We start from the raw sequence: 57671 nt of genomic DNA, 5'->3' as shown, positions 1-57671 counted from the left end.
AGCGAGGTCATCAGGCCCGTGCTGGGCGTCGATCCGCTGGACTCCGCGCGCGCTTCCGCCGCGGCGCTCGGCGTCGAGACCGCATCGCGGTTTGAGGACGCGCTGGCCAATCCCAAGGTTCAGGCCGTCATTCTATCGACCCCGCAAGAACGTCATGCCGAACAGATCATCGCGGCCGCGCAAGCGGGGCGTCATGTGTTCTGCGAGAAACCATTGTGCACGACCGCAGCCGATGCGGAGGCTGCGTTGGCGGCCGTGAGCAAGGCCGGCGTCCAATTGGGTATCGGCCACGAACGCCGGTTCGAACCTGCCGTCATCGAGATGCGCAAACGCTTTGCGGCCGGCGAATTCGGCAACCCCTTGCTGCTGGAAGGCAATTTCAGCCAGGATTTGTTCCTGAAACTACCTCTCGACAATTGGCGGTTGTCGAAGACCATCAATCCGGCCGGGCCACTGTCGGCCACCGGCATTCACATGGTCGATCTGTCGATCGCGCTATTGGGACGGCCGACCAGCGTCTGGGCGCGGCTGGCGCAACTGGGCAGTCATTTCGAGAATGGCGATACGCTATCGATCACTATGGGATTCGAGAACGGCACCACCGCGTTGCTTGGGGCCGTACTGGCGACGCCGTTCATGGGGCGGCTGGCACTGCTCGGCTCGAAGGGCTGGATGGAAATCCGCGACCGTAGCCATCCGGAAAATTCGACCGGATGGGATGTCACCACCCTGCATCGCGACGAAATGCCCGTCACCGCTTTCTATGCGCCGCACCCGGCGGTGCGCGACAACCTTGAGACTTTTGGCCGAGCAGCATTGGGCCACGCAACCTATCCGGTCGAGCTGGATGAAATGCGGGCGAACGTCCGAAGCTTTGAAGCAATCCACCGATCGGTCAAAAGTGGAAAAATCGAGACCGTTGAAAGCTGATGAGCAAAGGAACAAGCACGATTTTACACGAGCGAGTTGTAACCAAAATCGCCGCGGCGCTCGGCAGCGCACTATTCCTGCTGCTTAGCGCGGCAGCCTGCGCCGAGGACGCCGGCGACTATCCCAATAAGCCAATCATCATGATCGTGCCATTTGCGCCCGGAGGCGCTTCCGATTTCGTCGCCCGCATCCTGCAGGCCGGTGTGAGCCGGATCCTCGGTCAGCAGATCGTGATCGACAATCGGACGGGCGCGGGGGGCGTCGTTGGCACCGAGCTCGCGGCGCGATCGGCGCCGGACGGTTACACCGCTTTTCTCGGCAATGTCGGCACCATCTCGATCAACCCGGCGGTCTATCACGACATGCACGTCAAGCCCGACCAGGAGCTGGCGCCGGTTTCGATCTGCGCCGACACGCCGAGCATCCTGATCACGCGGCCGGACTTGCCGGCCAGCACCGTCGCGGAACTGGTCAACTATGTGAAGGCGAACCAGGGCAAGATTACCTTCGCTTCTCCGGGCAGCAGCACGCTCAACCGGCTGGAGATGGAGGTTTTCAAAAAGGACGCCGGGCTCGACATGATCCACGTGCCTTACAAGGGCGGTGCCGCGCCCGCGGTAACGGACGTTCTCGGCGGCCATGTCGACCTCATGTTCACCACGATGTCCTCGGCGATGGAGCTCGTCAGGGACAAGAAGGTCAAGGCGCTCGCCGTCACCACGCGGGAGCGCGTGGCCAATCTGCCCGGCGTACCTACCATGTACGAGCTCGGCTGGAAGAACCTCGTGACCTCGTCCTGGCAGGGCGTGCTGGTGCCGACAGGCACGCCGCGGCCGATCGTCGAGAAGCTGCGCATGGCAATTGCCAAGGTGCTCGCCGATCCGGAGATTCAAGCACGCATGCTTAGCAGCGGCGCGATCGCCGTCAGCAGCAAGTCGCCTGAGGACTTTAAGGCCTATATGGACGGCGAAACCGCAAAGTGGACCAAGGTGACCGAAGAAAGCGGCGTGCGCGCGGATTGACGCAGCGCGCTGGTTTCTTCTCTGCACCACCACAACTGACTATGAGCTTTGCCTAAGGCGCATCTGCGCCGCAATTCGCTACAAAAAAAGGAGCCGAAAACGTGCAACAGGTCGAAGTGGCTGTCATTGGAACGGGGTGGTGCGGAGGCATACGGGCGGAAACGCTGTCGCGCTCGTCGCTCGTCGACAAGCTTCACATCTGTGAAATCAGGCCCGACCGCCTGGCCGAGGTCAAGGCGCTGACCAACGCGGCAACCGCGACGATCGACTACCGTGACATCATCAAGAACGAACGGATCAAGGTGGTCTACATCTCGACCACGCCGGAATCCAACCATTATCCGATCGCGCGCGAATGCCTTCGGGCCGACAAGCATGTGCTGCTGGAAAAGCCGATCGCGATCGAACTGTTCGAAGCTGATGAGCTGATCGAGATCGCTAAACGCGCCAATCTCAAATTTACCATCGGCTACTCGCAGCGCTTCAACCCGAAGCTCGCCTACGCCAAGAAAAAGATCACCGACGGCACGCTGGGCAAGCCGGTGTCGGTGATGGTGAGCCGGCATCTGTCACGCAGTCTCGGAAAGAAGATATCAAGCCGCGGCCGGCTGTCGCCTGCGACGATGGAATCGACCCACGACCTCGATTTCGTGTTCTGGCTACTTGAGCCTGCGAAACCCGTCCGCGTCTATTCGCAGGGCGCCTACGGTTACATGCAGGCGGTCAACGGCTCCTATGACGTCATGTGGAGCACCGTGACCATGGATAATGGCGTGCTGGTTTCGATCGGCGGCGGCTGGAACCTGCCGCCGAGCTATCCGAACTACTGCGCTACCACGGTCGAGATTACGGGAACGGAAGGTTCCCTATTCCTCGACGATACGCAGCGTGCCAACTGGCTCAATACGATGAAGGACGGTACGCAATACCCAATGTCGACGATGCCCGGCGAATGGGTCGATCACGTCTATGCCGGGCAGATGGGACCCGAGACGATTCACTTCCTCGAATGCGTGTTGCGCGATCAGCCGCCGATGGTGTCGCCGGAAAGTGCGCGTCGCGTGATGGAAACCTATCTCGGCGCGGACCTTTCGGCAGAATCCGGCGAGCCGATCAACCTGCCGCTCGACAACCGGGCTTTGTCGGCGGTCCAGGATCTCTACAAGAAGTTTCGTACGCCAGTGTAGAACTCGATCCGGAAAAGTCGGAAACGATTTTCCTAAAGCACCCTGCTATGCAAAGGGCGAGGCATGAAGCTACCACGAAAAAAATCGGCCTAGCCGTCATCGGTTGCGGGACGATCAGCCATCCGGGCTGAGTTCGCCCGGGACTATCCCGGCATCGGCTGGCTCGCCTGTGCGACACCAACGCCGAGGTCGGCCAGAAACTCGCCGAGGACGCCAAGGCTGATTTCTTCATCCCCGACTACAACGAGCTGTTGAAGCGCTCCGAGGTCACGGCCGCGATCATCGCGACGGACGAGCAAAAGGCTTCCCGACTCAACAAACGCTGGCCAACCTACGCCGGGCGGCCTTCTGGGCCGCCGCGGAGACGTCGCGGGGAGGCGCTGTGCCGGCGACGTGCTCCGCGCCAGCGACACCGAGGTCCATCCAGCCCGCATATTCGATGCTAGGGAGGGCACCCAAATGCTGTGTTTTAGGGGGCAGATTTAGGTCAAACGTCTTGTCAGATTGCTTTGGTACCAACAAAAATACCAGCAAGCGAAAGCTGCGGCGCATCCGGACTGATGTCTGTTTCCGGGAGCGAGAGCAGATACCCGCGCAAGCTCTATAGCCTGCGCGTCTTTTTTCGCCTCGACGAGTTCAGGTGGCGATGAGATCGCCATGTCTAAAATCTTATCTGCGTTTCAGCCTTATCGGCGTTAGCGGTCTCCATGGCGGCCGCCAACGCCGCCGACGTCTGGCGAGCGAAGCCGGCAAATTCTGGCGAGGTGCGAAAAGCTTCATCGCGGGGATAGCTGGTGTCGATTGCTATCTCAGAGGACACCTTGCCTGGACGACTCGTCATGACGACGATCCGGCTCGATAGATAGACCGACTCAAATACGGAATGAGTGACGAACACAATTGTCTTCTGCAGTCTGCGATAAAGTTCCAGGAGATCGTTATTGAGTTTGAAGCGTGTGATTTCGTCGAGTGCGGCAAATGGTTCATCCATTAGAACGAGCTTCGGCTTTGTGACCAGCGCTCGTGCGATTGAGACCCGCATCCTCATGCCGCCAGAAAGTTCGCGTGGATAGGCGCGTGTAAACTCGAGCAGTCCGACACCTTGAAGCGCCTCGTAGACGCGCGGCGCGGCAACCGATCGGCTGATCCGCTGCAGGCGAAGCGGCAAATAGACATTCTCGAAGACATTTGCCCACGGCATCAAAGTGGGCTCCTGGAAAACAAAGCTGACTACGTTGCGGCGGTCTCCCGGCAGGCCCACGGCATCCGACCAGTCAATTGAGCCTTCGCTCGGCTCACTGAGGCCTGAGAGTAATTGCAATGCAGTTGATTTGCCGCAGCCGGATGGGCCGAGCAGTGACACGAACTCGCCGTCCTGCAACGTAAGGTCGAAGCCGGCCAGGGCCGTGACGCCGTTTGCGAAGCTCCTGCCGGCATTCCGCATGGCGACGAGGGGCGCCGATAGTTCAGACATCTTGTTTCATTTGATCAGAACCCCGCCTAATCGCCGGCTATCGAACTTTCGTGCCAGCGCCGCAACACAAAATGTGAGACCCATGAAAGCACGGCAAAGATTGCAATTCCGGTCACCGAAATCATCACCAGCGCCGCGAACAACCTGGGAATACGAAGGCGATAAGAGGCCTCTAGGATGCGGTAGGCGAGTCCAGAGCCGGTCCCGCCCGTGCCGGCGACAAACTCGGCGACCACAGCACCAATCAGAGCGAGGCCGCCTGCAATGCGCAGCCCGGCCAAGTAATAAGGGAGTGCCGCCGGCAGCTTCAGCAGAAAAACGGTCTGCCAGCGGTTGGCACCATAGAGCTTGAACAGGCTGACCAGACCAAGATCTGTGCTTCTCAGGCCGACGGCTGCGTTCGCCACCACCGGGAAGAACGCGACAAGGGTGGCGCAGATCAGCAATGCGGCGTGCGTGTCTTTCACCCAGATGATGATCAACGGTGCAATCGCTACGATCGGCGTGACTTGCAAGATGATGGCATAGGGAAAAAGTGTACGTTCGATCCAGCGCGAACTGCTGAACAAAAGCGCCAGCAAAAGCCCGGCCACGGCCGATACGGCGAAAGCTTCGAGTGTGATATCAACGGTAACCCAAAGGCTCGGCGCCAGCGAGCCAAAATCATTAAAGAGAGTGGAAAGGATTAAGAGCGGACTTGGTAAAATGTAGGGAGGCACGTCCTCGACCCGCACCGCTATTTCCCAAGCCGATAGAACCACCAGGCCGAACAAATAAGGGGAGGCGATTTCGATCGCTTTGACCGTGTACGCCTTCAGCCGGCGCGCACCCCCGGCAAGCGGGATCAACGCGTTGCGTGATTGCGTCCTTCCGGTCATGTATGTTTCCAGACGGTTGGCAGGATCTCCAAGCCGGTGCTATTTGCGCATCTCCATGGCATGCTTTTTATTAACAAAGCGCAAGGTGTAGGCCTTGGTATAGTCAAGACTGGCCGGATAAATTCCAAGCTTTGACGCGGCTGCAAAGAACGAACTCCACCGAGCGTCGGTCATGGCACCAATACCAAGTGTCATCGTATCGCCGGAATCGACCAATCCTCGCTCCTTCATCGCAGCCAGGGAATTGTTGATGTCGGCATCTGTGATGTCGGCATTTTCTTTTTTGATCAGGGCGTTGCCGGGGGTCGGATCCCCATAGATATAACTATACCACCCCTCAATCGTAGCATCGACGAAGCGCTGAACCAGATCAGGTTTATCGGAGATAATTGCCGTCGTAGTTTCCAGCGTCTGCGCGTAAGAATTATAATCGGCAACGTCTGCGACCATAAAAACGTTGGGCTTAAAATGCGCCTGAGCCTCGATCAGATAAGGCTCCGCCGTCACGTAGCCCTGCTGTACCATCTCAGGATCGGCCAGAAAGGGCGCAAGGCTGAAAGTGTAGGGCCGGATTTGGGAATCCGAAAAACCGTATTTGGCGACTAGAAAACGCCACCAAGTGTCGATCGATTGCTGGCCGAGCTCGACCGGCTTGCCCTTGATCGCCGAAACGGTGTCAACCCCGGGATGCGATAGTAGGATCGACGGCTCCTTCTGAAATGAAGCCGCGATCACCTGGATTGGAAGGCCCTGTTCGACATAGTTGAAGCCGCTCGCCGAACTTGAGGCCACGCGAAACTGTACTTGTCCGTTGACCAGCATGAGCTGTGAGTTGACCTGTGGGCCGCCTGGCAGGATCGACACATCCAAACCGTGTCTGGCGTAGATGCCGGTCGCAGCAGCCTGGTAATAGCCTCCGTGCTGCGGATCGGGCAGCCAGCTCATCACCACTTTCACTGCGTCGTTGGCACTCGCGCTGACGACGCTACCGAGCCAAAGGCCTAGCGCAATCGTTCCGGCATTCGAGAGGGCGCGCGCTGAGAAATTCATATTTCGGGCCTTTCATGTGTACCGCTTCTGCTATCCCGGCACGCCAGCGGCGAAGTAACACTCACTTGGGGCAAAGAATGCTGCCGGGGAGGGGTGTCGTAAAGCATCATTTTGCGTCACTGGCGTTGCCTTCTGAGCAAGGTTAGGATTATCGGTCCCAACGGGGACGTCTACAATGGAGTTTCATTCCCGGCTGCGTGCCCCTGCGTGAGCGGGCACTCAAGCCCGACGTTCTCAGGCTAGTTCGGCACCGCGTCCCTCTCGACCATTTGTCGAGCATGATGCTTGAAATGCTCAACGCCCTGTGGACGCTTGGCGGCGGTTGCCGATCGCCTAGGCGCAACACGGTGCGCGAATTTTGATGCTTTCTGTCTTCCAGCTCGAAGTGTTAGATTCGTGATTATTTGAGAGGGGAACTATCAACATGAGCTTCGATCTGAGCACTCTCACCATCCCGGAGTCAGGACCATACTGGCTGAAGCGGGCACGCGTGCCGACCTGCTTCATGGCCACAACGGTTGCCGAGGCGGTTGCAGACGGTGATGGCACCGTTTTGCTCGATCTATTGATTGAAGAGGGGGCTATTGGCCGCATCGTCGCATCCGGCACGATTGCCGCATCTCAACCGCCGTCTGTCGACATGGCTGGTCGGCACGTCTGGCCCACGCTCGTCGATATGCACGCTCATCTAGACAAGTGCCACGTCATTCCTCGCAGCAATCCGGACGGCACATTCACGGGCGGCCGCGTCGGCACCGTGCGTGATCGCAAGTTCTGGAGCTATGACGACCTTTATCGTCGCATGTCGTTCGGATTGCGCTGCGCTTATGCTCATGGGGTATCCGCCATCCGTACACATCTAGATTCGCATGAAGGACTAGCGGAACGTGGTTGGGCGGTGTTTCGCGACTTGCGCGATGAGTGGGCCGGCCGGATCGAGCTTCAGGCGGTGGCGCTCGTGCCAATCGATGCTTTCCGCGGAGATTACGGCGTCTGGCTTGCCGATCTTGTTGAGCAGTCCGGTGGAGTGCTCGGTGGCGTCACCCGCGCCGCCGGCAAGGATCACGTGGGAACGCTCGCTGACACCGATGTTCTACTCGACACCGTGCTAAGGCTCGCCGCTGATCGCGGACTCGATGTCGATCTGCATGTTGATGAGTCTGATGACCTAGAAGCCTTTTCGCTACCGCGGGTTGCCGCTGCGGTGATGCGTAACCAATTTGCAAACCGCGTCGTCTGCGATCATTGCGTCAATCTCGCTTTGCAGCCTGAAGATGTCGCGGGGCGTACCATCGAGCTCTGTGCCGAAGCCGCCCTATCTGTCGTAACGCTGCCCACGCCCATGGTCTATCTTCAGGATCGCGCTTCCGGCCGTACGCCGCGATGGCGCGGCGTGACGTTGTTGCACGAACTGCGAAGCGCCGGCATTCCAGTTGCGGTCGCCGGCGACAATTGCCGCGACACTTGGTACGCCTACGGGGATCACGATATGGTCGATACGTTCCAGCAGGCGGTACGCATCTTTCATCTAGATCATCCGCTGATCGACGTGCCCGCGGTGGTCGGGCCGGTACCCAGCGAGATGATCCGCGCTCCTTCCCATGGTCGCGTCGCAGTAGGTGGCCCGGCAAGACTAATGCTATTCGCCGCTCGTACGATAAACGAATTACTGTCCCGGCCTCAGGCGGATCGTATCGTTCTTCATCGCGGTAGGCGCCTGCGTGACCGTTTGCCTGACTACGAAGAGCTTGACGATTTGATGTCGGCGCCGATCTCCGCAGTTGAAGTCGAGGAGGCTGCCGGATGATCCCTAGTGGCTGCTAACTCGGTTTGCTTCCGCGGATGTGAGCGTTGGTCTGCCGTTCGTATTGCATCGCCGTCTCTTGTACACACCGGTCCTTTGTTCTTCCAAACTCGCATAGAGCCTATGATTCAATCACCTTTGTTTATTCATGGCGTTGCGCAACGCCCTCGGGGGGGTGCCGTGCCACCTTTTGAATGCCCTAGAAAAGTGACTAGCGCTTGCGAACCCGCTCGCAAGGGCGATATCGACGAGCGGGATGCTCGATTCTTTCAATAGGATGGCCGCCCTGGTTAGCCGGATACGCATGTAGGTCGTTCCGATGGTCTGCCGCAGGTTGGACCGAAACAGTCTTTCGAGCTGTCTTACCGAAACCTGATTACGTCGCGCCAGCGCCGCTCGGCTGAGTGGCTCTTCCAGATTGGCCTCCATTGCGGCCAGCGTCGCCAGGATCTTCTCGTTGGTTGACTTGTACCGTTCGCGAAGCGATACCCGTTGGGTTGCGTGCGCCTCGCGAAGCTGGGTTTGGAGGAACCAGTCATTCACCATGGTTGCGAGTTGACGACCGTGGTTTTCCGCAATCAACGCCGTGGCCAGATCGAGGCCTGCAATGCCGCCAGCGCAGGTGAGTCGATCCCGATCGATGACGTACAGTCCCTGCTGGACGTCGAGCTGCGGAAAGGCCTCAATAAAAGCCGGCCGGTGTTCCCAATGGATTGTGCAACGATAGCCGTCGAGCAGGCCGGCGCGCGCGAGAATATAGGGACCACCGGAGACGCCGCCGATCCGCATCTTCCGCGAAGCCTGATAGCGCAACCGGGCGAAAGTACGCTTGTCACGAAACAGAGCCGGATTTCCAGCCGCGCACACGAGCAAGAGATCAAGTGCGAGTGTGTCGTCGATTTGCGCATCCGCCCGGAATCTCGCACCATTCGACGCGTTTACGAACGCTTCTCTGACCGAGATATGCTTCCATTCGTAGAGGGTGCGTCCCGACAGAACATTGGCGGCGCGAAAAGCTTCGACGAGGGACGCGTAAGACATCAGCGCGAATCCGTCGATCAACAGAAAGCCGATGCGGATCGCGCGATTTTGGTGCAGATTTCGTTTGTCGCTAATCGGCAAAATGATGTCGCTTTTCGTCATGCCTCATCTCGACTAACAGCCATTATGGGCTAAAACCAACTGCTTGGACCGGAGCGGATGCGATATTCTCTTTTTGCCTTGGCGCGAGGCGCTCTGACGAAGCACCGCCATTGGCAGCCGGCATGGCGTGATGCTGCGCCAAACGGGCCTTATGACGTGATCGTCATCGGCGGGGGAGGCCACGGGCTGGCGACCGCCTACTACCTCGTCAGGAACCACGGCATCAAAAAAGTAGCTGTGCTTGAACGTGGCTGGATTGGCGGTGGGAATGCCGGACGCAATACGACGATCATCAGGTCCAATTACGGACTGGATGGAAATATCCCGTTCTACGAATGGTCGATGAAGCTTTGGGAAGGACTGGAACAAGATCTCAACTACAATGCGATGGTAAGCCAGCGCGGCGTGCTGAATTTGTACCACAGCGACACGCAGCGGGACGGCTATGCGCGACGCGGCAATGCGATGCGGCTGCACGGTGTCGATGCCGAACTGCTCGACCATGAGGCCGTCAGGCAGATGGCGCCGTTCCTGAATTTCGAACATGCCCGATTTCCGATCCAGGGCGGTCTGTTGCAGCGTCGAGGTGGAACGGCGCGACATGATGCGGTCGTCTGGGGCTACGCACGGGCGGCTTCCGAACTCGGCGTCGACATCATTCAGAACTGCGAGGTGACGGGCTTCATTCGCAGTCCGCAAGGCCGAATGACCGGAGTTGAAACGACGCGCGGTCGCATCATGGGCGGCAAAATCGGCATGGCGGTGGCCGGACACAGCTCTCAAGTCGCCGAAATGGCAGGCCTGCGGCTTCCGATCGAAAGCCATGTTTTGCAGGCGTTCGTGACGGAAGCACTCAAGCCGTTGATACCCGGTGTCATCACCTTCGGGGCCGGCCATTTCTACGTCAGCCAGTCCGACAAAGGCGGCCTTGTGTTCGGCGGCGATATCGACGGCTACAACAGCTATGCCCAGCGTGGAAACTTGCCGGTGGTAGAAGATGTCTGCGAGGGCGGCATGGCTCTAATGCCCATGATCGGCCGCCTGCGCATGCTCAGATCCTGGGGGGGCATCATGGACATGTCCATGGACGGCTCACCGATCATCGATCGTTCTCCGATCGATGGCTTATATCTGAACGCCGGATGGTGTTACGGCGGATTCAAGGCGACGCCGGCGAGCGGCTGGTGTTTCGCTCATCTGCTTGCGCGAGATGAGCCACACCACACGGCTGTTTCGCTTCGGCTCGACAGGTTCGCGACCGGCCGCGTCATCGACGAGAAGGGCCAGGGCGCCCAACCCAACCTGCACTAGAGGTTTTATGAAAATACCATGTCCCTATTGCGGCGAGCGAGATAGCGCGGAGTTCGCCTATCGCGGCGATGCGTCTGTCGTGCGTCCGGCCGCGGATGCGGGCGAAGAGGCATTTGTCGAATATGTCTACATGCGCAGCAACCTGGCCGGCGAAATCTCGGAACAATGGTATCACGGACAAGGCTGCCGGAACTGGCTCGTCGTGAAGCGAAATACGCGGACGCACGTCATATCTGCGTCCACGCTGGCGAAGGAGAGTAGGCCATGAGCCGCTTGCCGTCGGGCGGACTCATCAATCGCGACAAACCGTTGAATTTTGTGTTCGACGGCAAAAAGCTCAGGGGTTACGAGGGCGACACGCTGGCCTCCGCGCTGCTCGCGAATGGAATCCGGGTAGTCGGCCGGTCGTTTAAATACCATCGCCCCCGCGGCATCCTCAGCGCCGGCAACGAGGAGCCGAATGCCCTCGTGACGCTAAGGAAAGGTGCGCGGGCAGAGCCGAACACGCGGGCAACGTCCGTGCAGTTGTTCGAGGGACTCGTCGCCGAAAGTCAGAATCGCTGGCCATCCCTCGGCTTTGATTTGATGGCGCTGAATAACCTGGTCTCGCCGTTGCTGACGGCGGGATTCTACTACAAGACGTTCATGTGGCCAGCGTCGTTCTGGGAAAAGGTCTACGAACCGCTGATCCGTCGCGCCGCCGGTCTCGGCAGGGCGAGCACGCAGTCTGACCTTGACACCTACGACAAGGCTCACGCCTTCTGCGATATCTTGGTCATAGGCTCCGGGCCTGCTGGCCTGGGTGCGGCGCTTGCGGCTTCGCAAGCGAACGCGCGCGTGATCCTGGTCGAGGACGACTGGCTACTGGGGGGGCGCCTGCAATGTGAGAAGCACGAAATCGATGGGGCGCCTGCAGGCGATTGGGTGCGAAGGATCGAGGGCATCCTGACGGCGATGCCCAACGTCTCGATATTTACGCGAACGACCGTTTTTGGTGCGTACGACGGTGGTACTTTCGGCGCGGTCGAGCGGGTTTCGGATCATCTCGCTGAACCGAAGTCGGGCGCGCCGCGCCAAAGACTTTGGAAGATTCGCGCGAAGCGCGTCATCCTCGCAACGGGAGCAATCGAGCGGCCGTTGCTTTTCGGAGGCAATGATCTGCCCGGGGTCATGATGGCATCGGCGGTTCGTGCCTACGCGACCCGTTTTGCCGCCTCGCCGGGCGAGGAGATCGTCATTTACACGACGACGGAAAGTGGATGGGCCGCGGCGAAGGATCTGACGGAGTGCGGGGCCAACGTCACAGCCGTCATCGACGCGCGTGCTTCTGCGTTGACAGAGGGTGCGCGTCGCTTTGCGGCTGCCGGCATCCGTGTCCTCGAAAACACCGTCGTGGTCGATGCTTTGGGAGGCCGCAGTCTGCGAAGCCTTACGGTTCGAGGCTCGGATGGTAAAACTCAGAACGTCGCCGCGGACGTGCTTGCGATATCAGGCGGGTGGAATCCGGCCATGGGCATTGGCTGCAATCTGGGAAGCCGGCCGGTCTGGTCCGACGAGATCCACGCCTTCGTGCTGGCGAGTCCGCCTGCCGGCATGACGCTGGCGGGCTCGGCTGCGGGAAATTTCTCGCTCGCGGAGGCATTGAAGGATGGCCAGTGCGCAGGTATGGCGGCGGCGGGAGATTTAGGTTTTTCCCCGTCGGCCGCGATTACTCCACGGTGCGGCGAAGATGCAACAGCAAGCATGCCGCTTTGGCATGTCGCAGGCGCCAAAAAAAAGGTCTTCGTCGATTTCCAGCACGATGTCACCGACACCGATATTGGATTGGCCGCGCAGGAAGGGTTCAGCTCGGTCGAGCACCTGAAAAGGTATACGACGCTCGGGATGGCTACCGATCAGGGCAGACTGGGCCAGGTCAATGGTCAGGCCCTGCTGGCGCGTCATCTCGGCAAAACTCTGGCGGAGACCGGAACGATTCTGTCCAGACCGCCATATCTTCCGGTCGCGATTGGCGCGCTGGCCGGACATCATCGCGAAGAAAATTTTCGCCCCGAGCGGCGCGCTGCCAGCCACGATTGGGCTGTCGAAAACGGCGCCGTTTTTGTCGATACCGGACTGTGGAAGCGCGCCCAATGGTTTCCGAAGCCTACCGAAAAAGATTGGCTGGATAGCGTCACGCGCGAAGCCGCCGCCGTGCGTACGTCAGTGGGTGTTTGCGATGTATCGACGCTGGGCAAGATCGATCTTCACGGCGCCGACGCCGGCATTTTTCTGGATCGCCTTTACATCAACATGTTCTCAACCCTTCCAGTCGGAAAGGCGCGCTATGGCGTCATGTTGCGGGAGGACGGCTTCGTTCTCGATGACGGCACGACGACCCGACTGGCGGACGACCACTACTACATGACCACCACGACCGCCAATGCAGTCAAAATCATGCAGCACGTTGACTATTGCAGGCAGGTGCTTTGGCCTGAACTCAATGTGCAAGCCGTTTCCGTCACCGAACAATGGGCACAGTTCGCTGTCGCGGGGCCGAATTCGCGGCGGTTGTTGCAAAAGGTTTTTTCGAACATCGATCTTTCGAACGAGGCGTTTCCATACATGTCGGCGACCTCGCTCGTCTGGATGGGCGTGCCGGCAAGAATATTCCGGCTTTCGTTCTCCGGCGAACTTGCCTACGAAATCGCCGTTCCGGCGCGGTACGGCGACGCGTTGATCCGCATCCTGATGCGGGAGGGATGCAAACTCGGCGTGGTTGCCTATGGCAGCGAAGCGCTTGGCGTGCTTCGGATCGAAAAGGGGCACCCGGCGGGCAGCGAGCTTAGCGGCCAGACCACGGCAACCGATCTCGGCTTCGGGCGGATGATGTCACAGAAGAAAGATTATGTCGGACGCGTCCTCGCCGGCCGTCCGGCGCTCACCGATCCTGCGCGGCCTTCGCTGGTAGGCTTGCGCCCGGTCGATCGTTCCAAGCGTCTTCGTGCGGGCGCGCACGTTCTCCTGTTATCGAGTGAAAACCGCGCCGACAACGATCTTGGCTACGTCACCTCGGTCGCGTTCTCGCCGGCGATGAACGGCTGGATCGGCCTTGGTCTGGTCAGCGGCGGTCCGCGACGGATTGGCGAACGTCTCAGGAGCCACGATCCCGTTCGCAACGGCGATGTCGAAATCGAGATTTTCAGTCCGATCTTTGTAGATCCCGAAGGAGCCCGCGTTCGTGGCTGAGACAATTATTCCGCGCGGAGCCTTTGAACAGCACCTCCGCACCCTAGCGCCCCATGGGGATACCAACGATATTCGAATCGAAGAGCGGCTGGATTTGGCCATAGCCACGGTGATGTCACGGGGCGATGACCGGGCGTTGGCAGCGAAGATTCATTGCGAATTCGGGCTACCACTTCCTTCAACGCCTCGGCGTGTTTCGAACGGTGTCAGGGCGCTGGTGGGAGTTGGGCCGGGTGTTTGGCTCGCGATATTCCGGGGCGCCGATCCCTTGATGGCTTCTGAACTGGCGTCGTCGCTGGTTGGACTGGCGTCCGTGGCGGATCAGACGAGCGCATATGCTGTGTTGCGGATCTCCGGCATTTTCGCCCGCCAAATTCTCTCTCGCGGAGCATTCATTGATTTCGATCCGTCGGTTTTCGGTCCTGGTTCTGCCGCTGTAACCACGGTCTCTCATATCGGCGTTACGATCTGGCAGATTGACGAAACCCCCACCTTCGAAATAGCGCTGTTTCGAAGTTTCGCCGACAGCTTCTGGCACTGGATGACGGCTACATCTACAGCGCTTGGCGTTGGTCTTGTCCGGGAAGATCGATCCCCTCCAGTTTGAGCCGATTGATCGCGCCCTTGTCGTGCTTTCGCGCAAAGTCCTGCTTGCTCGTGATCTTTCTTGATTTCGTGAAAGGAAACAATATTTCCTCTGATTGACAATGACGGGGTCGCCTGTCTACAAATCCTTGGGGCCAGAACAGGAGCTTCATGTGTGCGGGATCGTTGGGCTTTTTTTGAAGGAACAGGATCTCCGGCCACGGCTCGGCAGCATGCTCGGCCAGATGCTTCAGGTGATGACGGATCGCGGCCCCGACAGCGCAGGCTTTGCTGTCTATGGTGAGGGCGCTTCCGATCATTTCAAGCTCACCGTGCGCGGCTCGAACCTGGCCAGCCTCTCCAAGGATCTTTCTGAAGCGTTGGGCACCGCTGTCGGTCTCACATTGCGTGATACTCACGCGGTGCTTTCGTTTTCCGACGAAGTGACTGGCAAGGTCCGCGAATGGCTTTCTGTGTACCGGCCTGACCTTGCGGTTATCGGCGCGGGCCACCGGATCGAACTTTACAAGGAAGTCGGTTTGCCCGCCGATGTCATTAAGAGATTCAACCTGCCGGAAATGGCGGGAACACATGGCGTCGGACATACGCGTATGGCGACCGAATCTGCCGTGACGACCGCGGGCGCTCATCCGTTTTCGACCGGTGCCGATCAGTGCCTTGTCCATAACGGGTCGCTTTCAAACCACCGCAGCGTCAGGCGAAACCTTGAACGCGAAGGACTGACATTCGCGACCGACAACGACACCGAAGTCGCCGCGGGGTTCGTGACATGGCGGATGAGGGAAGGCGACAGCCTCAAAAGAGCGCTTGAGGCGAGCCTCGGCACGCTTGACGGTTTCTACACCTTCGTCGTCGGTACCGAGAATGGTTTCGCCGTGTTGCGCGATCCGATCTCCTGCAAGCCGGCGGTGATGGCCGAGACCGACCGTTACGTGGCGTTCGGTACCGAATACCGGGCGCTCGCCGTCCTGCCGGGAATCGAAAAGGCGCGCATTTTCGAGCCGGAACCTGCCAAGGTCTATGCTTGGGAGCATCGTTGATGCCGGTTGTCGATCTCGCCGTTGCGCGGGTCCGTGAACTCAACAAGGCGCTTCATCAACTGCCGCGCAACACCAACGAAACCCATTGGATGGTGCAAAATCCGGCGGGTCAGCATTCGATTGCCGTCGGCATTGATGCACCAATAGAGGTCATGATCGAAGGACATGTCGGTTATTATTGCGCCGGCATGAACAAGGACGCCCAAATCACGATCAACGGAAACGCAGGGGTGGGCCTTGCCGAAAACATGATGTCGGGCGTGGTCCGGCTTGCTGGCGACGCCAGCCAGGCAGCAGGCGCCACCGGCCGCGGCGGACTCCTCATCATCGAAGGCAATGCATCGGCCCGTTGCGGCATCTCGATGAAGGGTATTGATATCGTCGTGAAAGGTTCGATTGGCCCAATGAGTGCTTTCATGGCCCAGACCGGCAATCTGGTCGTTCTGGGCGACGCCGGCGAAGCGCTGGGTGACTCGATCTATGAAGCGAGGCTATTTGTGCGGGGTGAGGTCAAGAGCCTTGGTGCAGATTGTGAGGAGAAGCCGCTTCGCAGCGAAGAGCGAGCCATCCTCTCGGATCTGCTGGACCGTGCAGGCGTGGATGTTTCCGTCGACTCGTTTCGGTTATTCGGGTCGGCGCGACGGCTCTACCATTTTCATGTCGACAACGCGTATTGATCGGAGAAGGAATGAGCGAAAATTCTCCGCCAACGCCTCCGCGATTTTCCGCAACATTCGACCGTTACGCGATTGCACAAATACAACGTGCGGCGGCGACGGGCATTTACGATATCCGCGGTGGCGGTGCCAAGCGCCATCTGCCGCATTTCGACGATCTGTTGTTCCTCGGCGCGTCGATGTCACGTTATCCCCTTGAGGGATACCGCGAGAAGTGCGGGACGGATGTCGTCCTGGGAAGCCGATTTGCCAGCAAGCCAATCACGATCAAGACTCCGGTGACGATAGCCGGAATGAGTTTCGGAGCACTGTCCGCGCCGGCCAAGGAAGCGCTGGGCCGCGGAGCGAGCGCAGTCGGTACGTCGACGACGACGGGTGATGGCGGCATGACAGTGGAAGAGCGCAGCCACTCAAAGATACTTGTCTATCAATATCTCCCGTCACGATACGGCATGAATCCGGATGATCTGCGCAAGGCGGACGCCATCGAAGTGGTGGTGGGACAGGGCGCGAAGCCCGGTGGCGGAGGGATGTTGCTAGGTCAGAAGATCAGTGCGCGAGTTGCCGAAATGCGCGATTTGCCGGAGGGTATCGACCAGCGCTCCGCCTGCCGGCACCCCGATTGGACCGGGCCCGACGATCTCGAAATCAAAATCGGCGAGTTGCGCGAAATAACGGACTGGGAGAAGCCGATCTACGTGAAGATCGGCGCTTCGCGGCCGTACTACGACACGGCGCTTGCAGCGAAAGCCGGCGCCGACGTCGTCGTGGTTGATGGCATGCAGGGAGGCACGGCCGCCACACAGGAGGTCTTCATCGAGAACGTCGGTATCCCGACGCTTGCTTGCATTTGGCAGTCCGTACAGGCGCTTCGGGATCTCGGTCTGCATCGTAAGGTTCAGTTGATTGTTTCGGGAGGTATCCGAACGGGCGCCGATGTCGCGAAGGCGCTGGCACTTGGTGCTGACGCGGTGTCCATAGGCACTGCGGCCCTTGTCGCGCTCGGCGACAACGATCCTGCGTTCGAGGACGAATATCGGAAGCTCGGTACGACCGCGGGCGCCTATGACGATTGGCAGGACGGACGTGATCCGGCGGGCATCACTACGCAGGATCCGGAACTGGCTTCCCGGCTTGATCCGGTCAGGGCTGGTCACCGTCTCGCCAACTACCTGTCGGTGCTGACATTGGAAGCCCAAACGATCGCGCGCGCCTGCGGCAAGAGCCACGTCCACAATCTGGAGCCGGAGGATCTGGTCGCGTTGACGATCGAGGCGGCCGCAATGGCCCGCGTGCCGCTGGCCGGCACGGACTGGATTCCGGGAAGCACAGGGGCGTCGTTTTAAATCGAGAGACGACTCCATAACTTGCATCATTTGGGCAGGACGCACATGGCAAACGATCTGGTTGAAACAGCTAAAGAACGCGCCATCAAATATTTCCTGATCTCCTACACCGATCTGTTCGGCAATCAGCGTGCGAAGCTGGTGCCCGCATCCGCGATCGGCGAAATGTCGAAGAACGGCGCTGGTTTCGCTGGCTTTGCAACATGGCTGGACATGACGCCGGCGGATCCCGATCTGTTTGCGGTGCCTGATCCGGAAAGCCTCGTTCAGTTACCCTGGAAGCGTGAAGTGGGCTGGTTGGCGGCAGACCTCTTCATGAACGGCAGACCTGTCGAACATGCGCCCCGCAATGTGCTGCAGGCTCAGCTGAAGAGGGCCCAGGCGGACGGCATGGAAATGAAGAACGGCGTGGAGTGCGAATTCTTCCTGATAGCACCGGACGGTACTTCGATCGCCGATCACGCCGACACCCAGGTCAAGCCGTGCTATGACCAGCAGGCGCTGATGCGCCGCTACGATGTCATCACGGAAATCTGTGATGCGATGGCTGAATTGGGTTGGCGTCCTTACCAGAACGATCACGAAGATGCCAATGGCCAGTTCGAAATGAACTGGCACTACGACAATGCGCTGGTCACCGCAGATCGCCACTCCTTTTTCAAGTATATGACGAAGGCTATTGCCGAGAAGCATGGCCTGCGCGCGACGTTCATGCCCAAGCCTTTCGCCAACCTGACCGGTAACGGTTGCCACATGCATGTCTCGATGTGGAAAGGTGACAGGAACGTATTTGCCGATGGTGCAAGCGAGCAGGGCCTTTCTCCGACCGGCTTGGCCTTTATCGGAGGGCTGATGCATTCGGCCGATGCGCTCGCCGCGATACTCAATCCGACCGTCAACAGCTACAAGCGGATCAACGCACCGCGTACCTTGTCGGGTGCAACGTGGTCGCCAAACTCTGTCACCTGGACCGGCAACAACCGCACGCACATGATCCGCGTGCCCGAAGGAGATCGTTTCGAGCTGCGTTTGGCGGACGGCGCCGCAAATCCTTATCTGATGCCTGCCGCGGTGCTTGCTGCCGGACTGGATGGCGTTGCGAACAAGCGCGATCCGGGCAAGCGGCTCGACATCAACATGTATACCGACGGCCATACCGTTGACGTCAAGAAGAGGCTTCCGTTGAATTTGCTGGATGCGCTCCGCGCGCTGGAGGCATCCGACGTGTTGAAGGGCGCGCTGGGCGAACTGGTGCCTTCCTATCTAAAGCTGAAACACGAGGAATGGAACAGTTTCGCGAGCCACCTCACCGATTGGGAACGCCAGACGACATTGGACTGCTGATCGCCGGATGTCCCGCCGCAGACGCCGGGCCCCCTGAAATTCTGACAACAAGGATCGTTTGCACTGGTCGTTCCGCCTCGGCCAAAAGCACTGTAAGGATGTGAGCTGGCATTGGCACCCACGAAGGGGCAGGGATGGTTGGCCGAATGGCAAAGAAAAGCAGCCGGGAGTCGAAACCGGCAAAGCAGAGGCGTACCGCGAAGGGAGGGACAGAGGACTTGCTCACCGGCTCGCTGGCGCCGGCGGATTTGCGAGCACGAAGTGTCGAGGAAGAAATCGGCACCGAAGTGCGCCGCCTGCGCAAGGGGCTCGATTTGACCGTCGCAGAGCTCGGAGCTGCGGCAGGCATTTCGGCAGGCATGCTGTCAAAAATCGAGAACGGGTCGATTTCACCTTCGCTATCGACGATCGGTGCGCTTGCGAAAGCGCTCAATGTTTCGATCAGCAGCCTGTTCGCCGAATCGGACGAACGGCGTGATTGCTCATTCGTTAAAGCCGGGCAAGGCGTACGCATCGAGCGGCGGGGCACCAAAGCCGGGCATCTCTACGATCTGCTCGGCCACTCCCTTGCCGGCGACATCGGCGTCGAGCCCTTTCTCATCACGCTCAAGCAGGATGCGCTTCCCTACACCAACTTCCGGCATGTCGGCGTGGAGTTCATCTACATGTTGTCGGGCAAGGTGCGATATCGTCATGCCGACCGGACCTATCTGCTTGAGGCGGGCGATGCCTTGTTTTTCGACGCGGCTGCACGCCACGGCCCGGAAGAGCTGATCAAGGCGCCGATGGAATATCTATCGATTATTATCTACCCGCGGCGCTAGCACTTCCGTCCTGAAGACACGGCGTGAAGTTGCGAGGGGAGCGAGGAGGCAAGATTATTTCCTCCTAGGATATTGAATTGACAAACAAGAAAAACTTTCTGATCATCGTCAGGCTTCGATGAGCGGGAGTAGCTCGCCTTGAATCGCCCCGTGCTGAAGCGATCAACCGGGTAAGGGGCCCATGGATCTCATTCTCAAAAATGCGCGCCTCGTCGGCGCCGAGGATAGCGTCACCGACATCGGCATCGACAAAGGCAAGGTTGTTGCGTTGTCGCCCGAACTTTCGGCCGACGGCGAGACCATCGATCTCGGAGGGCGGCTGGTTTCTTCAGGATTCGTCGAAACCCATATCCATCTAGACAAGTCCTGCATCCTCGATCGCTGCAAGTCGGATCGCGGCGATCTGGAGGAGGCGATCGCGGAGGCCGCCAAGGCCAAGCTGGCGTTCACGCCGGAAGATGTGCACGCGCGTGCAAAGCGAACGCTGGAAAAGGCGATCCTTCAAGGCACCACGCATATGCGCACGCATCTCGAAGTAGATCCCGGCGTCGGGCTGCGCAGCCTCGAAGGTGTGATGCCCTTGATCAAGGAATATGCGTGGGCGATCGACCTTGATATCTGCGTCTTTCCGCAGGAGGGCCTGCTCAACAATCCCGGCACGGACGAATTGATGATGGAGGCGCTCAAGCGCGGCTGCCGCGTGGTAGGCGGCGCGCCGTATACCGATAGCAATCCGCCCGGGCAGATTGATCGCGTGTTCGAGATGGCCCGCGAGTTCGACATCGACATCGACATGCATCTGGATTTCGGTCCTACCGCTGACAATATGGACCTTGAACATGTCTGCCGTCGTACCGACGAGCACAAATATGGCGGCCGCGTCGCGATCGGCCACGTAACCCGGGCTACCAGCCTTTCGATGCCGGCCTTCGAGGCAACGGCCAAACGGCTGGCGGATTCCGGGGTGACGCTGACGGTGCTGCCATCGACGGATCTGTTTTTGATGGGCCGCAATCACACCCATGATCACAACGTGCCCCGAGGCGTCGTGCCGGCGCACAAGCTGCTGCATCATGGGGTCAATTGTACGCTATCGAGCAACAATATCCTTAATCCGTTTACGCCGTTCGGCGACTGCTCGCCGCTCCGCATGGCCAATCTGTACGCCAACATCTGCCAGGTCGGTAAGCAGTCTGACATGAAGGCCTGCTTCGACATGGTCACGCGGCGTCCGGCGCACCTGATGCGTCTGAAGGATTACGGCGCGGCCGTCGGAAAATCCGCCGATCTGATCGTGCTGGATGCGGCCGAGCCGGCGATGGCGGTGGCGGAGTTGACGCCGGTGCTCTATGCCTTCAAGCGCGGTCGCCAGACGGTCTCGCGTCAGCCTGCCACATTGCACAGACCCCAATGATTCCAAACGACCCGCTTAACGCTTTCACGCGCCATACCCACGTCGCGCTTGACGGCAGCGGTACGGGCCCGCTCGCCGGTCTTACGATGGCCGTGAAGGATGTCTACGACATCGCGGGATATCGCGCCGGCAATGGTAACCCGGTCTGGCTAGAGACGCATGAGGCTGCCGATCGCACCGCATCGAGCGTACAACGCCTTCTCGATGCCGGCGCGCGCATGGTCGGCAAGACGCACACCGATGAACTCGCCTACAGTCTCAACGGCGAAAACATACATTACGGCACGCCGACAAATCCGAAGGCGCCGGGCCGCATTCCCGGCGGTTCGTCCAGCGGCTCGGCGGCGGCGACCTCCGGCGGCCTGGTGGATTTTGCGCTCGGAACGGACTGCGGCGGTTCGGTACGTCTGCCTGCCAGTTATGGCGGCATCTTCGGCATTCGGACCAGCCATGGCTTGATTCCGGCGGATGGGATCGTGCCGCTGGCGGCGAGTTTCGACACGGTAGGCTGGTTTGCGCGCACTGCAGAAATGATGCGGCAGGTCGGCGATGTCCTGTTGCCGCTGTCGGCGCCGTGGGCGCCAAAAACGCTGCTGATCGCCGCGGACGCTTTTGCGTCCGTCGATCCGGCGATCGTTCGCGCCTTGCAACAGCGAATCGACAAGACAAAATCTGTGTTTAAGAACGTGCGCGAGGTCAAAATCTACATCAGCGATCCCGCAGAATGGTCCGCACTGTTTCGCATTCTCCAGGGTGACGAAATCCGGGAATTTCATTCGGATTGGATCGATCGCCATCAGCCAGCGTTTGGGCCCGGCATTCGTGAGCGGTTTCAGTGGACGCGGACCATTGATCCGAACGAGGTCGCAAAAGCGAAGCCGAAGCGCGAGACGGTCGCGCAACATATGGCGCAGTTGCTCGGTGACGATTGCCTGCTTTGCTTGCCGACCGCGCCCGGCATAGCGCCGAAGCTGAATACGGCTCCGGAGGAGCTCGAGGCTTTTCGCGCGCGAGCCTTTGCGCTGTTGGCGGTCGCAGGACTCGCAAGGCTGCCACAAATCAGCTTGCCGGTTGGAACTCTCGACGGTTGCCCGATCGGATTATCGTTGATCGGTCCACGCGGCAGCGATCGCGGTCTGCTCGAATGGACCGCGGCCCATTTTCAATAACGCGGTGATCCCATCCTGTGGCGGACCATTTCACCATCATCCGGAACGGCCGCCTCGTCGATCTGCGCCGGCGTGAGGCGGCTCCGGCCGATATTTTAATCGAGGGCGACAGGATTTTGTCGATTGGTCAGGCGGGGATGGATGCTCCGGCGGCTGCGCACGTCATTGACGCCTCGGATCGTGCGATGATGCCGGGTCTCGTCAATGGGCACGTGCACGGCCACGGAACTCTCGCGAAGGGAATGGTCGGCGATCGCTGGCCACTCGAACTGTTCCTCAACGCGATGCCGGGAATGACCGGTCATCGAACCCTTGAAGACAAATATCTCAACGGTCTGGTCGCGGCGGTCGAAATGATCCGCAAAGGCTGCACGACCTGTTACGACCTGTTTTTCGAATTTCCGATGCCAAGCCGTGATGGTTTGGCCGCCTTGGGAAAAGCCTATCAGGATGCCGGCATGCGCGCCGTAATCGCGCCCATGCTTGCCGACAAGACGCTGTATCAGGCTTATCCGGATCTGATTGACAACGTTCCCGAGCCGTTGCGGGCGCAGGTGATTGCATTCCAGCTTGCGCCATACCAGGCGAGCGCCGATGCACTCGAAACGATATATGAGGACTGGTCGTTCGACCGGGAAATGATCCGTCCTGCGATCGCGCCGACCATCCCTCTGCATTGCAGTGACGAATTTCTGGTTCGCTGCCGCGACTTGGCGCGTGACTACGATCTGCCTTTGCAAACCCATCTAGCCGAGACAAAGACGCAAGCGATCCTCGGTTTGCGCAAATATGGCCGCACGCTAACGGCGCATCTGGATGCGCTCGGAATGCTTGGTCCCCATTTTTCCGCGGCGCATGCCATCTGGCTCGACCGCGACGACCTCGCCCGCCTGTCGGACAACGGTGCCTCGATGGTGCATGCGCCGGTGAGCAATATGCGTTTCGGCTCTGGCCTGGCACATCTGCGCCCGGCACTGGATCGTGGCATCAATGTTGGCATCGCGACCGACGCTGCCAACAGTTCCGACCAGCTCAACATGTTCGAATCTACGCGTCTCGCTGCGTTGATCTCGCGGGTCCAGACCCATGATTTCCAGCAGTGGCTGGGCGCAGACGAAGTCTTGCACATGGCGACCGTCGGCAGCTCCCGTGCCATGGGCCTCGGCGGCAAGGTCGGGGAGATCGCACCCGGTTTCAAGGCCGACATCGTGTTTCTCGATCTTGGTCACATCAATTACGTGCCTTGCCATGACTTGGTGACGCAGATCGTATTTACCGAAAATGGCGGGGCGGTTGACAGCGTCATGATCGGTGGCCGCATGGTGCTTGATCGCGGCCGGCTGACAACCATCGATGAAAAAAAGCTCAGGCGCGATGCCTCTGCTGCGGCCGAGCGGCTATTCGCCGTCAACGTGCCGGCGCGGTCATTCGCAAGAGATTTGCAATCGATTGTCGGTCATTTTTGCCGCAATCTGGCTTGTGAACATTATCACGTTCAACGGCTGGGAATGCCGCACGAATCCTGAGCAGGCCGCGGTTGAACCGTTGCCGACCTTTTGTCCTTGACAGCCAAATGACCCCAAGCCAGTATTCCTGCGAGGAAATCTTTTTTATTCGCAGTTGAGTGCCGGAAAGCTGCGTACAACCAGGGGAATGGTACTCATGAGTGTTACTGCACCGCGCGGCTCTTCAATTTCGTGGCGTCACGGACGTCGTTACCAACACGGCTTAGCAGCGATGCTTGGCTTGGGTCTGGTGGCGATATCCCCCGGGCTTGCGAGGTCCGCGGATGCCTATCTGCCGATCGTCATGCCGATCACTGGCTTTCTTTCGGTAGAAGGGGGCAGTCAGCGAAATGGTGCCGTGATGGCACTGGAGCACGCTCCTGGCGGCAAGACCATCGACTATCCGATCTTCGATACCGGCACCTCCGCTACTGGCGCGGCCACCGCTCTCGACAAGGCGCTGAGCAATGGCAAGCCGATCGCTGCTGCCGTGTCGGTGTTCGGCACGGAAATGATAGCGATGATGCCGGTCGCAGCCGAGTACAAGGTCCCGCTGCTGACCATTTCGGGCCTCGCCAAGATCACCGAGAGCGACAACCCCTATATCTTCCGTTTCCTACCTAATGACCGCGAGATCAAGGTCGCGCACGCGCGCTACGTGGTCGAAACGCTGAAGAAGACCAAAATCGCACTGATCAGCGACACGACGGCCTACGGGCAGGGCGGCTTTGCCTTGCTCAAGGAGGATTTCACGAAGCTCGGCGTCAAACCAGTCTATGAGGACTCCACAATCGCGCCTGACACCAAGGATATGTCGCCGCTGCTCTCGAAGGTGAAGGCATCGGGCGCCGACGCTATCGTCGTTCATTCGGTCGCCGCGCCGATGGCGCTGATCGTAAAGCAGGCAAAGGCTGCCGGCATCACGGTGCCAATCATCAACAGTTCGTCGATCGTCGAACCTACTGCGACGGCGCTATTCGAACCGGCTGAGCTCAAGGACGTCTGCGCCGAAACGCCGTCGGCACCGGAGACGCGTGCCACGCCAAAGATCAAGGAATGGGCGGACGCCTATAAAGCGAAGTTCGGAATTGAACCCGACGGTCTTGCGCTCGGCCAGTACGATGGGGTGATGATGGCGCTGACGCTGATCGCCAAGGGCGCGAAAACCCCTGAAGACCTGCGCGCGGCCTTGCAAAAAGAGACCTATGAAGGCGTCGCCATGACCTACAAGTCCAATGGCAAAGGCGATCTCTCACACGATGCCGAAATCGTCTGCTGGGATGGTACGAGCCGCATTCCGAAGGTCGTCGCGCACTATGCTGGCGCGGATATGGTGCTGAAATGAGCCCATTACCGGCCCGGCCGTGATTACGCTCCTTCAACTCGTAATCAACGGCTTGGCCCTTGGTGCAGCTTATGCGCTGGTCGCACTTGGCTTTGTCTTCATCGTCAATGCGACCGGCGCGGTTAATTTCGCCCATGGTGATCTGGTAATGGCTGGCGGCTACGTGGCTGTCGGCCTCGGTTCGCTCGCGCAAATCCCCGCCGTCTACTTCCTGCCACTCGTTGCTCTCATCATGTTCGTACTGGGCGTTGCGCTAGCGCTGCTTGCATATTTTCCTCTGATCAACCGGCCACCATCGACCGTGTTCATCAGTACGTTGCTGTGCGGTATCATCCTGCAAAACGCGTTTGTAGTTCTGTTCGGTCCGCAGGCACAAGCGGCTCCGCCGCTCTTGAAAAGCGGCGTCGCCCATGTCGGCGAGATCGAGATCAGCATCCAGGCAATGGGCACGATGGTGGTGGCCGCGATCCTCATCGCGTCGCAATATCTGCTCTTCACGCGCACGCAACTCGGACGCCGGCTGCGCGCGACCGCTGAAGACCGCCAGATGGCCCAGGCCGTCGGCATCCCCGCATTCGCGCTGATCGCTTCCACCTTCGGGCTGGGCACGGCGCTGGCTGGTATCGCCGGCGCGCTGCTTGCCAATCAGTTCTTTGTCTATCCGACCGGCGGCATCCCGCTCAGCGTCTATGCCTACATTGCTGTCGTCATCGGCGGATGGGGCAGTATCCCAGGCGCAGTGATCGGTGCCATGATCATCTCGCTGTTTCAGGTCGTGGTATCTGCCTATGTGTCGTATGCGGCAGCGACAGGTCTGCTTTACATTTCGCTTCTCTTGATCTTCGTGGTTCGCCCGCAGGGCATCTTCGGCGAGCGCGTTCAGCGCCGCGCCTGATCAGACGGGGGATGTCGGCTTTGTTCTCCTGGCTTCTCTCCGGCATTCGGCTCCCACTGGTTCTTGCGTCCGTCGCGCTCGTAATCTATGCGGTGTTTTTCGCTAACCCTTATGATATGCGGATTCTGACGCTGTGCGGCATCTATGTGCTGCTTGTGCTCGGCTTCCAGTTCGTCTTCGGTCATGCTGGCGCGGTGTCGCTTGCGCAGGCGACTTTCTTTGGCATCGGCGGATACATTACGGGAATCGTCGCCACGTATTTTGGGGCCGGCTTCCTGGTGACCTTCCCGTTGTCGATCGCAGCGCCGGTGCTGCTTGCTGTCGTCGTGGCGGTGCCGGTGCTCAAGCTCGAGGAGCACTATTTCTCGCTGGCGACGCTGGGCATAGGTCTTGTCGTACTGCTGCTGGCCATCCAGTGGAGTGACATCACGGGCGGCACCAACGGGTTGCCCGGCATTCCTTCGATCGATCTCGCCGGCCTCGTTCTGTCGGACCGCCGCTCGGTGCTGTATTTCGTTTGGAGCCTCGTTCTGGTCGGCTGCCTAATTTCCTATCAGGTGACTCGGGGCCTTTACGGTCGGGCCTTCCATCTCATGCGTGAAGATCGCGTCGCGGCGTCGGCGCTCGGCGTCAACATCGCTCATCTTCGGTTTGCCGCCTTTGTTCTTAGTGCCGCCTATGGCGGTGCTGCAGGCGCGCTGATGGCGCATGTCATCCACGTCGTATCGCCTGAGAACCTCGATCTCGCCTTGATGGTGACCTGTCTAACCATGACCGTGATTGGCGGCCGCACGCGAATTGCCGGTGCTATCTTGGGAGCCATCCTGATCGTCTTCCTGCGCGAGTGGTTTCGCGTTTTGGAAAACTATTACATGATTGCGTACGGGGTTGCGGCGCTGTCGGTCCTCATTCTCGCCCCCTATGGTCTTGTCGGAGCGCTCGAGCGGTTGCGTGTATTGTTGTTCGGGCATTCGCAGCGCCCGAAGCCCCCGTCGGTCTCGGAGCAGGCGCCGCAGGCTGCTCTTGCCGAGAAATATGATCATATTCTCGCCGCGCGCGATGTGACGTTGGGATTTGGCGGCGTGCGCGCCCTTGACGGTGTCAGCTTCGACTTGCGGGACGGCGAGATCGTTGGCCTCATTGGTCCCAATGGTTCGGGAAAGACAACGCTGCTCAACGTCATCTCCGGCCTTTATGTTTGCGAACACGGACAGGTAACCTTTCGTGGTCAAGACATCACCCGGTCTCCGGCCCATATTATTTCACGGCGCGGCATCGCGCGTACCTTCCAGCATATTCATCTAGTCGATGACCTGAGCGCCCTAGACAACATCGCGCTGGCACGTGCCGGGATCGACGGCACCGGGCTGTTCAAGTCCATCACGACGATCGGCGGCGACCGTCGGCTTGAACGGGCTCGCCGTATCGCGCTGGCCGCGGCCGAACGGTTGGGCATCGCCAACGTCGTGATGGAGCCCTGCGGAGGTCTGCCGTACGGTACGCGTCGCCGCGTGGAGGTCGCCCGCGCGATTGCGACCGGCCCGGCGTTGGTGCTGCTTGACGAGCCGGCCGCCGGCCTCAACGAACAGGAGCAACTCGATCTTGCCGAGCGGATCAAGACGTTTGCAGCTGACGGAATCACTGTGGTCGTGGTCGAACACAACCTCGTATTCCTCGCCGCGCTGGCCGAGCGCCTGATCTGTCTCGATCGCGGCAAAGTCATTGCCGCCGGATCGCCCGATGCCGTGAGGCGAGACCCCGGGGTCATCGAGGCTTACCTCGGATTGGGAGCGTCCGAGCCGCTTCCGGTCGCGGCAGGCGTGTCATGAGCGCCCTACTTGAAATAGACAAGCTCTGCGTCTGGTATGGACCTGTCTTTGCGCTCAAGGATGCCACGCTTTCAGTCGGTAACGGCGAGGCGGTAGCGCTGATCGGCGCGAACGGGGCCGGAAAATCGACCTTGTTTAAATCCATCGTCGGTTTTCAGCGCCCGAAGAGCGGGGCTTTGCGCTTTCTCGACCGCGACGTCATGGGACTTCGAACTGAACAGCGAATTCGCCTCGGTCTGGGCTATTCGCCGGAAGGTCGGCGTGTCTTTCCGGGCCTTTCGGTTCGCGAAAATCTGGAAGTCGCGATCTATGCAGGCAAGGCCGAGCGCGCGCGTCGACTTGATCGCGCCTTCACTTTGTTCCCGCAATTGGCCGCCCGACAGGAAGCGCTCGGTTGGCAGCTATCCGGCGGTCAGCAGCAGATGCTCGCAATCGGCCGTGCGTTGATGGGCCAGCCGCGGCTGTTGCTGCTCGACGAGCCGTCGCTAGGATTGTCTCCCAAGTTGGCGGACGAAGTGCTGGCGGGGATTAGGGGGGTCGTCAGGGATGGCACTTCGGTACTGCTGGCCGAACAAAATGTGGGCAAAGCCTTGGCCTGCTGTGACCGCGCTTATGTACTCGAAGTGGGCAAGATCGTACTGGCCGGCACCGCGGAAACCCTGCGGGACACCGAGGAAGTCAAGCGCGCGTTTCTGGGTGGTTGAAATGGCGGCACGGATGGACATTCAAGGGAGATAACGGATGTATGAAACCAAGTATATGCGGCGGGTTCTCGAACTCGCGCAACAGGGCATGAACACCGGTCACGGCGGGCCGTTTGGATCGGTTATCGTGAAGGATGGCGAGATTGTCGGCGAGGCCCACAACGAAGTTCTTTCCAGCAATGATCCGACGGCTCACGCCGAATTGCTCGCCGTCCGTCGCGCCAGTGCCAGCCTCAACACTTTCAATCTTTCGGGCTGCGAGCTCTATACCAACGGTGCGCCGTGTTGCATGTGTATGTCCAGCATGCTGTGGGCGCGGCTCGATCGCGCGTATTATGCCTTATCGATGGATGACTCGCGCGACATTGGCCTCGGCGATGAGCCGTTCTACGAAGAGCTAGCCCGTCCGCTCGATAGCCGAAAGATCATCCCGATGGTACAAAACAGGGAACTGGCCGGTGAGGCGCTGGCGGTATACGAAGCGTGGGTGGCTAAACCGGATAAAGTGACGTTCTGATATCCGCACATTGATCCGCTTTTCAAGCAATCAAAATCATTCTGGATCGGAGCTCTCAAATGACATTACGTTTTTCGCGGCGACAAGCTATCGTTCTTCCTGCCGGCATTGCGGTGGGAAGCCTCGTTGGTCGTTCCGTGCTGGCGGCGGAGCCGGTCAAGGTTGGCCTCGTAGCGGCGCTTTCTGGGCAATCCGCCAAGTCTGGCGAGGGGATCACGCGCGGTCTCACCATCGCCATCGACGAAATTAACGCCAAGGGAGGCGTGCTTGGCGGTCGGATGCTGGAGCTTATCCGCCGCGACGACGAATCGAACCCCGCCAAGGGTCAAACCGCCGCGCGGGAATTGATAGACAAGGAGGGGGTCTCCGTCCTGTTTGGGGGTATCGATAGTCCGGTGTCACTGGCTATTGTCCCGATCGTTAATCAGTCGCATGTGCCGTTTATGGGTGTTTGGGCGGCAGCAACGAATGTCACCCGCAATGGTGCTGACCCAAACTATTGCTTCCGAGTCTCGGCCGTCGACGTTCTGGTCGACCGCGCCTTGATCAAATACGCGATGACGAAATTCGGCGCTAGGAAGCCGGGCCTTATGCTCGTTAACAATGGATGGGGCGAGTCTAATTTTTCGGGTCTAACCGCGGCCGCAGAAGCCGCAGGCATCAAGCTTGCCGGCACTGAAAAATTTGACGACAAGGACGCCGATATGACGCCGCAGTTGCAGCGGCTGCGTGAAGCAGGTGCGGACACGATCATCTTGGTCGGAAATGCGGCCCCGGGAGCGCAGGTCATGAAGGCTTTGCAGAAGTCCGCGTGGACCGTGCCTGTGGTTTCGCACTGGGGAATCTCGGGCGGCCGCTTCCCAGAGCTTGCGGGCTCCTGGGCTGGGCGGGTGCATTTCGTTCAAACTTACAGCTTCTTTGGTCCACAAAACGATGTGGGCAAGCGCGTGCTCGCGGCGCTAATGGCAAAGTATCCCGACGTCAAGGGCCCTGGCGATGTCACGCCTCCAGTCGGTGTTGCTAATGCCTACGATGCCATGCAGTTGACGGCTCTCGCAATCACAAAAGCTGGTTCAACCGAAGGTCCCAAAATGCGCGAAGGATTCCTGGCCATCGATGACTATCAAGGGTTGATCAAGACTTACACGAAGCCGTTCACGAATGAGAATCACGACGCGCTCAACGAAAATGACTACGTTATGGTCCGTTACAATGGCGAGCAAATCGAACCCGTATCGGGATGATCGATGCCGTTGGCTGCGGCGGGGTTGACCTAAACCAACCGAATCAAACCAAGTGCTGCGCACCGCCGTCGCGGCTTTAGTTGTTAGTTGCCGAGGGACGGCACCGAAATGCTCGCGGTGATGGCTCAAAATCAGGCCGATCGATGGTTGATTACCTTCGGGTACCAACAAAAATACCAAGAGCCACCATGTCTGTTATCGAGGGCGCTTTTCCGACGTGATCGGTCTAGCTGACAATGTCGCTTCGTGGGGGTAAAGCGGACCTACCGCCGACATCGGGGCGGTGGCACAATGGATATGCCCCCCGAAAAAAGCCATACGTATCGAACCGGAAGCGATCGACTTGCTCCCGTCGTGCTAATGCTAACTAATGATTGGTCGCGTCAAAAATCTAATGTTCATCTGCCCGGTAACGCACGAAAACGTCCAGCACCGGATGGAGTGCGAGTACGGCGAGGGCTACGAAGCTGTTCCATGCATAGCCTGCTGCCGCGTCCATTTCATGGACAGGCAAACCGGCAAGCTGCGTTCAAGCGCCCGATGGTGGACGTATTCCGCTCGATCAGAGAGCAACACGAGAGCGAGTAAGACCGTAAAATTACGTAGTCAAAGCCTGACGCCTCTTAAACATGTCAGCTGATACCCATTTGTACATGGGCCTCTATGGCGAAGCGAAAGCCTCTCGACGGGACGCGAAGCTGTATCTCGAAATGATGACATACGTTCGCGCCGAATAGCAATTGAAGGTTCTATCCGATCTCTCTTAAGCCTGTGAAACAAGAGCCAAACGTTTTGAAGAGCGCGCAAAGTTCAACTGGGTCGCCTCAGTTGGCGTTCCCCTTCATTCGATCGAATGCCTGCATGTGGCACCAAACGAACCAACTGGGCTGACCTAACAATGTCCGTGGATGGATAGGCCAGAAGTCTCCCCCGAACTGTCAGGTAGACGCGGTTGACCCATTGCGGAAACCGGCGCCGGTCGCGGTGCCCCAAGGTCGTGAGCGCGCGGTAAACTGAAGCCTGCATACCCGTAGAAATACCCATTTGCAGAAATCCGATACGCATCTTCAGCTTTAAAAAAGTTACGCGCCGTAGTGTGGGGAACCGAGATCAGCGCTGAGCTCAATTTCAGCTCTTCGCTCCGACGGTGGCGAGGCGACAGCGCGTCGTCGGCGGCAACGATCAGCTTAGGAAGCCTCACCCAAACCAGCCTACGATGACCAACCTTCGCATCGCCGCAGGGCTTTACGAAGTGCTGCCAGATCGACAGTACAGAAAGAAATGTGAGTGATACAGGCATGAGTTCGGCAACACCCGTGCGCCAAGGAGGATCGCTTTGTTATGCAGGCGCGATCATCATTATGGTTCTGCTAAGTTGCACCCAAGCAGCTTTCGGCGCGGCGATAATCGGACAAACAAAAGTGGTCAGCGATATTCCGTATCATGCCGTTGCTGTCGACCAATTGAAGGCAGATTATCGACGGCCACTTGATATTCCCTTTCCCAAGCAAAACACATACACACTGAAGAAAGCTCTGCTTGGCCAGCAGCTTTTCTTCGACAGGCGATTGTCGAAAAGCTCAGCTCAGTCCTGTGCAAGCTGCCACGATCCGGGCTTTGCCTGGGGTGATGGTCTGCCGGTCGGCGTAGGCTACGGAATGCAGAAGCTTACCCGGCGTTCGCCGAGCATTATCAACTCAGCTTGGCGTGCCGCCTATCTGTGGGACGGTGGCGCCGCCAGTCTTGAGGAACAGACAAAGGGGCCGATTCAGTCGCCCACCGAAATGAATATGCCAATCGGCGAGCTCTTGGAGCGACTTGGATCTGTTTCTGAATACGGCCTGTTGTTTGACGCGGCGTTTCCGAACAAAGGGTTGAGCTCCGATACACTAGCAGAGGCACTCGCGACCTATGAGCGCACGATTGTCTCGCAGGAGGCGCCGTTCGATGTCTGGATCGACGGCGATGAAAATGCCATTTCGGAATCGGCAAAGCGCGGATTCGCTCTTTTTAACACCAAAGGCCACTGCTCCTCCTGTCACGAAGGCTGGAATTTCACCAACGATGGCTTCCATGACATCGGCCTGCCTGGCGCAGATCCCGGACGCGGGCGGTTTCTGCCCCGGGTTACAAAGATGAACCACGCCTTTAAAACTCCCGGGCTGCGCGAGATCGCGCGCCGCGGCCCGTACATGCATGACGGTTCGCTCGCAACACTCGAAGAAGTTATCGAGCATTATGATCGCGGTGGCATTGAGAGAGCAAGCCTTTCGGACCTAATCGTTCCTCTCAGGCTTTCAGAAGATGAAAAGCTAGATCTGATCGCATTCCTCAAGTGCCTTTCAAGCGAGCTAATGCTCACAACCGTGCCCACTTTCCCTCGTTGAGTTATCCAGATCGGCGGCGCTCCTAATGCGTGTAATTCCAATAGTCGTGGTGTTGGGGCTCTTTGGACCGTCGGCTTTCGCATTGGCCGCGAACCAAACAATCCATCAGGCGGGTCGTGTATTCTCGTCTGAGCTTACGAGTGTCCGAAAGGGCGAGCCGATCGCATTCCTGAATGACGACACCGTGCCCCATAATGTGGTGTCGGTGAGCTCCGGCAATGAATTCGATCTAGGATCGCAACGCCCTGGAACTTCCACCGAGGTGACCTTTACCAAGACGGGCGAAGTTCTAATTTTTTGCGCAATCCATCCACGGATGAAGATGACGATTGTTGTAACCGAATAGCGGAGGCGGCGCACCGGTCGGAAGTCTGTAATGTCCATCCGCATCAAATTCTTTTGCGCATTTAGCCTAATCGTTGCATTGGCCTGTGCGCTCGCCGTCCTCGGCTTCCGGGGCGTTTCAGATTCTGGCGAGCTTGTTGTGCGGCTTTACGACGGACCGCTGTTGGCAATCAACCATGCCAGGTCGGCCCATGCCACGTTCAACAATATGCATGGCCTTGTTCAGCTAAGCCCAAACGGAAATACTCAGTCGGCAATGATCAAGAAGTACCGAAAGGGACTCTCCCTAATTGCGGAAGATCTCGATATCGTCCAGGGGCGCGTCGCAAACGAAGAAGTAACGTCGGCACTTGAGCGAGCCCGAGCGCGCATTCGCGATTGGTCGGAAGCCGCACTCCAGGTGCTCGATCCGCCGCTGGTCGGACTGACCTCAATTCCCTCGCGATTTGTGATTGAGAAGAAGGGAGGAGAAACCGCGGCCGCACTCGATGATCTTGTAGAGAATGTCGCAGCCTATGGCTTTGACTACCGTCGCACGGCCGAAGATACGGTCAGCACTTCGCGCAAAACACTGCTCGTGCTTTCGATCTGTACGGTCTTGGCCGGACTATTGCTTGCGGTTGCATTCTCGCACTCCATGAGCAAGCCGATCCTACTCTCCATGCAGTTTGCAGAAAGCATCGCTGCGGGCTTTCTAACAAATAAATTCGCGGTCAAACGAAGCGATGAGCTAGGACGCCTCCAGCGCTCTCTCGTTTCGATGCAACGTAGCATTAAAGCTCGCGCCGACCAGGATCAGGAAATCATCGACCGGATATCGTTTCTAGCTCACCATGACCAGCTTACCGGACTTTGCAATCGCGCCAAGTTCAACATGGCCTTGGGTAAGGCGCTCTCGGAGCTCGGATGGCCAGATGAATGCTTCTCAGTGCTCATGCTAGATCTCAACAAATTTAAGATCGTCAACGACACCTTCGGCCATGCCGTCGGCGATGAGCTTCTCAAGCAAGTCGCGGATCGGCTAAAAGCCGCGGTGCGCGATAGCGATGTGGTTGCAAGGCTCGGCGGCGACGAATTCGCTATCCTTCAACGCGCGAAACACGAGCAGCGCGAAGCGGCCATCGCATTGTCGCTGCGGATCGAGAAGCGGCTTTCCGCGCCGTTCGATCTGAACGGTCATACCGTGCATATCGGAACGAGCATCGGCATTGCGCTCGCCCCCGAACACGGGAGTGTATCCAGTGACCTCTTGCGGAAGGCGGACCTGGCTCTGTACAAGGCCAAGGCCGACAAGGGCTGCGTTTTTGCTTTCTTCAGCCCCGAGATGCTGCGCGCCGTCGATGCGCGCCGCTTGCTGGAACTCGAACTGCATGCTGCAATCGAGGGCGAGGAGCTAGAGCTTCACTATCAGCCCGTCGTCGACGCCAAAACCAATCGCGTATGTGCGATGGAAGCACTGATACGGTGGCGCCATCCGGTCAAGGGCCTCATCCCGCCTGATCGGTTCATTCCGCTTGCCGAGGAAACTGGCCTTATTATCCCGATGGGGCAATGGATCCTGGAAAGAGCTTGCGCGGACGCCGTGACGTGGCCGGACGACGTCACTGTCGCCGTCAATCTTTCGGCGGTCCAGTTCAAGCGCGGGGACCTGTTTGACGTTATCCTGTGTTCGCTTGTCGAGTCCGGCTTGACGCCTGGCAGGCTCGAGCTGGAGATTACCGAAAGTGTGCTGCTGGAAAACGAGCAAGAGTTCCTGACCACGATCAGGCAGCTAAAAAATGTTGGCGTTACAATAGCGCTCGACGATTTCGGCACGGGATATTCTTCGCTGAGTTATCTCACAAAATTTCCATTCGATAGGATCAAAATCGATCGCTCGTTTACGCAAGGAATGGGAAAGCGGTCGGACTGCGACGCCGTCATATCTTCGGTAACGACGCTCGCGCGCGGTCTTAAGATCAGCATTACCGCGGAGGGCGTAGAGACGGACGAGCAAGCGGAGCTGCTGCGGGAGGCCGGTGTCGACCTCCTCCAGGGGTATTTGTTCGGCCGCCCGGTGCGTCTAAGCGAGCTTCACTTTGAATCGCGGGTTCCATCAGCGTCGGCCGAGCGAATTCCGATGCCGAATGGCGAGAGATGCCAGCTTTTAACTTACGCGGATAATTCGCGATGACCCTGGATTCCAATCTAATCGACGAACTTGAGCAAGCAATGTCAAATGGTGACATTGGTCGCCGGGCTAAGGCGCTACGTCTCGTGTCAGATCTTTTTGCGCTCGGGTCCGGACGCTTTTCGGAAGGTCACATTAAATTGTTCGACCAGATTATGTTGAGCATTGTCGGCAGAGTCGAGATCTCCGCCAGGGCAACGTTCAGTCAACGTTTGTCTTCGTTCCCGGATGCGCCATGCGGGACGATTCGGCTACTTGCGTTTGATGAAGCGATTGAGGTTGCGAGACCGGTTTTGTCCTTATCGGGGCGCCTCGTACAGGAAGACATCGTATCTAACGCGCGGAAAATGAGCCAAGTGCACCTGCTTGCGATCGCAGAACGAGCCGAGTTGCCTCGGGAGGTTACGGATGTGCTGCTGGAGCGGGGCGATCGTGCCGTCGCCGAATGCGCCGCGCGCAACGCAAAGGCAAGTTTTTCCGACTTCGGCTACGCCAGTTTGGCCGAGCGATCACGCGACGACGTCGATCTGGCTTTGTCTGTATGGGCTCGGCCAGAGCTTCCGCGCCTGATACTGGTCAAACTGTTTGTGGATGCATCCAAGGCGGTCCAGAAGCAGCTGGAGGCAAATGATGCGCACAAGACGTCGATCGTTCGCGAACTCGTGGCGCGGGCGTCTACTCAACTTCTGAAACAGACGAGAACGGAATCACCGGTATATCTTGATGCGTCAATGGACGTGATGGCGCTTCATAAAGCGGGCGAGCTCACGCAAGCGCGATTGGCGGATTTTGCGGAACGGGGTGATTTCTACAGGACCACAACTGCAATCTCGTTGTTGTGCGATCTGCCGATTGAGCTCGTGGAGCAGATATTGGTCAGGAGCAATACGGAGCAACTCATCATTTTGGCCAAGGCGACCGACCTGACCTGGCCGACGACGAAGGCCATCCTGGTGCTGGGCGCGCAATCGGATCGGACCGAAGCCGGAGCTATCGAACGAGCTTTTGTCACCTTCACGCGCCTGCAGTTGAAGACGGCGATGGCCGCGCTGCAATTTTATCGCATGCGCGAACGCGCAAAGCCCCTGTCAGGCGCCGCCTGACCTTCGTTTCGCCGCCAAATATCTTGGACGAGACTATTTATGTTGCGGCCGCGGACGTGATCGTGAGCCGAGGCAATCTTGCGGACTATATTGGATGATCAAGATTGCGAGCGGCTGGTGTGAAACGTAAGCCGAGCCTCCGTATAAATACCGGCCTGCCGAAATCCGATACCGATCTTTAGCGTTTAACAATCTCGACGCTGTAGCGTTGAACGCTGAGAGGGCGTTATTTATGGGCGCAAGACCGGTTTCAGCAGCTCCGCGCGCACGCTTGCTAAAAACCCTCCGGCTGACGCCGAGGATAATGCTTCTGTCTGCCTCCGGCATTCTCATGCTCGGCGTGTGCCTGACGGTTGTGGCTTGGTACGTGCTCCAAGCCGGTGCAACCAAGGCCGCTATGGAGCGCGTCGACACCAACATGCGGGTTGCATGGGATGTGGTTCGCGCCAATGGCGACAATTTTACAAGCGCCGATGGCAAGCTTCTGGCGGGTCCACATATCCTAAACGGCGACGAGACGACGGTGGACAAGGTCAAGAGCCTGGTCGGTGGCACTTGCACTATTTTCCTTGATGACCTGAGAATCGCCACCAATGTCCAGAAGCCTGACGGCACAAGGGCGGTGGGGACAAGGCTTGCGCGCAGTCCAGCTTACGAAGCGATCTTCGATCGAAAGACCCCATTTCGCGGAGAGGTCGAAATCCTCGGCACGCCTTATATGACTGCCTATGATCCGATCGTGGATTCGAGCGGCAAGGTGCTGGGCATTCTGTATGTTGGAATCAAGAAATCGGATTTTCTGGAGTCGGCTTACAATACGCTCTCGATAATCGTCTATTCGACAGTTGGTGCGTTTTTCCTTGCGATGGCTGCCAGCTATGTCGCTACGCGCTCGCTCACTCGGCCTCTTAAATTACTGATTAGCGCCATGCACGAACTCGCCGAGGGAAACGTCCAGGTCATATTGCCCGGCCTTAACCGTAGTGACGAGGTCGGCGAGGTAGCGCGGGCGGTAGAGGCCTTTAAGGCCAAGGCCACTGAGAAGGCTTACAATGACGCCATCATGGAAGGAGAGCGGCGGGTAATTGCTGAACATACAAAGGGGAAAGCCCTAAAGGAAATGGCGGAATCCGTCGAGCGCGAAACTAACGTCGCTGTGGGTCAAGTTGCGGCCGAGACCGATCGCATGGCTGGCAATGCGGTGTTAATGAACGACAGTGCGCTTTTGTTGGGAAAAAATAGCAGTAGCGTTGCGGCGGCAGCGGAGGAAGCCCTTACCAACGCCCAGACCGTCGCTAAGACCTCGTCGCAACTGACTACCTCGATTTCCGAAATTGCGACTCAAGTAAACTCGTCACGGACGCTTACACTCGAAGCGGTCACGGCTTCGACCCAGGCGCAGGCCACGATTGCCAAACTGTCCGAGGCCGCTGGCAAGGTTGGCGCGGTAACCAACCTGATCAGTGAAATCGCGGGCCAGACCAATCTTTTGGCCCTCAACGCGACGATCGAAGCCGCCCGAGCCGGGGAGGCAGGACGAGGGTTTGCGGTAGTCGCTGCGGAGGTCAAGTCTTTGGCCGAGCAGACCGCTAAAGCAACCAGCGACATCGCTCAGCAGATCAATGAAATCCGGGACGCAACGCAGGCGTCTGTTGCCTCGATTGCCAGTATTGGTGAAGTTATTCGCAAGGTTGAGTTGATGTCTTCGTCCGTGGCCGCTGCGATCGAAGAGCAGAGCGCATTTACCGCGGAGATATCGCGCGGTGTTGAAGAAACCTCACATGCCGCTCTAGAGGTCGCAGCGCAGATCGCCTCAGTTTCCAACGAAGCCATCGAAACTGGTCGGCGAGCGTCAGAAATCCGAGATGGCTCGGCTGAGATCGCCAGTAAAGTCGCCGATCTTCGCGCCACCCTGGTGCGGGTGATCCGCACCTCAACAACCGACGTCAATCGCCGGACCTCGTCCCGCGTTGATATCCGTTGCCCGGGGTCGCTGAAGATGCAGGGCAGGTCTGTCAAGGTAACCGTTCGCGATATCTCGATCGGAGGCGCTATGATTGATGAAGCCGTTCCGAACGCACCCGTCGATACACCGGTTACGTTAGTGATTGATGGTATTTCGGCGGAGCTGAATGGCGTTGTTGCGCGTAAGAGTGAAACTGCAACGCTGGTCAGATTCGAATTATCGGATGAAGCCAGCAGAGCCCTCGGAGAACTAGTGTCAAACCGTCAAGCCGCTTGATAAGCGCATACGGTCGATCAAGTCTGCCTTTGGCATGAACAGGACGAATCGTTCGGTATGAACTCAACAGGCAGAAACCCAAGGCTGACCCACCACCGAAATCTACCGATCCTCGTGCGATTTCGCGACCCCAACAATCCGGCGAGCGTCGAGCGAGTAGGCCGCCCTACTTGGAGGCCTCTTTCGTTTCGCCTCTACGGTGCTGAAATCCGATAGCCAATTTAGGTTATCTTGAACTGTTGGCACGCATTTGTTTGTGGTCAAATTGTCTCCACCTTGGATACCACGCATGATCGATATTGAATTCTATCCGCCTGAAAAGAAGCGAGTGCTCGAACATATTTTGCGGGCGCTCAGCGGGCCCAATAATTTGCCAGAACGCACTATGGAAGAGATACTGCGCTCAATTCGGAAGCAGTATGCGGACGAGGAAAAGCCGCAGGCATAAGGCCGCCTCAGTTGGTGGCCTCTTCCATTATCGACGTCTGATGTTGGCAGATTTTGTTGTAAAAGTCGGCCGTGACTGATGATGTTGTTCGGCCATTTCACTTGGAGCGACGGGGGTTTGATCCCCCGACCCCGACGCTCTCTACGCAACTTTTACGCTACGCAATACAGAGAGCCTGAGCGGGTGGCGGTCGCGCAGCCAGCGATGCGAGCCGCCTTAGGTTCTAAGCGATAGCGGCCAGAACAAACTCGTCCTGGGCGCCTCGTGGACCACGCAGTCGAAGCCGACCGAGCCTCAGGATGCGCTTCAGGTGCGCGAACCGCATCTCGATCTTCTTGCGTTCTCGTCGCGACCGGTCGAACCCATCGGTGCCAGCCAGGGACCTGGCAACATCGCGCGCGGCTTCGTGCCGGTCGCGTGGAATCTTGCGAAACGGGACCTTTGGACAGCACTGCGCTCTGAGTTTGCAGCCGTCGCAGTCATGCTTCCTCGCTAGATAGATAAGTGTGGTTCCACCATTCACGAGTGTCCCCGTCGTCGTCAGGGTCTTACCCGCTGGGCAGTGGTAGACGTCGCTTGTCGGGTCATATCGAAAGTCGCTGCGCGAGAAGGTGCCATCATCCCGCTTCGATTATCGAACACAGGGATGTGCGGCGCGATGCCTTTCTCCTCGACCAGCCAGTTCAGCATCGGAGCCGCCCCGTAAGCGGTATCACCGACAAGCCGCTCTGGCTTGAGACCAAAGCGCTCTTCGGTCCGTTCGATCATGGTCTTTGCTGCGCCGACCTCGGCCTGGCGAATGGCGCGGGAGGCTTCGACATCAAGGATGACGCCGAACTTCACGTCGATGAGATAATTGTCGGAGTAAGCGAAGAACGCCGGTCCCTTGTGAGCTCCGGTCCACTGGGCCGCGGGATCGGACGACGAAACGAACTTCGGAACAACGTCGCTGGCGGCGCCCCACGCTGTGTCGTCAAGGGTCGCCAGATACTTCTTCACGGCACGGCTGGACCTCGCCGGATCGCGATCCCTGCGCCAATCCTGACCAGCGATCGAGCGTTGCTTGTTGGCGTCGGCCTGGATCAGGCTCGCATCGACTGCAAAGCCTTCGCCACCAACCAGACCGGCCACGATGCACGCCTCAACGACCCGTTCGAATACGTGACGAAAAACATCCCCTTCGCGGAATCGCTCGTTGCGGGCCCGCGAGAACGCCGAATGATCCGGGACAGCGTCCTCGATCCCGAGCCTGCAGAACCACCTATAGGCAAGGTTCACCTGCACCTCGCGGCAGATCAGCCGTTCCGAGCGGAGCGCAAAGACATATCCCACGAAAAGCATCCGGATCATCAGTTCCGGATCAATCGACGGGCGGCCTATCGACGAATAGTGAGGCGCAAGCTCGCCCCGCAGCCAGGATAGATCGAGTGTGGCGTCAATCTTCCGTACCAGATGATCTTCAGGAACCGCATCACCAAGGTGAAACTCGTAGAACAGTTGACCTTGGTCACTCTTCAGACGGCCCATCATGGATCGACCTCGCCGAGATTCGCGTCAGCAGAATGGAATCACGGTTCGTTGCCTGTCTCAACCGACTTCTGCAACAAAATCGGCCCAAAGCAGACAACGCGTCGCGAGATCGAAGAACGCTCGGTTTGATCTCATCGGACGAGGCGATCAGGCGGCGACGGCGCCACCATTTGAGCGCTCCGTGATTTGCCGTTGCACGGAGAACAAATGCGCCCGCATGGCGGCTTCGGCTGCCTCGGGGTCGCGCTGCAGGATCGCTTCGGCAATCAAACGATGTTCGCCGTCTCGCTGGGCGATTCGTTTGGAACAGGTAGGCGCGGCGGTGCGGGCTACCTTCATTCGAGCATCGACCCCGACCTGACGCAGGATCTTGTAGAACTCGACTGCAAGCTGGTTACGCGCAGCCCCTGCAATGGCCAGATGAAAAGCGAAATCGATCTCGCCTGACGAGGCACTTTCAGGCGTGGTTGCCGCTTCGATAATCCGGGTCGTCTCGAACGACGAAGCACGCAACGAGGCGAGCCGGGCAAGGCCCGGCTCGATGAGAAGGCGTAATTCCACCACCTCAAGCGGGTTCGTTACGCGAACCAGTTCTTCGTTATGTCTGGGCGAGGTCGTTGGCCGCCGCGCACGCGCGGGCCCAAGATCACCCGAATGACGCAACACGCCGAGCGCCTTGCGAAGCTGATGGCGCTTCACGTGCAAGAGGTCGGCAAGGTCACGCTCGGAAGGAAGCTTGCCACCGTCCTGTTGCATCTGGCGGATCGCCGTAATGATGTCTTCGAGGTCGGATTGCATGATCTGCGGTTTGAACGCGGTCAAAACAAAATCTCCTGCCCGGCCGGTGCCAAGGTGATGCAAATGGGGAGTGCTCCCCAACCAATTCAACCAATCTATACTTTTCTGGCTATGGTTGACAACACCAGTTGGGCGATGGTTGAGTGACGTTGTTCTATGGCTCGCAACGGAGCGAGCTGATTTTCCCTTTGGGGACCGCATGCCGACCGGTGAAACCTTTGACTATGTCATCGTTGGAGCCGGATCAGCCGGCTGTGTGTTGGCAAACCGACTGAGCGAAGACCCCGCGGTTTCTGTGCTGGTCCTGGAGGCGGGCGGTTGGGACCGGGATCCGATGATCCATATCCCGCTCGGCTGGGGCAAAATCCTCACCGAACGCCGTCACGACTGGATGTATTTTTGCGAGCCCGAGGCCAATGTCGGCGGCCGCAAGGTTGAATGCGCCCGGGGCAAAGTCATCGGCGGCAGTTCTTCCACCAATGCCATGGCGTATGTGCGGGGCAATCGCGGCGATTACGATCGTTGGGCGGCCAGCGGATTATCCGATTGGTCGTTCGAAAAGGTGCTGCCTTATTTTAAGAAGCAGGAGCACTGGGAAGGTGGGGAAAGTGCTTATCGCGGCGGCAAAGGGCCGCTGAACACGCAGTTCTGCCGCTACAAGGACGAACTGATCGACGCCTTCGCGACGGCCAGCCGGGAAGCCGGATACCCCCAGACCGACGACTATAACGGCGCGGTGCAGGAGGGTTTTGGGCGTCTTCAGATGACGATCGCAAATGGCCGGCGCTGTTCGGCCGCAACAGCGTATCTGCGTCCTGCGATGCGCCGTAGAAACGTCAAGGTACTGACCGGCGCGTTGGCGACGAAAATTCTTCAAAAAGACAGGTGTGCGACCGGCATCGCTTACACACAAGGCGGCGAGACCCACGAAGTCTCGGCGCGCCGCGAGGTTGTGCTTGCCGGAGGTGTCATCAATACGCCGCAACTGCTGATGCTATCGGGGATCGGCGATGGCAGCGATCTCGTATCGCTAGGCATCGAGACGAAGATCGATCTCCGGGATGTAGGCAAGAACCTACAGGACCATGTCTCAGTCATCCTGATGTACCGGCGCAAACAGCCCGGCCCGTTCCTCAAGATGATGCGGGCAGATCGTATCGGGCTGGATTTCGCCAAGACCTACCTCACCGGTAAGGGCTTTTCCGGTGATGTCCCGGGTGGAGTCGTGGCCTTCCTCAAGAGCGACTTGGGGCGGCCGCTGCCCGACGTGCAGCTGCTCTTCACCGCGGCGCCCCTTGCCGCATGGCCCCACATGGCTCCGTTCAAGGCGCCTTTCACCGATGGCTTCGCGACACGCATTGTCGCCATCCAGCCGGAGAGCCGGGGAAGCGTCAGACTGGCCTCAAACGACCCTGCGGCCGCCCCGCTGATCCACCAGAATTTCCTGTCTTCGCCGCGCGACTGGCAGTCGCTTCGCGCCGGCTTCCGTGTCGCGCGCAACCTTGCTGCACAGCCCTCCATGGCGCCGTTCGTAGGAGCGGAATTCTTTCCGGGGCCGATTTGCGAGAGTGACGACGAAATCGACGAGCACATCCGCAAGACGTCGATCACCGTGCATCATCCTGCCGGCACCTGCCGGATGGGCGTCGACGCCGGTTCCGTGGTCGATCCGCAATTGCGCGTTCGCGGCCTCAACGGGCTTCGCGTGGTGGATGCCTCCGTGATGCCAGACCTCGTCTGCGGCAATATCAATGCGGCCGTCATCATGATCGCCGAGAAAGCCTCGGACTTGATCCGTGGGTCGTCTTCGTCACGCTTGGCGGCGGCTTGAGGAAGCGTCCGATCTCAACCAATCTCTATTTGGTTGCTTTTTTTTCGAGTTGGTTGTCTCGGCCGACGATCCCGTGCCGGCCTTCTCCGCGGTTCACTCAGATCATTTTTCGAGCTTATTTCAGCTGTTTTCTGCCTATTTTGCGGCTCGCTGCCTGCGCAAAGTGCACTTCAACCAAATTTGTCCGATTTCCTAAAATTAGGATTGCCGACCAAAACCAGCAAGCATACGGTTGAATTGGTTATCGGCTTCACCGCGATGAGAAGGGGATTGATATGTCCATGGCGCAACCGGCGAATGTAACCCCCATCAACAAGAAGGCGGCCCTTCAGGAGCTCTACGACACGCTCCACAAGAAGAACATGTTTCCGTTCTGGGCCACGACCGAGGGCGTCGAGCACGACGAAATCAAGCAACTGATGGCGACGTCCAGGGCGGTCCCCTTCGTCTGGTCGTATGCCGACATCGAGCCGCTGCTGCAGCGCGCTGCCGAACTGGTGACCATGAGCGACAGCGAACGGCGTTCGCTGATTCTGCTCAATCCCGGTCTCGCGCCAAAGCGCGCCTCGGTCAGCACCATGTACACCGCCTATCGGCTGAACGATCCGGACGAAATCATGCCGCCGCACAAGCACTCGCCGAGTGCCGTTCGCTTCGGCCTGACCGGCAAGGGCAACTTCACCGGCGTCGAGGGCGAGGACGTGGTGTTCGGGCCGGGCGACATGGTTCTGACCCCCAACGATGCCTGGCACAATCACGGCACGGTCGGCGGTGAACCGGCGATCAATCTGTCGGTCCTGGATCTGCCCCTCGTCGAGACGCTGAACGCCGTCCACTTCGATCATAATTACAAGGAGATGATCGACGGCAAGGAAGTCGAGAAGAAAGTGCAGGCGGCGCGCTTTCCAAGCGATTACTCGCAGCGAATTTACGGTGAGGGCGGTCTGATGCCGCGCTTCGTCGATCACAAGCGCGGCGGCGGCCTTTCATCGCCGATGTATGTCTATCGCTGGGAGAAGATGGAAGCGGCGCTTGACGCCCTCAAGGATTGGGACGGCGATCCCCACGAGGGGATCGTGGTCGATTATGTCGATCCGGTCACCGGGGGGCCGGTCTTCCGCACGATCAATTTCTACGCGCAGATGTTGCGGCCCGGCGAGCGAACCCTTCCGCAGCGCGAAACGGCCAGCCTGCTGTTGGCGCCTTTCCGCGGCAAAGGTCATTCAATCATCGACGGCAAGCGCTACGACTGGAATCAGTTCGACACGATCGCCGTGCCCGGCGGATCTTGGGTCGAGCATGTCAACGGCTCGTCGACCGAACCGGTTATCTTCTTCGGGGCGACCGACGCTCCGACCCTGAAGGCGCTGCTGCTCTACAAGCGTTCGGGTCGCAACCAGGCCGGCGACCTGCTTCGTCTCGCTTAGGACAGACCTTCGGCATGGGATGTCCAGCCGCCTCCGGCGGCTCGGACCTCGGACTGATGTTTCAGCGGTAAGGATGCAGGCATTTGGTTTCGGCGTTAAACACCAAGCAGATCGCACATGTGGATTGCCCGGGCGGCGGTCAGGTCTGGATCGACGGCAATATCCTCTACATCGGTCACATGAGACCACCGAGCGGCACGACGCTGGTCGACATTTCCGACCCGCGCAATCCGCGCAAGATAACGACCATCGACGTCCCGCAAGGCTGGCACTCTCACAAGGTCCGCGCCAAGGATGGCCTGATGATCATCAATCACGAGCGCTTCGGCAGCGAAGGCTCGGCCGAGTTCGGCGGCGGACTGGCGATCTACGACACCACGCGACCGGCGGAGCCCAAGCTGATCTCGAAATGGATCACCGGCGGCAAGGGCGTCCATCGTTACGACTTCGACGGCCGCTACGCCTATATCTCACCGACGGCGGACGGGTACGTCGGCAACATCGTGATGATCCTCGACCTGATCGATCCGGCTCATCCGGTCGAGGCCGGACGCTGGTGGATACCCGGGCAGTGGACCGGAGGCGGTGAGGAATATCCCTGGCATGACTACGTCACGCCGCGCTGCCATCATCCGCTGCGGATGGGCGACAGGCTCTATGTCAGCTACTGGCATCACGGGCTGTTCATTCTCGACATTTCGGACCTCTCGAAGCCGAAGCTTATCTCGCACGTCAATTCGAGTCCGAGCTTTCCGCATCCTACGCACACATGCCTGCCGATCCCGCAGCCACTCAAGGGCCGCAACATCATGGTGGTGGCGGACGAGGACGTCGCCAAGCTTCGTCCCTCGGCTCCGGCCTTCGCATGGATCTACGATATCACCGACGAGAAGAACCCGTTGCCGATCTCTACCTTCCAGGTGCCGGGACTCGACGTTGACGGTGCGCCGCAGCCGCAGATGACCGGCTGCCACCAGCCATCCGAGCGTTTCAAAGGCACGGTGATCCCATTTGCGTGGTTCGCCCAGGGGCTTCGGCTGGTCGACATCGCCGACCCGTTTGCGCCCCGGGAAGTCGGACACTTCATGCCCGACCCGCCGGCGGGAGCCGAGCGCTCTTCGTCCAACGATGTGACCATCGACGACCGCGGCATCGTTTATTTGATCGACCGCATCCGCGGCGTCGACATCATCGAAACCAGCGTTCTGTAGGGAGGCCATTTTGAATGACACAACGCGAAAATCCTCCAGACACTACGCGATCGGCAAAAAGAACCCGAACCTGCCGTTTCATCCAGCGGTGCGAGCCGGTGACTTCATCTTCGTCTCGGGCCAGGTGCCGAAGGACGAGAACAACAACATGGTCAGCGGCACCATCGAGGAAGAGACGCTGGCGACGCTCAAGACCATCGCGCGCGTCATCGCGGACGAAGGTGCGACGCTGTCTGATGTCGTCCGGATCACGACTTACCTCGAGGATACGCGCGATTTCGGCCGCTACAACAAGGCATTCCTCGAGGGAATAGGTGATGCGGTGCTTGCGCGCACCACCGTCGAGGCAAAAGCGGTCATCAACACCAAGATCGAGATGGATGCCATCGTTTACAAACCTTTGCCGAGCGTCAAGTAAGCCCGAGACATTCCGGAGGAAAACACCATGTACAGACTTTTAGGCCGCCAGACGTCAGGCAACGTCCAGAAGGTGATCTTCATGTTCGAAGAACTCGGCACGCCTTACACACGCGAGGATTACGGCCGACAGTTCGAGAATACGCAGACCGCCGAGTACAAGGCCCTCAATCCGACATCGAAGGTCCCGACCCTGGTCGACGGCAAGACCGTGATCTGGGAGTCCAACACCATCCTGCGCTATCTGGCGGCATCCATCGGCCAGCATCTTCACGGCACCACGCCGGCGGAAAAGACCGACATCGAACGCTGGATGGATTTTCTGTTGGCGGCCGTCAATCCCGGTTATCTCGCGGCGTTCAAGAACGCCAAGCTGAAGCCCGAAGAGCAAACCGCTGAAAGCAAGGAACTGGTCAAAGATCTGGTCGTCCAGCTCAAGATCGTTGACGGTCATCTGGCGGGCAAGGATTTCCTCGCGCTCGGCAAGTTCACGATTGCGGAGATCGCCTGCGCTCCCATCCTGAAGCGCTGTATCGACTTCAAGATCGACCGGCCGGCATTGCCTGATCTGGAGCGCTGGTCGGCTGCGATCGCCGCACGGCCGGCCTTTAAAGTGGCAACCAGCGCGGCTCCTGCGAAAGCTGCATGATGATCAAGCGCGTCGCCCTCATCGGACTGGGGACGATGGGCCCGGGCATCGCGGCGCGGCTTTCTCGCGGCGGTCTCGAGGTCAAGGCGTATGATGTTTCGCAAGGCGCGGTCGATCGCGCCCGCGGCACACTCGACGCCGCGGAAGGCGTTCTTGATCGTCTCGACATCAGGGCGCCACCGTCCGGCGCGGGTGGGGTGCACTTCGTATCGACTATCGCCGAGGCTGTAGATGGTGTCGAGCTGGTGATCGAAAATGTGCCGGAGAATATCGACATCAAGGCCGAAGCCTACCGTGAAATCGACCCACTGATCGCTCCTTCGGTTATAGTCGCTACCGACACGTCCGGCATTCCGATCACCAAGCTACAGGCTCATATCTCCCATCCCGAGCGGATGGTCGGTATGCACTGGTCAAATCCACCGCACATCATTCCGATGATCGAAGTCATCGGCGGCGAGAAAACGTCCGCCGCAACCGTTGTGGCCATCCGCGATCTGATCCGTTCCATCGGCCTGTTGCCGGTGGTCGTGAAGAAAGACGTTCCCGGCTTTGTCGAAAATCGCGTGCTCTACGCGTTGCTGCGTGAAGCCGTCGACCTTGTCGAGCGAGGCGTCATCGAACCGGAAGATCTCGACACCTGCGTGTCGTGGGGCATTGGTTACAAGATCGCTGTGATCGGACCGATGGCGCTGCTCGATATGGCGGGCCTCGATATCTACAAATCGGTTTCATCGTTCCTGAACGCAGATCTCTCCAAACGAGACGATGTGGCGCCGGTGGTGCTGGAAAAGAATGCTGCGTCCAAATTCGGCATTAAGTCGGGCGAGGGCATGTTTTCCTATACGCCCGAGCGGATAAAGGCCTTGCAGGGCGAACGGGCGCACAAGCTTGTCGCGGTGCGCCGCATCCTTGAAGGCCGGGAGTAGGCAATGGAGCGATCCGCGCAGGAACGCCAGACTAGAAAATTCAGTCGGCTTGCCGTTGCGCAGGGCGCCGAGATTTCTGCATCGCTCGCCGTGCCCCGGGCGCCGATCACCAACGCGCGCAGGATCGCCAGCCATGCGGGTTGAAACCATACGACCGGCCGAAAGCAGAAGGGCCCATATCGTGCGGGACGAGATCATTTCCGCCAAAGGCGTTTCGGTGATCATGGGGACGGATCAGAAGCGCCAACTGATCCTGCAGAACATCGACCTCTCGGTTGGGAAAGGCGCCTTCATTTCCCTGATTGGACCCTCCGGGTGCGGCAAGAGTACCTTCCTCAAGGTGCTTGCGGGGCTGGTGCGTCCGACCAGCGGCAGTGTCTCGATTGCGGGGCTTTCGCCAGGCGAGGCCGCGCGCAAGCGAATGATTGGTCTCGTCTTTCAGGACGCCAATCTGTTGCCCTGGAAGAACGCAGTCGACAATGCCTCGATGCTTCTGAGTGTCGTGGACAAGTCGATGTCACGTGCGGCGTTACGGGCCCGCGGCCAGGAGATGCTGGAACTGGTGGGGCTGGGCGATGCCGCCCACAAGCGCCCGAACGAACTATCTGGGGGAATGCGCCAGCGCGTCGCTATCGCCCGGGCTCTGGCGCTCGATCCTGCGGTCTTGCTGATGGACGAACCGTTCGGGGCGCTGGACGCGATCACGCGCGATTCCATGGGCCAATCGTTGCTCGGTATCTGGCAGCGGACCGGCAAGACGATCGTGCTTGTGACCCATTCGATCGACGAGGCCATTCACTTGTCGAGACAGGTTCATGTGCTCGGCATCAAGCCTGGACGCATCACCCAGAGTATCGACATCTCGTTGCCTTACCCGCGCGATCTGTCTATCACCGAAAATGCGGAATTTGTCCGGCTGACGGTCCAGCTCCGATCCATGCTACGCTCCAGCCATCAGCCGAGGGATGCATCGTGAGCGAGCAGCCCGTCGTCGACATTCCTGCTGATATCGCGCCGCCGTCGAAGCCTGCTTTGACCTTTAGCGCGGCGACGAGGCACTGGCTTCCGGCGCTCATCCTCTTTCTGGCGATAGTGGTCTTGTGGGAAGCGGCGGTACGGACGTTTTCCATTTCCTCCTTTATCATTCCCGCTCCCACTAAAATCGTGCAGGCGCTGGTTGCCCAGTGGGGCGCGCTGATGCAGGCCACGGCCGTTACGGCAGGCGAAATCCTGTTCGGCTTCCTTGTCTCGGTCGCCGTCGGGGTCGCGTTGGCACTTGTGATCGTCCGTTTCGATTGGCTGGGCCGAGCGCTGTATCCGCTCGTGGTGTTGTTTCAGAATGTGCCCAAGGTCGCGCTGGCCCCGATTTTTATTCTCTGGTTCGGCTATGGGCTCGTTCCCAAGATCGGATTGATCCTGGTCATCGCGTTCTTTCCGGTGACGCTGTCGATGCTCGCGGGAATGCAGTCGGTGGACAATTCGCTTCTGGCGCTGATGAATTCGGTCGGCGCCGGGCCGACCGAGATTTTGCTGAGAATTCGTGTCCCGCATTCTCTGCCAAGCTTGATGGCCGGAACGAAGATCGCGGCCACGTTGAGCGTGATTGGCGCGATCGTCGGTGAGTTTGCCGGAGCCTCGGACGGTCTCGGCTACACCATTCAGTTTGCTTCGACCCAACTCGACACAGCCCAGGTGTTCGCGGCCTTGCTGCTCGTTTCGATTCTCGGCATCGCGTTCTATTACGCTGCCGAAGTTCTTGAGCGAGCCGTCGTGCCCTGGGCACCAAGATTCAATCAGGATTGATTTTTTTCCAGCAGCCAAGTCACAAAAGGAGTTTGGAATGCCGAGACACCTCAGTAAAGCCGTTACTCTCGCAGCTTTTGTTGGAGCGCTAGGTTTCTCGAGCGCCGCTCTGGCCGCAGACAAGGTGAATGTCCAGCTCGACTGGGTGGTGCGTGGCAATCACGCGATGTTTTTTGTCGGCAAGGAAAAAGGGTTCTTCGCCAAAAACAACATTGAGGTCGCGGAGATCCGCAAGGGGACTGGCTCGCCTGACGCCATGCGACTGGTCGGCAACGGCAATGCCGATTTTGGTTTCGGCGATTTCCCGACGCTGGCCGTCGCGCGATCGCAGGACGTTCCGGTCGTGGCGCTGGTCGCAGTCAATCAACAGTCTCCGCTGGCTATGATTTCATTGGCAAAGACCGTTAAACTCAGCAAGCCTGCCGACCTCAAGGGCCTGACAGTCGGCATTCATCCTGCCGGTTCGACCTATATTTTCTTCAAGGCCCTGCTCGCGGCCAACGGCATGACCGAGAAGGACATGACGCTCAACAGCGTCTCGCCGCCCTATGAGAGCTATCTGCTTCTCGGTCGCGTTCAGACGGTTGTCGGCTACGTCGATGCCGAGGTGCCGGAACTCGAGGCCAAGGCCGGTGGGCCAGGTTCGCTGAGTATCTTTCTCGGGGCGGATTACGGCTGGAAAGCGTACGGCTCCGGAATGTTCACCTCGCAGAAGCTGATCAGCGAAAATCCCGACCTCGTGGGCCGCTTTGTCAAAGGCTACAAGGAAGCCTTTGAGTATGTTGCGGCTCATCCCGAAGAGGCCGCCGAAATCACAGCCAAGGCGGCTCCCGGTTACGCAGAAAAGGCCGACGTTTTGCTGGCGCAGATCAAGGCGGACATCGCTACGACGTTCACAAGTCCGGCCACGAAGGAACATGGTCTGGGTTGGATGACCAAGGCCCAATGGGACGAAACGTTGAAGACGCTGACGGAGCAGGGGGTGCTTAAGGCCTCGGTACCTACGGATGAAGTCTTTACCGACAAGTTTTTGGCTGGAGGTTGAGGCAAGAATGGAAGTTTCAAGTTTCGTCGGCGAGCCACGCCAACGTCGCCTTTTGGCGTATGGCGATGGTCGTTCCGTGGGTTAATGTCGGCTTTTCAGGGCTAAGCGGGAAAAGCATTCACGGCAGACCGATGTCCAGAAATGCAGGCGTTATCGCGCCGCCGCGCGCTGTTCGGAAAAAGGAAGACTGATCCACCGCTATTTGGTGTTGGTCTTCGGTACCAGTCGTCAAGCGCATGGCCGCTCCCAAAATGGGCGATCCGCTCAACCAGGACGCTGAAATACCGCCAGGGACAGCGCCAGTCCGCACACGCGCTCGATCTCGATGAGAAATTCAGGATGCGACAAGCGCCTAATTGGATCGGGGAAGCCGCGATCTGTTCGCAGTGCTGGTGGTTGAGGTTACGTCGCACCCCCGCGAAGAGCTCGGTTTTATCCGCGGGTAGCAGGCTTTTGGTATATCTCAAGGTCTTTCGCCGAAGACGGCCGGCCTCCTGCGGAATAAATCACGAGAAAAGTTTCGCGAAATTATAGCCAGAATTCCGGCCGCCATGACTAGCAGCCGCCCGTTGCGCCCTGATCAACGGGGCGTTCTAAACTCAGCGATTGCGGGCTAGTCGAGGTTTGGCTTATGTGGGCGGGACCGAGCGCTTTTCCGCACCGGTACGAAAGGATTGTCTATGTTTGACCGCACTTCGCGCTCGTCGTGCGAGGAACAGCAATCTCTCAGGAACTATGTGGGTTCGCTGCCCACCGAGGATATTATTCGGATTTCTGACCCGATCGACATCGACCATGTTCCCACCGCCCTCGTCCTCGAACTCGAAAGCCGCCGCCGGACGCCGGTCGTCCTGATCGACCGGCCGATCGGGTTCGAGACGCCGATCGTGACGAACCTGTTCGCCAGCCGCGACCGAATCGCTCGCATGGTCGGTGCCGAGCCGGGCGGATTCAATGAAGTTTGGGCAAAGGCCCTCGCCAATTTACTGCCCGCCAGGATCGTTGATCACGGGGCGGTCCAGGAGGTCGTGCGGATCGGGGCCGAGGTTGACGCCGCCACGCTGCCGATCAGCCGTCACTTCGAGAAGGATGCCGGTCGTTACATCGGATCCGGCATTCTCGTATGCAAAGACCCAGACACCGGGACGCGTAATCTCAGTTATCAGCGGCTTCAACTCAAGGGCCCGAACAAGTTCGGGGCAAGCCTGCATTCGAGGGGGCATATCTGGGAACATCTGCAACGCTGCGAAGCGCGCGGCCGTAATCTGGAGGTCGCGATCGTCATCGGCGTTCACCCGGCGATCAACATCGCGGCGGCCGCCAAGGTGGCGATGGAGATCGACGAATTCGAGATCGCAGGCGCTCTCCTCGGCCAGCCCATCGAACTGGTCAAGTGCAAGACCATTGATGTCGAGGTCCCGGCGCAGGCGGAGATTGTGATCGAGGGCGAGATCCTGGCTGGCGAGCACGAGGACGAAGGTCCCTATGGCGAGTATACGGGGTACTCGACCTTTCGCTCGACCAAGAACGTCTTTGTCGTTAAGGCAATCACCCACCGGGCGACTCCAATCTTCCACGACATCATACCGGGCTACTCAATGGAGCATCTGCTTCTGGGCCGCGCGGCCAAGGAAGCGCATACGTTCATGCGATTGAAGGAGATGGTGCCCGGGCTGAAAGCGCTGAACTTCCCGAAATCCGGCACCCACTTTCATGCCTACATGTCGTTCAAGAAGACGGCGGAGGGCCAGGTCCGCCACGCGCTGATGCTGCTGCTCGGTCTCGACTCCTACCTGAAACTGGTCGTTGCCGTTGACGAGGACGTGAACGTCTTCAACGAGGAAGAAGTGCTCTGGGCCCTGGCGACCCGTTTCCAGGCGGACACCGATATGTTCATGGTCCCCGACGTCTTCTGCAATCGCCTCGATCCCTCTTCCCGCGACGGCATGTCTGCCAAGCTCGCACTTGACGCAACAGCTCCGCTGAACTCGGATGCGGAACGCGCGACCGTCCCACCGGAGGCGGCCGCCTGGGCCAGATCGTTTTTGGACAGGCACTAGCTGCTTTTTTAGATACGGAGATATGTGATGTACTCGTGGTCATGCCGGTTTGGATTGATGATGGCGGCGATCTTCGCCGTCAGTTCCGGTCAGGCTCTCGCTCAAACGTCCGCGCCTCCTGTCAAGGCGAGCCTGCGGCTCGACTGGAAAGGCGGCGGACAGCATGCGCCGTTCTATCTGGCCAGGGACCGCGGCTACTATAAAGACGAGGGCATTGATCTCGATATCATTTCCGGATCGGGCTCTTCCGATGTCGTCAAGCAGGTCGGGTCGAAAGCAGTCGAGTTCGGGATCGCCGATGCATTGGTTCTGGTTCAGGCGGCAGAGCAGCGCGTTCCGCTGACAGCCATCGCGGCCTATTACCAGCGCACGCCCATCGTCGTGCTCAGCCCGCAATCGAAACCGGTCACCGATCCCGCGCAGCTGACCCAAGGTGTCAAGCTGGGATCGAAAAAGGGCAGCGCCACCTTTCAGGGCCTGACGGCATTGCTCGCCGCGAACGATATTCCGATGCAGAAGGTCACGCTGGTCGATATCGGATTCGGGGTGCAGCCACTTCTAGTCAAACAGGTAGATGCCATGATGGGGTTCTCCATGAACGAACCGATCGAGGCCGAAAGCGCCGGCCTGCCGGTCACAGTCATGGCCATAGCGGATCACGGCGTCGACGCCTACGGTCTTATGATCGTTTCGAATCCGGACCTGATCGCCAAAAATCCAGCGCTCGTGAAAGGTTTCCTCAAGGCGACGGCGCACGGGCTGAGCGACGCCGCGAAGGACCCGGCGGCCGCTGTCGCGGCCGTGAACAACGCGGTCTCCGAGAGCGATCCGGCGCGCGAGACCAAGGTCCTTGACCGAACCCTTCCGTATTTCCAGAGCGACGACAAGGAAGCGCACGGCGCCGGTTGGCAAAGCGAGAGCCGTTGGGAGCATACGATCGCGATCGCCAAAAAGCTGGGTCTCGTCGAGCGCGACCTTTCGGCCCATCAGGTGTTTTCGAACGACATGCTCCCGCATTGAAATGCCTGATCATCGCCAGTCGCCGGCCTTTGCATGAACGTTGCCGAACAACATCACGGCGCCGGAAGTGCGACCGTCGGCGCCGCCACAACGGAGCCCATCATCCGGTTGCGTGGCGTCGGCTTGCGGTACCAGGCCGAGCGCGGCGAGACCGAGGCACTATCGAACATCGATCTCGACATTGCCGAGGGGGAGTTCATAGCCTTCCTCGGTCCAACCGGCTGCGGCAAGAGTTCGCTGTTGCGGCTGGTGAGTGACCTTGTCGAGCCCACGTCCGGTACGGTGGCGATCCGCGGGGGTCCGGCGATCGCGGCAAGGCGCGCGAACCGGTTCGGCTTCGTGTTTCAGGATCCGGCTCTGTTATCCTGGCGCACCGCGATCGGGAATGTTCAGCTTCCACTCGAGGTGGTCGGATATCCCGCTGAACAGCGGCGGACGCGTTGCGAGGCGCTGCTCGATTCCGTTGGGCTTCTGAAATTCAAGGACGCCTATCCGCACGAATTATCCGGCGGAATGAAGCAGCGCGTCGCGATCGTCAGGGCTTTGGCGTGGAATGCGTCGATCCTCCTGATGGACGAGCCGTTCAGCGCGCTCGATGAGTTGACCAAGACCCAGTTACAGGACGATCTGCTGCGAATCTGGAGCACGGAGCAAAAGACAGTTCTATTCGTCACCCATAACATCTCCGAAGCCGTCTATCTTGCCGATCGGGTTGTGGTGATGTCACCTCATCCCGGTCGTATCGCCACGATCCTGCCGGTTGATTTGCCGCGCCCCCGGACCGAGGACTTACGCGAGCAGCCTGAATTTCTGATCCGGGTGCGGGCGGCGCGCGAGGCTTTACGCAGATGAGCTCCGGTACGCGGTGGCTGCACTTTCGGCGCTGGCTCGATCAGGTGTTGCCGCCAGCCATCATTCTGGTCGTGCTACTGGTCGTCTGGCAAGGATCGGTGCGCGTCCTCGATCTGCCGCCGTGGCTGTTGCCGGCGCCGTCCGATATCGGCGCCCGGTTCGGACGGACGAATAGTCTTGGATATCACACCGGAATGACTGTTATCGAAGCGTTTTCGGGCTTTGTCATTGCCGCGATCTTTGGCATCAGCCTCTCGGGCGGCATCGTTCATTCCCGATTTCTTGAGCGTGGCCTGCTGCCGTACATCATCGTATCGAACGCGATTCCGATCATCGCGATCATGCCGCTGCTCACGATCTGGTTCGGGTTTGGCATTGTTCCGAAAATCGCGATCTGCGCGATCATTTCGTTTTTTCCAATTGTTACGAATACGACGCGGGGCTTGCGCTCCGCCGACTACCGCGTGATCGAATTCATGCGGTCCATCAATGCGACACCTATACAGGTATTCCTAAAGGTGCAGTTGCCGAGTGCGCTCCCGTTCATCTTCGCCGGGTTCAAGATCGCAAGCTCACTCGCGCTGGTGGGCGCCGTCGTTGCGGAGTTCTACAGCTCCGACCGGGGACTCGGCTATCTCATCATCACCTCGGCGACGGAGCTGCGCACGGACCTGCTGTTCGTTGCGATCACGATCCTTGCGGTACTGGGCGTCGTCTCGTTTGCTGTGTTCGGACGTTTGGAGCGCTGGGTCACGCGCGGACAAGAAGCGAAAGCGATTATCTGATGTCTCGATCGATTGTCATCCGGAACGCACTAATTGTGGCGGATCCTGCGGGCCAGCCGTTCTTTGGCCAAGTTGAGATCAGGGATGGACTGATCTCGACGGTCGTCGCCGGCGAGCATCGCTCCGAGGCCGACGAGGTCATTGACGCGGACGGCTGTGCGCTGCTGCCGGGCTTCGTCAATACCCACGCCCATTCCCATTCCAGCCTGACCAGGGGCTCCGCGGAAGGTGTCGCTCTCGATGAATGGCTGAAGGTGATCGAGTCCGAACAATCGCGGCTGACGGAAGAACAGCTGTATATAGGCGCGCTCGCGACCTATGCCGAGGCGTTACTATCCGGAACAACGGCGATGCTGGACATGTGCCTGTTTCCAGCGACGGCCTATCGGGCTGCGCGGGACATCGGCATCCGGGCGGTGATCGCGCCTTACGTGGCCGACACAAAGCCGTTCACGCCGACCCTGGCGCAGACCGAAGCCCTTCTGAAACAGACGGCGGCCGACGACGATCTCGTGCGGACCTTTGTTGGATTGCACGATCTCGAAAGTTGCAGCGACGAGCAGATCTCTGCCGGTGTAGCGCTCGCCAAACGATATGCGACCGGTTTGCATCTTCATTGCGCCGAGACAGAACGGCAGGTCGAACGTACGAGATCGCGAACCGGACGGACGCCCGTCGCGCAACTGGCGGCTCTCAAGGCGCTCGGAAATCGGACGGTGCTCGCCCATTGCGTTTGGGTCGACGATGAGGACCAGCGCTTGCTGGTGGAAACCGGCACCCACGTGGCGCATTGCCCGCACGCCAACCTCAAGCTCGGATCGGGGATTGCGCCGATTGCGGAGCTCCGCCGCCGCGGGGTCAACGTCACGTTGGCCACGGACGGGGCGAAGGCCAACAATCGCCTCGATCCGTTCGACGTCATGAAGTTCGCTTCGCTGCTTCAAAAGGGTGGGCTGCGCGATCCTGCCGTGCTTCCGCCTTCCGATGTCCTCACCATGGCAACGCGATGCGGCGCTACCGCTCTGGACATTCCCGGGGGCGCTGTCACGCCGGGCAATGTCGCCGATTTGATTCTGGTTCGGCTCGATAGCTTCCATAACCAGCCGATGACGCCGGAGGCCGCGCCGACAAACCTCGTCCATGCCGCGCGCGGATCGGATGTGGTTCTCACGATGGTGGCCGGCGAGATCCTGACGCGGGCAGGGCGGCTCGTCTCCGATCGTTGGACGTCGCTGGCGGAGGATGCCCGCAAGGTCGGGATGGAGCTTATCGCCGAGCGCGGAGCAATCGTCGGTTAAGCAACGCTCGGCCGCGAGCCAAGGCGCTAGAAGAGCCTCCGCTGTTTACGTCTTAGCGTCGTCACCTGCGAAGAGACGCGGCATTCACAGCCCGACGTCGAAGATTTTCCCCGAAAATCGAAGCATGTAAAGATGCTATTCTCTTAGTTCCGAACGGAGAGCTTGCTTGGCGTGAGGTCACCCGCACGCCGGGGGACGGCTCCGAAACAGGTAAACAACCATTTGAAATAAAAGATAGGGGCGATCCAAGTTAGATAAGATACAAGCAGCGCTACCAACCTTGTTGAGTTCGGTGCCCCGTAGGCGTGGCTTCGAGGCCGATATAGTCCTCAGCAATCGCACTGACTCAGGTCCGGTTCCGGGTCAAAGTAGACTTGGTCATCGGGCCGGCAACAAACACGTTTGACCCGACGCGGACAAGCGCTGATATTGCACTCTCGCCCGTATGAATTGATACGTCTGCCACGGCTTACGTTCGTGTGCCTGACGTGTACAGCGCACCAACGTTCGATAGATTCAGAAAAAGAATACGACGCGCACCTGTTTTTCGGTCTCGAAAAAAGGAATGGAGTCAGTTAGGGATTGATAGAGGAATACGCATCAGTCATCTGACTGAAGGTTTGGTCGCAAATGGGGTCAGTTGGACAACTGACAAGTTTTTTCTTCAAATGGAGTCTGTCTGCCGACTGATGAGGAAATTGAGAGTTTGGTTACTGAACCTCCTCCGAACTGATGGACACCTGTAGTAGGCTCGAAGAGCCAGGAGGTGTCGGATGGAAGGACGTCAACGTCGGTCGTTTACGGACGACTACAAGCGGCAGGCGGTTGATCTGGT

General features: G+C 59.0%; 49 protein-coding genes and 1 pseudogene (1 of these 50 running past the window's edge). 43 read left to right on the top strand and 7 right to left on the bottom strand.

Features of this window, described 5'->3' with window-relative positions; genetic code table 11:
• The 3 genes from ABSE61_RS24645 to ABSE61_RS24635 form a co-directional block, all read left to right on the top strand.
• Positions 1-930 carry the 3' portion of a Gfo/Idh/MocA family protein gene (locus tag ABSE61_RS24645; RefSeq protein ID WP_423873752.1) on the top strand. Its footprint begins 66 nt before the window's first position, so the window shows 930 of its 996 coding nt (coding positions 67-996); the start codon falls outside the window, past its left edge; it ends in the stop codon at positions 928-930.
• Positions 930-1952, top strand: a complete 1023-nt coding sequence (locus tag ABSE61_RS24640; protein ID WP_423873751.1) for a Bug family tripartite tricarboxylate transporter substrate binding protein — start codon at positions 930-932, stop codon at positions 1950-1952. The genes ABSE61_RS24645 and ABSE61_RS24640 overlap by 1 nt, the downstream gene beginning before the upstream one ends.
• A 101-nt stretch (positions 1953-2053) precedes the next feature.
• Complete coding sequence (locus ABSE61_RS24635; protein ID WP_423873750.1) at positions 2054-3139, top strand: Gfo/Idh/MocA family protein; 1086 nt, start codon at positions 2054-2056, stop codon at positions 3137-3139.
• Between the two features lie 143 nt (positions 3140-3282).
• Here ABSE61_RS24635 and ABSE61_RS24630 read toward each other — a convergent pair whose 3' ends face one another.
• From ABSE61_RS24630 to ABSE61_RS24615, 4 genes are all read right to left on the bottom strand, one after another.
• A complete protein-coding gene (locus ABSE61_RS24630; protein ID WP_423873749.1) occupies positions 3283-3438 on the bottom strand; it encodes a hypothetical protein in 156 nt (51 codons plus the stop codon).
• Positions 3439-3800: 362 nt separating this feature from the next.
• On the bottom strand, positions 3801-4613 hold the full coding sequence (locus ABSE61_RS24625) for an ABC transporter ATP-binding protein (protein WP_423873748.1): 813 nt from the start codon (positions 4611-4613) through the stop codon (positions 3801-3803).
• Positions 4614-4639: 26 nt separating this feature from the next.
• Positions 4640-5491 (bottom strand): ABC transporter permease, encoded by an 852-nt coding sequence (locus ABSE61_RS24620; RefSeq protein ID WP_423873747.1) that lies wholly within the window; start codon positions 5489-5491, stop codon positions 4640-4642.
• 39 nt (positions 5492-5530) lie between these two features.
• A complete protein-coding gene (locus ABSE61_RS24615; protein ID WP_423873746.1) occupies positions 5531-6541 on the bottom strand; it encodes an ABC transporter substrate-binding protein in 1011 nt (336 codons plus the stop codon).
• A gap of 424 nt (positions 6542-6965) precedes the next feature.
• On the opposite strand from ABSE61_RS24615, the gene ABSE61_RS24610 reads away from it, so the two are divergent.
• Positions 6966-8348: a cytosine deaminase gene (locus ABSE61_RS24610; protein WP_423873745.1), complete on the top strand. Its 1383-nt coding sequence runs from the start codon at positions 6966-6968 to the stop codon at positions 8346-8348.
• A 129-nt stretch (positions 8349-8477) separates the two neighbouring features.
• Here ABSE61_RS24610 and ABSE61_RS24605 read toward each other — a convergent pair whose 3' ends face one another.
• A complete protein-coding gene (locus ABSE61_RS24605; protein ID WP_423873744.1) occupies positions 8478-9488 on the bottom strand; it encodes a GlxA family transcriptional regulator in 1011 nt (336 codons plus the stop codon).
• Between the two features lie 57 nt (positions 9489-9545).
• Between ABSE61_RS24605 and ABSE61_RS24600 the strand changes: the two genes are divergently transcribed.
• From ABSE61_RS24600 to ABSE61_RS24485, 24 genes are all read left to right on the top strand, one after another.
• Complete coding sequence (locus tag ABSE61_RS24600) at positions 9546-10799, top strand: sarcosine oxidase subunit beta family protein (protein ID WP_423873743.1); 1254 nt, start codon at positions 9546-9548, stop codon at positions 10797-10799.
• A 7-nt stretch (positions 10800-10806) separates the two neighbouring features.
• Positions 10807-11067, top strand: a complete 261-nt coding sequence (locus ABSE61_RS24595; protein ID WP_423873742.1) for a sarcosine oxidase subunit delta — start codon at positions 10807-10809, stop codon at positions 11065-11067.
• The gene (locus tag ABSE61_RS24590; protein WP_423873741.1) at positions 11064-14027 is read left to right on the top strand and encodes a sarcosine oxidase subunit alpha family protein; all 2964 of its coding nucleotides are present in this window, start codon (positions 11064-11066) and stop codon (positions 14025-14027) included. Before ABSE61_RS24595 ends, ABSE61_RS24590 begins: the two co-directional genes overlap by 4 nt.
• Positions 14020-14634, top strand: coding sequence for a sarcosine oxidase subunit gamma (locus ABSE61_RS24585; RefSeq protein WP_423873740.1), 615 nt, complete (start codon positions 14020-14022; stop codon positions 14632-14634). The genes ABSE61_RS24590 and ABSE61_RS24585 overlap by 8 nt, the downstream gene beginning before the upstream one ends.
• 151 nt (positions 14635-14785) lie before the next feature.
• On the top strand, positions 14786-15673 hold the full coding sequence (locus ABSE61_RS24580; protein ID WP_423873739.1) for a class II glutamine amidotransferase: 888 nt from the start codon (positions 14786-14788) through the stop codon (positions 15671-15673).
• A complete protein-coding gene (locus ABSE61_RS24575) occupies positions 15673-16350 on the top strand; it encodes a GltB/FmdC/FwdC-like GXGXG domain-containing protein (protein ID WP_423873738.1) in 678 nt (225 codons plus the stop codon). The genes ABSE61_RS24580 and ABSE61_RS24575 overlap by 1 nt, the downstream gene beginning before the upstream one ends.
• Before the next feature lie 11 nt (positions 16351-16361).
• Positions 16362-17696: an FMN-binding glutamate synthase family protein gene (locus tag ABSE61_RS24570; protein WP_423873737.1), complete on the top strand. Its 1335-nt coding sequence runs from the start codon at positions 16362-16364 to the stop codon at positions 17694-17696.
• Between the two features lie 45 nt (positions 17697-17741).
• Complete coding sequence (gene glnT, locus ABSE61_RS24565; protein ID WP_423873736.1) at positions 17742-19040, top strand: type III glutamate--ammonia ligase; 1299 nt, start codon at positions 17742-17744, stop codon at positions 19038-19040.
• A gap of 146 nt (positions 19041-19186) precedes the next feature.
• A complete protein-coding gene (locus ABSE61_RS24560; RefSeq protein ID WP_423873735.1) occupies positions 19187-19864 on the top strand; it encodes a helix-turn-helix domain-containing protein in 678 nt (225 codons plus the stop codon).
• Between the two features lie 181 nt (positions 19865-20045).
• Entirely contained in the window at positions 20046-21278 is a 1233-nt protein-coding gene (locus ABSE61_RS24555; protein WP_423873734.1) for an amidohydrolase family protein, read from the top strand.
• Complete coding sequence (locus ABSE61_RS24550) at positions 21275-22447, top strand: amidase (RefSeq protein ID WP_423873733.1); 1173 nt, start codon at positions 21275-21277, stop codon at positions 22445-22447. Before ABSE61_RS24555 ends, ABSE61_RS24550 begins: the two co-directional genes overlap by 4 nt.
• Positions 22448-22464: 17 nt before the next feature.
• Positions 22465-23973 carry an amidohydrolase family protein gene (locus ABSE61_RS24545; protein ID WP_423873732.1) on the top strand — a complete coding sequence of 503 codons (1509 nt, stop codon included), beginning with the start codon at positions 22465-22467 and terminating at the stop codon, positions 23971-23973.
• A gap of 136 nt (positions 23974-24109) precedes the next feature.
• A complete protein-coding gene (locus ABSE61_RS24540; protein ID WP_423873731.1) occupies positions 24110-25297 on the top strand; it encodes an ABC transporter substrate-binding protein in 1188 nt (395 codons plus the stop codon).
• 19 nt (positions 25298-25316) lie between these two features.
• Complete coding sequence (locus tag ABSE61_RS24535; protein ID WP_423873730.1) at positions 25317-26192, top strand: branched-chain amino acid ABC transporter permease; 876 nt, start codon at positions 25317-25319, stop codon at positions 26190-26192.
• Positions 26193-26203: 11 nt separating this feature from the next.
• The gene (locus tag ABSE61_RS24530; protein WP_423873729.1) at positions 26204-28021 is read left to right on the top strand and encodes a branched-chain amino acid ABC transporter ATP-binding protein/permease; all 1818 of its coding nucleotides are present in this window, start codon (positions 26204-26206) and stop codon (positions 28019-28021) included.
• Positions 28018-28725, top strand: coding sequence for an ABC transporter ATP-binding protein (locus tag ABSE61_RS24525; protein WP_423873728.1), 708 nt, complete (start codon positions 28018-28020; stop codon positions 28723-28725). The genes ABSE61_RS24530 and ABSE61_RS24525 overlap by 4 nt, the downstream gene beginning before the upstream one ends.
• Before the next feature lie 55 nt (positions 28726-28780).
• The gene (locus ABSE61_RS24520) at positions 28781-29242 is read left to right on the top strand and encodes a nucleoside deaminase (protein ID WP_423873727.1); all 462 of its coding nucleotides are present in this window, start codon (positions 28781-28783) and stop codon (positions 29240-29242) included.
• Between the two features lie 59 nt (positions 29243-29301).
• Entirely contained in the window at positions 29302-30486 is a 1185-nt protein-coding gene (locus tag ABSE61_RS24515) for an ABC transporter substrate-binding protein (protein WP_423873726.1), read from the top strand.
• A 1298-nt stretch (positions 30487-31784) separates the two neighbouring features.
• A complete protein-coding gene (locus ABSE61_RS24510) occupies positions 31785-32873 on the top strand; it encodes a cytochrome-c peroxidase (RefSeq protein WP_423873725.1) in 1089 nt (362 codons plus the stop codon).
• 25 nt (positions 32874-32898) lie between these two features.
• Positions 32899-33219, top strand: coding sequence for a cupredoxin domain-containing protein (locus ABSE61_RS24505; RefSeq protein WP_423873724.1), 321 nt, complete (start codon positions 32899-32901; stop codon positions 33217-33219).
• A gap of 30 nt (positions 33220-33249) precedes the next feature.
• The gene (locus tag ABSE61_RS24500; protein ID WP_423873723.1) at positions 33250-35391 is read left to right on the top strand and encodes a putative bifunctional diguanylate cyclase/phosphodiesterase; all 2142 of its coding nucleotides are present in this window, start codon (positions 33250-33252) and stop codon (positions 35389-35391) included.
• Positions 35388-36491, top strand: coding sequence for a DUF2336 domain-containing protein (locus ABSE61_RS24495; RefSeq protein ID WP_423873722.1), 1104 nt, complete (start codon positions 35388-35390; stop codon positions 36489-36491). The genes ABSE61_RS24500 and ABSE61_RS24495 overlap by 4 nt, the downstream gene beginning before the upstream one ends.
• 232 nt (positions 36492-36723) lie before the next feature.
• Entirely contained in the window at positions 36724-38733 is a 2010-nt protein-coding gene (locus ABSE61_RS24490; protein ID WP_423873721.1) for a cache domain-containing protein, read from the top strand.
• 289 nt (positions 38734-39022) lie between these two features.
• Positions 39023-39181 carry a hypothetical protein gene (locus ABSE61_RS24485; RefSeq protein ID WP_423873720.1) on the top strand — a complete coding sequence of 53 codons (159 nt, stop codon included), beginning with the start codon at positions 39023-39025 and terminating at the stop codon, positions 39179-39181.
• A gap of 157 nt (positions 39182-39338) precedes the next feature.
• On the opposite strand, the pseudogene ABSE61_RS24480 reads toward ABSE61_RS24485, so the two are convergent.
• Together ABSE61_RS24480 and ABSE61_RS24475 are read right to left on the bottom strand one after the other, a co-directional pair.
• A pseudogene (locus ABSE61_RS24480) lies at positions 39339-40711 on the bottom strand (transposase).
• A gap of 147 nt (positions 40712-40858) precedes the next feature.
• Complete coding sequence (locus tag ABSE61_RS24475; RefSeq protein WP_423873719.1) at positions 40859-41533, bottom strand: FadR/GntR family transcriptional regulator; 675 nt, start codon at positions 41531-41533, stop codon at positions 40859-40861.
• Positions 41534-41708: 175 nt separating this feature from the next.
• Between ABSE61_RS24475 and ABSE61_RS24470 the strand changes: the two genes are divergently transcribed.
• The 15 genes from ABSE61_RS24470 (at position 41709) to ABSE61_RS24400 (ending at position 56836) form a co-directional block, all read left to right on the top strand.
• Positions 41709-43340 (top strand): GMC family oxidoreductase, encoded by a 1632-nt coding sequence (locus ABSE61_RS24470; RefSeq protein WP_423873718.1) that lies wholly within the window; start codon positions 41709-41711, stop codon positions 43338-43340.
• Between the two features lie 275 nt (positions 43341-43615).
• Positions 43616-44767 (top strand): cupin domain-containing protein, encoded by a 1152-nt coding sequence (locus ABSE61_RS24465; protein WP_423873717.1) that lies wholly within the window; start codon positions 43616-43618, stop codon positions 44765-44767.
• An 83-nt stretch (positions 44768-44850) separates the two neighbouring features.
• On the top strand, positions 44851-45978 hold the full coding sequence (locus tag ABSE61_RS24460) for an LVIVD repeat-containing protein (RefSeq protein WP_423873716.1): 1128 nt from the start codon (positions 44851-44853) through the stop codon (positions 45976-45978).
• 10 nt (positions 45979-45988) lie between these two features.
• Positions 45989-46396: a RidA family protein gene (locus tag ABSE61_RS24455; RefSeq protein ID WP_423873715.1), complete on the top strand. Its 408-nt coding sequence runs from the start codon at positions 45989-45991 to the stop codon at positions 46394-46396.
• A 27-nt stretch (positions 46397-46423) separates the two neighbouring features.
• Positions 46424-47044, top strand: coding sequence for a glutathione S-transferase family protein (locus tag ABSE61_RS24450; RefSeq protein WP_423873714.1), 621 nt, complete (start codon positions 46424-46426; stop codon positions 47042-47044).
• The gene (gene fhmpcd1 / locus ABSE61_RS24445; protein ID WP_423873793.1) at positions 47044-47973 is read left to right on the top strand and encodes a 5-formyl-3-hydroxy-2-methylpyridine 4-carboxylate 5-dehydrogenase; all 930 of its coding nucleotides are present in this window, start codon (positions 47044-47046) and stop codon (positions 47971-47973) included. Before ABSE61_RS24450 ends, fhmpcd1 begins: the two co-directional genes overlap by 1 nt.
• A gap of 3 nt (positions 47974-47976) precedes the next feature.
• Positions 47977-48117, top strand: coding sequence for a hypothetical protein (locus ABSE61_RS24440; RefSeq protein ID WP_423873713.1), 141 nt, complete (start codon positions 47977-47979; stop codon positions 48115-48117).
• Complete coding sequence (locus tag ABSE61_RS24435) at positions 48107-48949, top strand: ABC transporter ATP-binding protein (RefSeq protein ID WP_423873712.1); 843 nt, start codon at positions 48107-48109, stop codon at positions 48947-48949. Before ABSE61_RS24440 ends, ABSE61_RS24435 begins: the two co-directional genes overlap by 11 nt.
• Complete coding sequence (locus ABSE61_RS24430; RefSeq protein ID WP_423873711.1) at positions 48946-49776, top strand: ABC transporter permease; 831 nt, start codon at positions 48946-48948, stop codon at positions 49774-49776. Before ABSE61_RS24435 ends, ABSE61_RS24430 begins: the two co-directional genes overlap by 4 nt.
• Positions 49777-49813: 37 nt before the next feature.
• Positions 49814-50821 (top strand): ABC transporter substrate-binding protein, encoded by a 1008-nt coding sequence (locus ABSE61_RS24425; RefSeq protein WP_423873710.1) that lies wholly within the window; start codon positions 49814-49816, stop codon positions 50819-50821.
• Positions 50822-51501: 680 nt separating this feature from the next.
• Positions 51502-52881, top strand: coding sequence for a UbiD family decarboxylase (locus tag ABSE61_RS24420; protein WP_423873709.1), 1380 nt, complete (start codon positions 51502-51504; stop codon positions 52879-52881).
• Between the two features lie 27 nt (positions 52882-52908).
• Complete coding sequence (locus ABSE61_RS24415; RefSeq protein ID WP_423873708.1) at positions 52909-53901, top strand: ABC transporter substrate-binding protein; 993 nt, start codon at positions 52909-52911, stop codon at positions 53899-53901.
• 33 nt (positions 53902-53934) lie between these two features.
• Positions 53935-54753: an ABC transporter ATP-binding protein gene (locus ABSE61_RS24410; RefSeq protein ID WP_423873707.1), complete on the top strand. Its 819-nt coding sequence runs from the start codon at positions 53935-53937 to the stop codon at positions 54751-54753.
• Positions 54750-55538 carry an ABC transporter permease gene (locus ABSE61_RS24405; RefSeq protein ID WP_423873706.1) on the top strand — a complete coding sequence of 263 codons (789 nt, stop codon included), beginning with the start codon at positions 54750-54752 and terminating at the stop codon, positions 55536-55538. Before ABSE61_RS24410 ends, ABSE61_RS24405 begins: the two co-directional genes overlap by 4 nt.
• 35 nt (positions 55539-55573) lie before the next feature.
• A complete protein-coding gene (locus ABSE61_RS24400; RefSeq protein WP_423873705.1) occupies positions 55574-56836 on the top strand; it encodes an amidohydrolase in 1263 nt (420 codons plus the stop codon).
• Positions 56837-57671: the final 835 nt, after the last annotated feature.

The sequence above is a fragment of the Bradyrhizobium sp. genome (assembly GCF_049519115.1).
Taxonomy (GTDB): domain Bacteria; phylum Pseudomonadota; class Alphaproteobacteria; order Rhizobiales; family Xanthobacteraceae; genus Bradyrhizobium.
The sequence above is the reverse complement of the archived record's forward strand: the minus strand, read 5'-3'. Positions and strand labels throughout refer to the sequence as shown.

Excerpts from the sequence above, each read along its gene's own strand:
- ABSE61_RS24640 (WP_423873751.1), top strand. The coding sequence starts at position 930 with ATGAGCAAAGGAACAAGCACGATTTTACACGAGCGAGTTGTAACCAAA.
- ABSE61_RS24625 (WP_423873748.1), bottom strand. The coding sequence starts at position 4,613 with ATGTCTGAACTATCGGCGCCCCTCGTCGCCATGCGGAATGCCGGCAGG.
- ABSE61_RS24620 (WP_423873747.1), bottom strand. The coding sequence starts at position 5,491 with ATGACCGGAAGGACGCAATCACGCAACGCGTTGATCCCGCTTGCCGGG.
- ABSE61_RS24615 (WP_423873746.1), bottom strand. The coding sequence starts at position 6,541 with ATGAATTTCTCAGCGCGCGCCCTCTCGAATGCCGGAACGATTGCGCTA.
- ABSE61_RS24610 (WP_423873745.1), top strand. The coding sequence starts at position 6,966 with ATGAGCTTCGATCTGAGCACTCTCACCATCCCGGAGTCAGGACCATAC.
- ABSE61_RS24605 (WP_423873744.1), bottom strand. The coding sequence starts at position 9,488 with ATGACGAAAAGCGACATCATTTTGCCGATTAGCGACAAACGAAATCTG.
- ABSE61_RS24600 (WP_423873743.1), top strand. The coding sequence starts at position 9,546 with ATGCGATATTCTCTTTTTGCCTTGGCGCGAGGCGCTCTGACGAAGCAC.
- ABSE61_RS24595 (WP_423873742.1), top strand. The coding sequence starts at position 10,807 with ATGAAAATACCATGTCCCTATTGCGGCGAGCGAGATAGCGCGGAGTTC.
- ABSE61_RS24590 (WP_423873741.1), top strand. The coding sequence starts at position 11,064 with ATGAGCCGCTTGCCGTCGGGCGGACTCATCAATCGCGACAAACCGTTG.
- ABSE61_RS24575 (WP_423873738.1), top strand. The coding sequence starts at position 15,673 with ATGCCGGTTGTCGATCTCGCCGTTGCGCGGGTCCGTGAACTCAACAAG.
- ABSE61_RS24570 (WP_423873737.1), top strand. The coding sequence starts at position 16,362 with ATGAGCGAAAATTCTCCGCCAACGCCTCCGCGATTTTCCGCAACATTC.
- glnT (WP_423873736.1), top strand. The coding sequence starts at position 17,742 with ATGGCAAACGATCTGGTTGAAACAGCTAAAGAACGCGCCATCAAATAT.
- ABSE61_RS24560 (WP_423873735.1), top strand. The coding sequence starts at position 19,187 with ATGGCAAAGAAAAGCAGCCGGGAGTCGAAACCGGCAAAGCAGAGGCGT.
- ABSE61_RS24555 (WP_423873734.1), top strand. The coding sequence starts at position 20,046 with ATGGATCTCATTCTCAAAAATGCGCGCCTCGTCGGCGCCGAGGATAGC.
- ABSE61_RS24550 (WP_423873733.1), top strand. The coding sequence starts at position 21,275 with ATGATTCCAAACGACCCGCTTAACGCTTTCACGCGCCATACCCACGTC.
- ABSE61_RS24540 (WP_423873731.1), top strand. The coding sequence starts at position 24,110 with ATGAGTGTTACTGCACCGCGCGGCTCTTCAATTTCGTGGCGTCACGGA.
- ABSE61_RS24530 (WP_423873729.1), top strand. The coding sequence starts at position 26,204 with ATGTCGGCTTTGTTCTCCTGGCTTCTCTCCGGCATTCGGCTCCCACTG.
- ABSE61_RS24525 (WP_423873728.1), top strand. The coding sequence starts at position 28,018 with ATGAGCGCCCTACTTGAAATAGACAAGCTCTGCGTCTGGTATGGACCT.
- ABSE61_RS24520 (WP_423873727.1), top strand. The coding sequence starts at position 28,781 with ATGCGGCGGGTTCTCGAACTCGCGCAACAGGGCATGAACACCGGTCAC.
- ABSE61_RS24515 (WP_423873726.1), top strand. The coding sequence starts at position 29,302 with ATGACATTACGTTTTTCGCGGCGACAAGCTATCGTTCTTCCTGCCGGC.
- ABSE61_RS24510 (WP_423873725.1), top strand. The coding sequence starts at position 31,785 with ATGAGTTCGGCAACACCCGTGCGCCAAGGAGGATCGCTTTGTTATGCA.
- ABSE61_RS24505 (WP_423873724.1), top strand. The coding sequence starts at position 32,899 with ATGCGTGTAATTCCAATAGTCGTGGTGTTGGGGCTCTTTGGACCGTCG.
- ABSE61_RS24500 (WP_423873723.1), top strand. The coding sequence starts at position 33,250 with ATGTCCATCCGCATCAAATTCTTTTGCGCATTTAGCCTAATCGTTGCA.
- ABSE61_RS24495 (WP_423873722.1), top strand. The coding sequence starts at position 35,388 with ATGACCCTGGATTCCAATCTAATCGACGAACTTGAGCAAGCAATGTCA.
- ABSE61_RS24490 (WP_423873721.1), top strand. The coding sequence starts at position 36,724 with ATGGGCGCAAGACCGGTTTCAGCAGCTCCGCGCGCACGCTTGCTAAAA.
- ABSE61_RS24485 (WP_423873720.1), top strand. The coding sequence starts at position 39,023 with ATGATCGATATTGAATTCTATCCGCCTGAAAAGAAGCGAGTGCTCGAA.
- ABSE61_RS24470 (WP_423873718.1), top strand. The coding sequence starts at position 41,709 with ATGCCGACCGGTGAAACCTTTGACTATGTCATCGTTGGAGCCGGATCA.
- ABSE61_RS24465 (WP_423873717.1), top strand. The coding sequence starts at position 43,616 with ATGTCCATGGCGCAACCGGCGAATGTAACCCCCATCAACAAGAAGGCG.
- ABSE61_RS24450 (WP_423873714.1), top strand. The coding sequence starts at position 46,424 with ATGTACAGACTTTTAGGCCGCCAGACGTCAGGCAACGTCCAGAAGGTG.
- fhmpcd1 (WP_423873793.1), top strand. The coding sequence starts at position 47,044 with ATGATCAAGCGCGTCGCCCTCATCGGACTGGGGACGATGGGCCCGGGC.
- ABSE61_RS24440 (WP_423873713.1), top strand. The coding sequence starts at position 47,977 with ATGGAGCGATCCGCGCAGGAACGCCAGACTAGAAAATTCAGTCGGCTT.
- ABSE61_RS24435 (WP_423873712.1), top strand. The coding sequence starts at position 48,107 with ATGCGGGTTGAAACCATACGACCGGCCGAAAGCAGAAGGGCCCATATC.
- ABSE61_RS24425 (WP_423873710.1), top strand. The coding sequence starts at position 49,814 with ATGCCGAGACACCTCAGTAAAGCCGTTACTCTCGCAGCTTTTGTTGGA.
- ABSE61_RS24420 (WP_423873709.1), top strand. The coding sequence starts at position 51,502 with ATGTTTGACCGCACTTCGCGCTCGTCGTGCGAGGAACAGCAATCTCTC.
- ABSE61_RS24415 (WP_423873708.1), top strand. The coding sequence starts at position 52,909 with ATGTACTCGTGGTCATGCCGGTTTGGATTGATGATGGCGGCGATCTTC.
- ABSE61_RS24410 (WP_423873707.1), top strand. The coding sequence starts at position 53,935 with ATGAACGTTGCCGAACAACATCACGGCGCCGGAAGTGCGACCGTCGGC.
- ABSE61_RS24405 (WP_423873706.1), top strand. The coding sequence starts at position 54,750 with ATGAGCTCCGGTACGCGGTGGCTGCACTTTCGGCGCTGGCTCGATCAG.